At 65.9% G+C, this 57,671-nt stretch carries 46 protein-coding genes and 1 pseudogene (2 of these 47 running past the window's edge); 17 read left to right on the top strand and 30 right to left on the bottom strand.

Annotation, left to right across the window (positions count from 1 at the left end):
- The 5 genes from AC3FOF_RS17765 to AC3FOF_RS17745 all read left to right on the top strand — a co-directional run.
- Positions 1-1,961, top strand: partial view of a type VI secretion system Vgr family protein gene (locus tag AC3FOF_RS17765; protein ID WP_488727301.1) — the 3' portion only. 253 nt of this gene lie to the left of the window's left edge; 1,961 of the gene's 2,214 nt are visible here — the last part of the coding sequence; its start codon lies off the left edge, out of view; its stop codon occupies positions 1,959-1,961.
- 55 nt (positions 1,962-2,016) lie between these two features.
- Complete coding sequence (locus tag AC3FOF_RS17760) at positions 2,017-4,761, top strand: lytic transglycosylase domain-containing protein (protein WP_488727300.1); 2,745 nt, start codon at positions 2,017-2,019, stop codon at positions 4,759-4,761.
- Positions 4,755-5,777: a hypothetical protein gene (locus AC3FOF_RS17755; RefSeq protein ID WP_488727299.1), complete on the top strand. Its 1,023-nt coding sequence runs from the start codon at positions 4,755-4,757 to the stop codon at positions 5,775-5,777. Before AC3FOF_RS17760 ends, AC3FOF_RS17755 begins: the two co-directional genes overlap by 7 nt.
- 555 nt (positions 5,778-6,332) lie before the next feature.
- On the top strand, positions 6,333-6,965 hold the full coding sequence (locus AC3FOF_RS17750; protein WP_488727308.1) for a hypothetical protein: 633 nt from the start codon (positions 6,333-6,335) through the stop codon (positions 6,963-6,965).
- Positions 6,932-7,309, top strand: a complete 378-nt coding sequence (locus AC3FOF_RS17745) for a PAAR domain-containing protein (protein WP_488727298.1) — start codon at positions 6,932-6,934, stop codon at positions 7,307-7,309. The genes AC3FOF_RS17750 and AC3FOF_RS17745 overlap by 34 nt, the downstream gene beginning before the upstream one ends.
- A 62-nt stretch (positions 7,310-7,371) precedes the next feature.
- Here the strand turns inward: AC3FOF_RS17745 and AC3FOF_RS17740 are convergent, their stop codons facing one another.
- The 7 genes from AC3FOF_RS17740 to AC3FOF_RS17710 all read right to left on the bottom strand — a co-directional run bounded on the left by AC3FOF_RS17740 (position 7,372) and on the right by AC3FOF_RS17710 (position 14,639).
- Positions 7,372-8,139: an SDR family oxidoreductase gene (locus tag AC3FOF_RS17740; RefSeq protein ID WP_488727297.1), complete on the bottom strand. Its 768-nt coding sequence runs from the start codon at positions 8,137-8,139 to the stop codon at positions 7,372-7,374.
- A gap of 243 nt (positions 8,140-8,382) precedes the next feature.
- The gene (locus tag AC3FOF_RS17735; RefSeq protein WP_017230696.1) at positions 8,383-8,895 is read right to left on the bottom strand and encodes a hypothetical protein; all 513 of its coding nucleotides are present in this window, start codon (positions 8,893-8,895) and stop codon (positions 8,383-8,385) included.
- A gap of 232 nt (positions 8,896-9,127) precedes the next feature.
- Complete coding sequence (locus AC3FOF_RS17730) at positions 9,128-10,543, bottom strand: acetate kinase (protein WP_488727296.1); 1,416 nt, start codon at positions 10,541-10,543, stop codon at positions 9,128-9,130.
- A 103-nt stretch (positions 10,544-10,646) separates the two neighbouring features.
- Positions 10,647-11,834 carry a hypothetical protein gene (locus tag AC3FOF_RS17725; protein WP_488727295.1) on the bottom strand — a complete coding sequence of 396 codons (1,188 nt, stop codon included), beginning with the start codon at positions 11,832-11,834 and terminating at the stop codon, positions 10,647-10,649.
- Between the two features lie 10 nt (positions 11,835-11,844).
- The gene (locus AC3FOF_RS17720) at positions 11,845-12,540 is read right to left on the bottom strand and encodes a C39 family peptidase (RefSeq protein ID WP_035810055.1); all 696 of its coding nucleotides are present in this window, start codon (positions 12,538-12,540) and stop codon (positions 11,845-11,847) included.
- Positions 12,537-12,983 (bottom strand): hypothetical protein, encoded by a 447-nt coding sequence (locus tag AC3FOF_RS17715; protein ID WP_035810053.1) that lies wholly within the window; start codon positions 12,981-12,983, stop codon positions 12,537-12,539. Before AC3FOF_RS17715 ends, AC3FOF_RS17720 begins: the two co-directional genes overlap by 4 nt.
- Positions 12,984-13,181: 198 nt before the next feature.
- On the bottom strand, positions 13,182-14,639 hold the full coding sequence (locus AC3FOF_RS17710; protein ID WP_276265551.1) for a hypothetical protein: 1,458 nt from the start codon (positions 14,637-14,639) through the stop codon (positions 13,182-13,184).
- Between the two features lie 660 nt (positions 14,640-15,299).
- On the opposite strand from AC3FOF_RS17710, the gene AC3FOF_RS17705 reads away from it, so the two are divergent.
- The 4 genes from AC3FOF_RS17705 to AC3FOF_RS17690 all read left to right on the top strand — a co-directional run bounded on the left by AC3FOF_RS17705 (position 15,300) and on the right by AC3FOF_RS17690 (position 18,982).
- A complete protein-coding gene (locus AC3FOF_RS17705; protein ID WP_017224892.1) occupies positions 15,300-16,079 on the top strand; it encodes a GntR family transcriptional regulator in 780 nt (259 codons plus the stop codon).
- A 61-nt stretch (positions 16,080-16,140) separates the two neighbouring features.
- The gene (locus AC3FOF_RS17700; protein ID WP_276265552.1) at positions 16,141-17,169 is read left to right on the top strand and encodes a tripartite tricarboxylate transporter substrate binding protein; all 1,029 of its coding nucleotides are present in this window, start codon (positions 16,141-16,143) and stop codon (positions 17,167-17,169) included.
- Entirely contained in the window at positions 17,166-18,473 is a 1,308-nt protein-coding gene (locus AC3FOF_RS17695) for a 3-isopropylmalate dehydratase large subunit (RefSeq protein ID WP_488727294.1), read from the top strand. The genes AC3FOF_RS17700 and AC3FOF_RS17695 overlap by 4 nt, the downstream gene beginning before the upstream one ends.
- Positions 18,470-18,982 carry a LeuD/DmdB family oxidoreductase small subunit gene (locus AC3FOF_RS17690; protein ID WP_488727293.1) on the top strand — a complete coding sequence of 171 codons (513 nt, stop codon included), beginning with the start codon at positions 18,470-18,472 and terminating at the stop codon, positions 18,980-18,982. Before AC3FOF_RS17695 ends, AC3FOF_RS17690 begins: the two co-directional genes overlap by 4 nt.
- 25 nt (positions 18,983-19,007) lie before the next feature.
- Here AC3FOF_RS17690 and AC3FOF_RS17685 read toward each other — a convergent pair whose 3' ends face one another.
- Positions 19,008-19,715: a phosphoribosyltransferase gene (locus AC3FOF_RS17685; protein ID WP_488727292.1), complete on the bottom strand. Its 708-nt coding sequence runs from the start codon at positions 19,713-19,715 to the stop codon at positions 19,008-19,010.
- Positions 19,716-20,194: 479 nt separating this feature from the next.
- On the opposite strand from AC3FOF_RS17685, the gene AC3FOF_RS17680 reads away from it, so the two are divergent.
- On the top strand, positions 20,195-20,377 hold the full coding sequence (locus AC3FOF_RS17680) for a hypothetical protein (protein ID WP_017229920.1): 183 nt from the start codon (positions 20,195-20,197) through the stop codon (positions 20,375-20,377).
- Between the two features lie 379 nt (positions 20,378-20,756).
- On the opposite strand, the gene AC3FOF_RS17675 is transcribed toward AC3FOF_RS17680, so the two are convergent.
- On the bottom strand, positions 20,757-22,319 hold the full coding sequence (locus AC3FOF_RS17675) for an EAL domain-containing protein (protein ID WP_488727291.1): 1,563 nt from the start codon (positions 22,317-22,319) through the stop codon (positions 20,757-20,759).
- Entirely contained in the window at positions 22,316-24,355 is a 2,040-nt protein-coding gene (locus AC3FOF_RS17670) for an ATP-binding protein (RefSeq protein WP_488727290.1), read from the bottom strand. The genes AC3FOF_RS17675 and AC3FOF_RS17670 overlap by 4 nt, the downstream gene beginning before the upstream one ends.
- Before the next feature lie 380 nt (positions 24,356-24,735).
- On the opposite strand from AC3FOF_RS17670, the gene AC3FOF_RS17665 reads away from it, so the two are divergent.
- A complete protein-coding gene (locus AC3FOF_RS17665) occupies positions 24,736-25,353 on the top strand; it encodes a response regulator (protein ID WP_276267057.1) in 618 nt (205 codons plus the stop codon).
- Positions 25,354-25,912: 559 nt separating this feature from the next.
- Here AC3FOF_RS17665 and cynS read toward each other — a convergent pair.
- Both cynS and AC3FOF_RS17655 read right to left on the bottom strand, forming a co-directional pair.
- Positions 25,913-26,356, bottom strand: a complete 444-nt coding sequence (cynS, locus tag AC3FOF_RS17660) for a cyanase (protein WP_017229924.1) — start codon at positions 26,354-26,356, stop codon at positions 25,913-25,915.
- A 112-nt stretch (positions 26,357-26,468) separates the two neighbouring features.
- A complete protein-coding gene (locus AC3FOF_RS17655) occupies positions 26,469-26,594 on the bottom strand; it encodes a hypothetical protein (protein ID WP_276267056.1) in 126 nt (41 codons plus the stop codon).
- A 392-nt stretch (positions 26,595-26,986) separates the two neighbouring features.
- Between AC3FOF_RS17655 and AC3FOF_RS17650 the strand changes: the two genes are divergently transcribed.
- The 5 genes from AC3FOF_RS17650 (at position 26,987) to AC3FOF_RS17630 (ending at position 31,671) form a co-directional block, all read left to right on the top strand.
- Complete coding sequence (locus AC3FOF_RS17650; protein ID WP_017229926.1) at positions 26,987-27,175, top strand: hypothetical protein; 189 nt, start codon at positions 26,987-26,989, stop codon at positions 27,173-27,175.
- Positions 27,176-27,221: 46 nt separating this feature from the next.
- Complete coding sequence (locus AC3FOF_RS17645) at positions 27,222-27,929, top strand: GntR family transcriptional regulator (protein ID WP_488727289.1); 708 nt, start codon at positions 27,222-27,224, stop codon at positions 27,927-27,929.
- 627 nt (positions 27,930-28,556) lie between these two features.
- Complete coding sequence (locus AC3FOF_RS17640) at positions 28,557-28,892, top strand: hypothetical protein (RefSeq protein ID WP_488727288.1); 336 nt, start codon at positions 28,557-28,559, stop codon at positions 28,890-28,892.
- A gap of 861 nt (positions 28,893-29,753) precedes the next feature.
- On the top strand, positions 29,754-30,650 hold the full coding sequence (locus AC3FOF_RS17635; RefSeq protein WP_488727287.1) for a response regulator transcription factor: 897 nt from the start codon (positions 29,754-29,756) through the stop codon (positions 30,648-30,650).
- 115 nt (positions 30,651-30,765) lie between these two features.
- A complete protein-coding gene (locus AC3FOF_RS17630; protein WP_488727286.1) occupies positions 30,766-31,671 on the top strand; it encodes a glycosyltransferase family 2 protein in 906 nt (301 codons plus the stop codon).
- Here the strand turns inward: AC3FOF_RS17630 and AC3FOF_RS17625 are convergent.
- The 13 genes and pseudogenes from AC3FOF_RS17625 to AC3FOF_RS17565 all read right to left on the bottom strand — a co-directional run bounded on the left by AC3FOF_RS17625 (position 31,638) and on the right by AC3FOF_RS17565 (position 50,298).
- The gene (locus AC3FOF_RS17625) at positions 31,638-32,459 is read right to left on the bottom strand and encodes a class I SAM-dependent methyltransferase (protein WP_017225455.1); all 822 of its coding nucleotides are present in this window, start codon (positions 32,457-32,459) and stop codon (positions 31,638-31,640) included. The two genes, AC3FOF_RS17630 and AC3FOF_RS17625, sit on opposite strands and share 34 nt — an antisense overlap.
- Before the next feature lie 76 nt (positions 32,460-32,535).
- The gene (locus AC3FOF_RS17620) at positions 32,536-33,807 is read right to left on the bottom strand and encodes a glycosyltransferase family 4 protein (RefSeq protein WP_488727285.1); all 1,272 of its coding nucleotides are present in this window, start codon (positions 33,805-33,807) and stop codon (positions 32,536-32,538) included.
- Between the two features lie 9 nt (positions 33,808-33,816).
- Positions 33,817-34,941, bottom strand: a complete 1,125-nt coding sequence (locus AC3FOF_RS17615; protein ID WP_488727284.1) for a glycosyltransferase — start codon at positions 34,939-34,941, stop codon at positions 33,817-33,819.
- A gap of 41 nt (positions 34,942-34,982) precedes the next feature.
- Positions 34,983-36,449 (bottom strand): oligosaccharide flippase family protein, encoded by a 1,467-nt coding sequence (locus AC3FOF_RS17610; protein ID WP_488727283.1) that lies wholly within the window; start codon positions 36,447-36,449, stop codon positions 34,983-34,985.
- Positions 36,446-38,752 (bottom strand): NHL repeat-containing protein, encoded by a 2,307-nt coding sequence (locus AC3FOF_RS17605; protein ID WP_488727282.1) that lies wholly within the window; start codon positions 38,750-38,752, stop codon positions 36,446-36,448. Before AC3FOF_RS17605 ends, AC3FOF_RS17610 begins: the two co-directional genes overlap by 4 nt.
- 61 nt (positions 38,753-38,813) lie before the next feature.
- Positions 38,814-39,977, bottom strand: a pseudogene (locus AC3FOF_RS17600) (glycosyltransferase family 4 protein); the annotation flags it as partial.
- 91 nt (positions 39,978-40,068) lie between these two features.
- Positions 40,069-41,226, bottom strand: coding sequence for a glycosyltransferase family 4 protein (locus tag AC3FOF_RS17595; protein ID WP_035807657.1), 1,158 nt, complete (start codon positions 41,224-41,226; stop codon positions 40,069-40,071).
- Between the two features lie 28 nt (positions 41,227-41,254).
- Positions 41,255-42,451: a glycosyltransferase family 4 protein gene (locus AC3FOF_RS17590; RefSeq protein WP_488727307.1), complete on the bottom strand. Its 1,197-nt coding sequence runs from the start codon at positions 42,449-42,451 to the stop codon at positions 41,255-41,257.
- 38 nt (positions 42,452-42,489) lie between these two features.
- Positions 42,490-43,929, bottom strand: a complete 1,440-nt coding sequence (locus AC3FOF_RS17585; RefSeq protein WP_017230373.1) for an O-antigen ligase family protein — start codon at positions 43,927-43,929, stop codon at positions 42,490-42,492.
- Between the two features lie 70 nt (positions 43,930-43,999).
- Positions 44,000-46,315 (bottom strand): polysaccharide biosynthesis tyrosine autokinase, encoded by a 2,316-nt coding sequence (locus tag AC3FOF_RS17580; RefSeq protein ID WP_488727281.1) that lies wholly within the window; start codon positions 46,313-46,315, stop codon positions 44,000-44,002.
- A gap of 61 nt (positions 46,316-46,376) precedes the next feature.
- Complete coding sequence (locus AC3FOF_RS17575) at positions 46,377-47,513, bottom strand: polysaccharide biosynthesis/export family protein (protein ID WP_276269178.1); 1,137 nt, start codon at positions 47,511-47,513, stop codon at positions 46,377-46,379.
- 17 nt (positions 47,514-47,530) lie between these two features.
- Positions 47,531-48,604: a glycosyltransferase family 2 protein gene (locus AC3FOF_RS17570; protein ID WP_488727280.1), complete on the bottom strand. Its 1,074-nt coding sequence runs from the start codon at positions 48,602-48,604 to the stop codon at positions 47,531-47,533.
- Positions 48,605-48,804: 200 nt separating this feature from the next.
- Positions 48,805-50,298, bottom strand: a complete 1,494-nt coding sequence (locus AC3FOF_RS17565) for a mannose-1-phosphate guanylyltransferase/mannose-6-phosphate isomerase (RefSeq protein ID WP_488727306.1) — start codon at positions 50,296-50,298, stop codon at positions 48,805-48,807.
- Between the two features lie 558 nt (positions 50,299-50,856).
- Between AC3FOF_RS17565 and AC3FOF_RS17560 the strand changes: the two genes are divergently transcribed.
- On the top strand, positions 50,857-52,776 hold the full coding sequence (locus tag AC3FOF_RS17560) for a serine aminopeptidase domain-containing protein (protein ID WP_488727279.1): 1,920 nt from the start codon (positions 50,857-50,859) through the stop codon (positions 52,774-52,776).
- A 42-nt stretch (positions 52,777-52,818) separates the two neighbouring features.
- Here the strand turns inward: AC3FOF_RS17560 and AC3FOF_RS17555 are convergent, their stop codons facing one another.
- The 5 genes from AC3FOF_RS17555 to AC3FOF_RS17535 all read right to left on the bottom strand — a co-directional run.
- Positions 52,819-54,150 (bottom strand): MATE family efflux transporter, encoded by a 1,332-nt coding sequence (locus tag AC3FOF_RS17555; RefSeq protein ID WP_488727278.1) that lies wholly within the window; start codon positions 54,148-54,150, stop codon positions 52,819-52,821.
- 135 nt (positions 54,151-54,285) lie between these two features.
- Entirely contained in the window at positions 54,286-54,732 is a 447-nt protein-coding gene (locus AC3FOF_RS17550; protein WP_488727277.1) for a DUF1330 domain-containing protein, read from the bottom strand.
- A gap of 26 nt (positions 54,733-54,758) precedes the next feature.
- Entirely contained in the window at positions 54,759-55,418 is a 660-nt protein-coding gene (locus AC3FOF_RS17545; protein WP_430869718.1) for a DUF2239 family protein, read from the bottom strand.
- 359 nt (positions 55,419-55,777) lie between these two features.
- A complete protein-coding gene (locus tag AC3FOF_RS17540; protein WP_488727276.1) occupies positions 55,778-57,481 on the bottom strand; it encodes a glucosamine inositolphosphorylceramide transferase family protein in 1,704 nt (567 codons plus the stop codon).
- Positions 57,478-57,671: the final stretch of a polysaccharide biosynthesis tyrosine autokinase gene (locus AC3FOF_RS17535; RefSeq protein ID WP_488727275.1), read on the bottom strand. The gene runs 2,272 nt beyond the window's last position; only the last 194 of its 2,466 coding nucleotides appear in the window; its start codon lies off the right edge, out of view — the gene reads right to left on this strand; the stop codon is at positions 57,478-57,480. Before AC3FOF_RS17535 ends, AC3FOF_RS17540 begins: the two co-directional genes overlap by 4 nt.

Below are 57,671 nucleotides of genomic sequence, written 5' to 3'. Positions count from 1 at the left end.
CCAGCCGCATCTACCAGCACAAGACCGCCCCGCAGATCATCGAGGCCATCCTGCGCCGGCACGGCCTGGCGGGCCATCAGTTCCGCTTCAAGACCCGCCGGAAATACCCGGAGCATCGTTTCCATTTCCAATACCAGATGTCCGACTGGGACTACATCCGGCTGCTGATGGAGCAGGAAGGCCTCTACAGCTACTTCGAGCCCGGCAAGTTCGGCGAGATGGTGGTGTTCGGCGACGACATCGACCACTATCTCTACCTGCCCGAACTGCGCGTGCCCTACCGGGAAACCGCCGGCCTCGAATCCGGCACCGAAACCGTCTTCGCGATCCAGACCCACGCGCGCACGGTGCCGGCCTCCTATCTCGTCGCCGACTACAACCCGGACCAGTCCTGGGAGCGCTTCAAGGCCGAGGCCAACGTCGCCCGCAAGGACAAGACGACCTACGGCCAGCCCTATGTCTACGGCACTCACCACCTGGACCAGGAGAGCGCCAAATGGGAAGCGCAACTGCGCCACGAGGCGGCGATCGCCTGGCAGGTCATCTACGAGGGCGAGAGCAACGTGCTGGAGCTGCGGCTCGCGCGCATCCTGCGCATGGACCGGACGCTGCCCGATGCGCCCAACGGTCAGGTGATCATCGAAGTCACCCACAGCGGCGGGCGCGATGCGGCCTATCGCAATACCTACAAAGCCATTCCGTCGGACCGGCGCTTCCGCCTGCGGCTGAATGAAGCCAGCTGGCCCAGGATCAACGGCACGCTCAGCGCCCGGATCACCTCGCCGGGCAAGTACAAATATGCCTATCTGACCCAGCACGGCCACTACGTGGTGCGTTTCGACGTGGACTTCGACGAGTGGAGCGCAGGCGGCGAGAGCGTGCCGCTGCGCCTGGCCAAGCCGTTCGCGGGCGCGCTGCAGACGGGCTTCCATTTCCCCCTGATCGATGGCACGGAAGTGGCAATCGCATTCCGCGACGGCAATCCGAACAAGCCATACATCGCCCATGTGCACCACCACAGCCATCACGCCGACCTGATCACCAACCAGGACCGCTGGCTGTCGCGCAATGCCATCGTCACGCAGAGCAACAACATGGTGATGATGGAGGACTGGGAGGGGCAGGAATTCATCCATATCTCCACCGAGTACGGGGGCAAGACGCAGCTGAACATGGGCTACCTCGTCGATGGCAAGCGGCAGAAGCGGGGTGAGGGGTTTGAGTTGCGCAGTGACAGCTGGGGCGTCCTGCGCGCGGGCAAGGGGCTCTTCCTCTCTGCGGATGCGCAGGCGAAAGCGGACGGGCAGCAGTTGGACATGCAGGCCGCGCTTGGGCAACTGCAGGCCGCGCTGGGCCAGGCACAGGGCCTCGCCGAGACGGCCAGCGTCGCCAAGGCCGAAATCGCCGACTTGCAGGCGGAGAACGCATGGCTCAGGAGTAGCGTGACCGAGTTGAAAGAAGCTGTGATGCTGCTCTCCTCACCAAAAGGCATCGCTGTCTCGACACCGGATCGCATATCGGTTGCGGCAGGCAAGGACGTGAATGTGACGACTGGCGCCGGCTTCAACGCCAGCGCCCTGAAGAACATCGTGCTGGCGGCAGGTGGTGCGCTATCCCTGTTTGCGCACAGTCTTGGCATCAAGCTCTTTGCGGCACGCGGCAAGGTGCAGATTCAGGCGCAAAGCGACGAACTTGCCATGTCGGCGCTGAAGGACGTCACCGTGACCAGCACCAACGGCAAACTCATCCTGTCCGCGGAACAGGAAGTCTGGATTGGCGCAGGCGGTTCATTTATCCGCATCACCCCCACCAACATCGAGAGGGCAACGCCCGGCGACATCCTCGACAAGGCGGTGTCGTTTCAAAGGCGCGGCCCGGATTCCGCGATGATCAAAGAGGCTCTGCCATACACAATCGACCTGCCGGATACGGGTAGTCACGGATCGAGATTCTCCGGCTGACTGCGGCAATCGCTCCGCGCATTTTTACTAATGCTACTTCACGAGACGCAACAGCATGTCCGCACAACCCCAGCCAAATTCAGCCACTGCACCATCATCCACACCCGCGCCTGTGCCGTCATCGAGACCCCCACTGCAATGGCTTTATCCGTTTCCCGATACCAGGCGCAAGGAAATCACCAATCCGGATGTCCTCCATCAGGCATTGTCCGCGATGGACGACGGTTTTTTCCCGCTTGGCGTCAATGGCTTTCCGCATGGCGGCGTGCACTTCGGGACCAGCCCCCAACTCTTGACGGCGGACGGCGTACGCTGCATCGCGGACGGGCAAATCGTCGCCTACAAGCTTGACCGTGGCTATCCACATATCCAATTCCGCGACGGCAAATGGGCCTCGTATTCGACCGGCTTTGTACTCGTGCGCCACCACCTGGCCTTGCCGCCCGCGCCCAACAGCATGGGCGCGCAGCCAGCGGGGGAAACACAAGATGTCTATAGCCTCTACATGCACATGGCGGACTGGTACTCGTACCTGGCAGACGGCAAGCTGGATCGCCCGTACTGGTGGGAAGGCGTCCAGGCATACCGGATCGGCAACAAGGGCCGTCAGAAGGCCCCGGCCAGTGGCGGCGGCGCGGCAGGCGCATTCGTCTGGACGGAACCGAAAGCAGGCGGGAAGAAAGGCAGCTACGCGGCAGGCCAGCAGGTAGGCTTCCTGCCGGAAGGCAGTGAGGTCATCATCGGTGAAAAGCGTGGTGGCAAGTGGGGGCATATCAAGAGCATCACTGCGGGCGGCATGGTCAGCCCGACCAGCGGCGACGTCTTTGGCTCGGAGGATGTGAACGCGCCTTGGGAAAGACCGGGGGACGGCAGACCAGACGCGCCTGTCACCCCCGAGGGCGATTGGGGTTGGCTGCTCCTGGCCGACCTGCAGGCGGTCAAAGAACCGGACCCGGTCGGCAAGGTCGTGATTCCCACCACGCGGATCGTCGTGAAAGCCGGCACACTGCTGGGGCAAATCGGCGAGTATCAGGACTACGAGCGCGCGACGCCGCTACCGCCCACTTCGCGGCGCCAGCTGCTGCATCTCGAAGTCTTTGCGGGCGACGGCTTTAGCGCGTTCCTGGAAAAAAGCCGTGCGCGTGCTGCGCAACTGCCCGCCGATCAGCGGACACTGCTGGTCTTGAATGCGGGTGCGAGGCTGGTGAAAAGCGTCGCCCCGGCGGATCGCAAACTCAGCCAATACCGCCCCTTGCACAAGGCAGAGATTACCCCGGACAGCCCGAAAAGTGGCCCTTGGATCAAGGTGCAACCACACTATGTTTCATCGGCGCTGCTCTTCCCGGACGGGCCGCCCGTCTGGATCGAGCGTGAGAGGTTTTCCACGGCCGCCGCCACGACGCCCGCATGGAGCCGGTTTCCGCTCAATCTGCAGAACGTGACCGATCCGGCGAACGGATTCCTGTTGGTTTATTCGCGCGGCCAGCTAGATGGGCTCGACGCACTGCACAAGGCGGTTGACGACAAGGGGGCGTGCTGGTGGCTCGTGTCTTTTGGCATGGCGGATGGCAAGAACGCGTTCGGCTGGGTCTGCGAGAAAGACCATCCCGGTACGCAGTGGCAAAGCCCGTGGGCCTGGCCCGGATTCGAGACGGTGGACGCAACCGGTATCAATCTGACGGATGCCTTTAAGCGCAACCTTGTCATCACGGGAGTGGCGGACTGGAAGGAACAGAAGGCATTCCAACCGTCGGTGGCGGCAGTGAACGGCAACCCGCTGCTGCGCAAGCTTGAACAGTTGCTTGCAACACAGGAGGCCGGCAAGACCAGCGGCAAGGTTACCGCAAGGGCCATGCGGTCGGCCATGCGCGAGCCCTGGCTCGCCCAGGCACTCTCCCGCGTGATCCCGCGCTATGAAAGCGAATGGGGCGGCGACATGGCCCGATGGAACGCGATCACTCCGCTGATGCGCAACGCGAAGGATAACTGGTTGGTTGAATTACAGCGAATCCAAAATCTGCAATGGTGGAACGACGTCAAGGGCAAGGTTGAGGGATTTCCGGCCAGTGCTACCGTGTTCCATATTCACCCGATTGGGATGGTTGCGAATTTCAAGTGTGGCTGTAACTGCATTGACATAGACGAATTTTTGCGGCTCTATGAAACCAAACACGTATCGTTTGAAACCGGCACAAAACAGTTAGATTCAATCTCAAAAGAAAATCTTCGGATTCTCATAAATGGAATTATTGATTTTTACAAAAAACATAAAAATGGCGAATGCAATATTCCATATATAGCCTATATTCTTGCGACGGCTCGCCTCGAAACAAAGAAATTTCGCGTAGATACAAAAGAATTTATCTATTTTGAGCCGACCACAGAGAGTGGCCCAGTCTCATATTTCAATAAATACGATCCGATTCTAGCCTCTACAGAGGTTCACCGAGAACGCGCCGTGAGTAATGGAAACACGACTCAAGGAGACGGCTACAAATATCGTGGAAGAGGATACGTACAGGTAACCTGGAAAAATACATACCGGGCAATTGGACAGAAAATTGGCATTGATCTGGTTAGTAATCCCGATCGGATGCTGGAGCCTGAGATTGCTGCATGGGCAACTGTACACGGCATGGAAACCGGACTATTCACCGGGAAAAAACTCTCAAACTATATCAGTGAAGCCACGCAGGATTATGTTAACGCAAGGCGGATAATTAACAGCCTGGATGAGGCCGATAAGATTGCAAGTTTTGCAATCAAATTCAAATCAATACTTGAGGCGACAAAATGCTGAAATCGAAATTATTCGCACTTATTTTTATCAGCATCCCATCATTTTCTCCAGCCAAAACGATTGCTCTAAATTTCGGGAGCGACGGGCATACAGGAAAAGCAGTGATTAACGAGGGAAGCAATAATGGCGTAGTGGAAATTTACGAAGGAGATAAGCTGCTTGGGGAGTATGGCAACCTAATTATAAAGGAAACATCCCTTTTTTCTATCCTGGTGCCTCTTGTGGGTGGGGGACTCGCCGTGGAAATAGATTCAGATGGCTCAAGAAAAAAATTCCATATTGTCGCGCCGATAAAAAAAATCGGCGAGCATCTTTACATTGATTGTGTTTACAAGAACGTTTATGACTCTGTCGATAAAGTGCGCTCCGTCGGAGCCTCATGCAGGAAAGTAGAGCTAAGCAAATTTGATATAGCTTCCGCAGTTAACAATGACAATACTATCTACTATAACAAGAAATTTAGATGGCTAAATGATATCTCACTTTCAGACTGTATTAATTCCATTGGATTGGAATATGACTCTTACCGCATTGCCAGATGCGGCGCCGACAGCACTGCAGAAGAAATAAGTAAAAAAATCATAGCCTTTGATAAGCAAGGGAAAATAATTTTTAAAATTTCTGGTTATGAATTTATCCCACACCGGGAAAGCTCCCGGTTTGCATTGGTTGCAGACACCCAAAATCAGACTATTTTCTTTCCCGGTGATTTATCCTGTACTTTAAAAAACAAAACCACGGGAAATGGACTGTCTGGCTCCGCAGAAATAGTAGGAAATTTTTCTATCAACTATAAATTTGAAATGGTTGGATCGTGTATTTTTGGTCACTACTCATATAATGGAAAAAACGCGGAGATCACTCTAAATGGTCGCAAGGAAAACGGGATATTCCACTTATTAAATATCGATTCGAATAATGTAACTAGTGGCTTGCTTATTCTCAATGACTTTGATGTCCGTGCTCATGGCGCATGGGTCGGATCTCCGCCGGAGCAGGTGTTTACGGTGGATTAATTTATTTCCCAATCGACCCACAGCCTTAACAATGAAATATCGTACCCCGTGCCGAACAGACAATATAACAGGGTCGATGGATTTACAGGCCGCAACGAATTTCACGGCGAGCCACCACCACTCCAAAGAATGTTGGAAATAGAATAAGAATTCCCCAAGCTTGCAGACTGCCAATTTCCACCACATTGATTTTTTAATAACATCCGTTTTCTTTTCCATAGAACCATTGCCAAATATCCAATCGGAAAATGGAAGGCCCAGGAGGTTCACATCAATAAAACCGCCGCGCTGGCATCGATACGGAAGGCAACTACTGCAAAGTGCATGCCTATGAGGTCAAAAGCATGGAAAAAGCCCAATCAGATTTGAGGAAAACAAGAAGCTCTCTGTTCTTCTTGGCTCAGGGTTCCATGGAGATAAAGAAGAGAAGATTCCCATTTTCCCCTTAAGGATGTGGTGTCATTCCGCAAGAATCAGAGCCAAGTTATGGATATGCAGTGAAATGGATCCAATACCACGTTGATAGTGATGAATAAGAAATAACGGAGATTGATCTTGCTGAGTCTAGGAACCCCGCATGACCGCGATAAGCCTTCGTTCTTCAGGGTGTTGCCCGCCTTTGTTCTCGTTTTCAAAGGCCGGCATGGAGACCTTTGCCTTGCCACTAGCGGCACTGAACTGGGCCGCGCAATCACATGTTTCCTGTCACCTTTCGATGCCCTGATCGAGGCGGCTTGTTTTACGGGGCCTAGCAAAACCTGTCATGTCCTGCCCGCATCCCAAATCGACGGGCATCTGTTTCAAGACGTTGACGGTCGTGGACTCATTGCCACCATATACCTTGGATGGCCTTCGCTTCACGGCCGGATCCTCCAGACACCGGGGGGCACGCTCGGCAGAGTTTGCAGAGTGATGCACCATTGGGCGCGCGACCCGCTGACGTTCGAGGTGGACCCGATCATCCTCGCGGAATACTCACGGCTTCGCGAGCTTGCGGGCCTTTTTGCGTGGCGGGAGACCCACAGCGACGTTTTGAACTGGGACTCCGCGCGCTTGGATAGAGTCGTCCAGCGTGCCATTCAGTCGATAGGGCGGTTGCGAGAGGACGTTTCGAACTGCCACCAGATTACCCTGTTCGATCCCGAATTCGAACAATGGCATTTCGTACCCTGCAACGCAACAACATAACGGCAGCAAGGAGCCGGTCCCCGGCTTTTCACCGATCCACTTTTGAGGGAATAAAGATGGCTTTACGTTTCGATATTTGCGATGGCGATGTCACCACGGCGAGAGGCAGGGTGTGCGCAACTTCGGGGGCCGATCTGCTTGATGGGCGCGCGGTTGCCTATGAAGGCGATCCGGTCTGGTGTCCGGCATGCAAGACGACCGGGCACATCGTCTGCAATGGTGAGCGCGTGCCAAACAGGGGAGTGAATGGGCGCGAAGCGGCTTTGAGCGGTGACTGGTGCTGGTGCCAGTGCAACCCAAAGCCACGCTTGATTCCATCACAGAATCGCTCAATGAGCGCCTGACCCCATTACATTCAGTATGCGGCGAGGGGGGCGAGAGACCGTGATGTCAAGCAGCCGCCCCCTCAAAAATGCGCCAGATACCCCCCATCCACCGCCAGCACATGCCCCGTCACATAGGAAGCCGCCGGCGAGGCAAGAAACACCACCGCCCCCGCCACTTCCTGTGGCTGCCCCCAACGCCCGAGCGCCGTGCGTTGCCGCAGCCATTCGGCAACGCTCGCGTCCTCCACCATCGGCTGGTTGGGTTCGGTGGCGAAATAGCCCGGCGCGATCGCGTTGACGGTCACGCCTTCGCGCCCGAGGTCCGCTGCCATGGCGCGCGTCAGCGCATCGAGCCCGCCCTTGGTGGCGGGATAAAGCACATCGTTGGCGCGCGCCACCTGCCCGGCAATGGAGCTGACGTTGACAATGCGCCCGTAGCCGCCGCGCCGCATCAGTTGCGCGGCGAGCCGGCACAGGGCGTAGGGCGCGACCAGATTGGTCTCCAGCATCTCGCGCAGGTCCGCGGCGTCGAGATGCGCCATATCGCTGCGCTTGCGCGCGCCGGCGTTGTTGACCAGGATGTCGAGGCGGCCATGCGCGGCGCCGACGCGGGCAAAGGCGGCGCCAACCGCGGCTTCGTCGGTGATGTCGAGCACCAGCGGCTCGGCGCTGCCGCCGTCATGGGCGAGCTGGGCGGCGGCGGCGTGCACGCGTTCGGCGTTGCGCGCGGCAACGATCACGTGCGCGCCGGCTTGCGCCAGGCCGGCGGCAATCGCCAGGCCCAGGCCTTGCGCGCCACCCGTGACCAGCGCCACGCGGCCTTGCAGGGAGAAAGGTGAGATAGCCATGCGGCGACTATACCGCAGGCCAGCCACGCTGGCGTCACGCGGGCGCCAGACCCGCGGCGCAGCGGATCAGCTTGCCGTCGGCCATGCGCAGGGCGACGCCGCTGCGCAGAACGGCAGGCTGAGGGAAACAGGGAGGTGGCAGGAGAAGAGACTCGCTGGGCGCGCATGCGCGCTGGCAGCCGTCAGGCTGCCAGCAGCAAGGGAACGCCCGAACGCCACGCCCCGGCTTTGCCTGCCCCGTGTTCAGGGAAAGGCGGGGACGGCCGGATCCAGACCGGCGAAGCGGGCTTCCGGATGGGCGGCCTGCAGCAGCGCTTCGATTTCCTCGACGCGGCCGCGCGGCACATCCACCATCAGCAGGAGCTTGCCTTCCTCGATGTCCTTCTCGAAGGCCTTGTGCCGGCTGTTGGGCGCGGAGCAGCCGATCATGCTGGAAGCCCAGGCGCCGAACGCCGCCCCGAGCACGGCCAGCACGCCGACCAGGCCCCATTGCGGGGTGTCGCTGACGATGGGGAACATGGCCACCAGCGCCCCGGCAATGATGCCGATGCCGCCGCCCACCATCAGCCCCATCTCGGCGGCATGCACGATGTCGGAAGTCTGGAACAGGTTGGCTTCATGCAGGCCGGTCATATCGGCGCCATCGCGCGCGATGAAGTGGATACGACTGTTCTCGACGCGAGCCAGCAGCAGATCGTCCATGGTGCGGCGGGCGCTCGCCAGATCGGGTAACAACCAGAAGATGCGTTTGCGCATGACTCTCTCCTCGCTTCAGGCCACTTCAGGCTATTTCGGGCCATCCCGGCAGCGGTGTGCATGCGGAGTCGCCTTCACGCAGTCATGGCGGGCACGCCAGCGGAGGTGCATCCGTATCCGCCCAGGGGACGGGATTCTTCATTTGTACGCCAGTCGCGTGGCGAGCGCAAGGCGGCATCCGCGGCATGCCGGCCGTGCGTCACCTCGCGCCCATTCGCGTACGCCACCGGCCTCAGAAAGTGATCGGCAGGCGCACGGTCACCGTCAGATTGGGCGTATCGGCCGTGAGCCCGGCACCGACCGATACGTTCAGCGTGTAACGGCTGTTGAAGCGGTACGAATAGCCCACCAGCAAGGTGCCCTGGGTGACGCGCACCGAGCCGGGTACGGTCTGCCCGTTCTGCTTGGTCGGCCAGATGATGCTCTGGTCGTAGCCGATGCTGAACGAGGCATGCTCGTTGAGCGACAGGCCGATACCGATATTGAAACCGAAGATATCGCCCGGCGCGATCTTGCCCAGGAACTCCTGCTGTCCATTCAGCACGGTACGGCTGACGTTGTCCCGCGCGAAGTTGTGCAAGTAGCTGAAGGTGCCGAAGAACACCGCCGGATCGGTCGGCAGCAGCCATGTGATGCCGGGCTGGACTGCCTGGAAGCCGGTGCCGGTGGGCAGCCCGAGCGGCAGGCCGGTGCCGGTGGTATTGCCCACGCAGCGCGTCACGCAATCGGTCACCACGTCGAAGGGGCTCTTTCCGGTGGCGGACTTGTAGCGCAGCCAGCCGATGAAGTACGGCATCTTTTCATTGCCGTAGTTGATCTGGTAGCGCAGCGTCGCTTCCACGTCGCCCAGGCCCCTGCCACTGGCATTGAATACGTTGTCGACCGCGGTGCCGGTGAAGACTTCCCGGCTGATGGTCGAGCCGGAGCTCTCCACGTAAGGCACCTTGGCCTCGATCTCCAGGCGCTTGGTGAGGCCGTAGCGCAGCGCGACGGCTTCGATATAGGTGGAAGTCTTGACCTCGCGCACGTCGATCAGGCCGATCAGCAGTGCCGGAATGATCGTGTAGCCAACCAGCGCGACCCGGTTGTTGGACGAATAGCCGTACTGGAAACTCGGCTCCACCACCAGCTTGCCCTTGGGCGTGAGCACGCCGGGCTGATCGAAGATGGGCGCGACCGCCGGTGGGGTGGTCTCGGCCTCGGGTGGCTTGCCCACTGGCTGCTCGTCGCCGGCAAGCGCCATTTGCGCGTTGTCGCCAGCCTGCTGTGCGTTGGCGTTGGCGTTGGCGTTGGCGGCATCGGGCAAGCCTTGCGCGCCTGACGCGCCCGCGGTGGCGGCCGCGGCATTGGTGGCGGTGTCGCCGGGCGTCACCCCGGTGCCCGGAGCGCGTTGTCCGCCGCGCTTCTTGTCCAGCACGTCGTTGCCCAGCACGCTGCGCAACTCGCGGATGGTGGCCTCCTGCTGCGCCATCGAACGCTTCATCTCCTCCAGCGCGGCGGCCTGTTCGGACACCTCTCGCCTGAGCGCATCCAGCTTTGCCGAGGTTGGTCCTTCGTCAGGCGGGGTCTGGGCATGCGCCAGTCCGCCAAGCAACAGCAATGTCGAACACCCGGCCTGCCGGATGCCGCGCAGCGACCCGTTTTTCATTTCGCCTTCCTCCCCCGGACGGGCGGACTACTACGTGCAGGAGTCCGCAACCTGCCAAACGCATACAGCCCCTCTCTTTGCGCGTGCTGCCTGCCGCTTGCTCTCAGTGCTGACTGGCGGCATGCAGCAATGCGTTGTTCAATGTCGAGTTGGCCACCTGGGCGCGGAATGCCTGCAGGGTATTGACCCCCGCGTTGATGGTCACCAGGCTCTGGATCGACTGATTGTTCAGCGTGTTCTGGATAATCGTGGCCGGTGTGGCGGCCAGCATGCCGGCCGCAGCGGTATTGCCCGGCCCGTTCTGTATCAGGTTAAGTACGCCATTGGTCGTCACCGCGGCAGCACCCGCCGCGATTGCCGCGGCAGGCAGGCTGATCATCGGCGCACCCGGGCCGCCGGCCACACTGGCGCTGGCCCCCGAACTACTGCTACTGCTACCGCTGCTTCCGCCGCCGTTGCTCCCGGTCACCGGATTGGCGGCCAGCGCATTGCTCACGGCCGTGCCCGCCGCCGCCCCGGCGGTGGCGGCAACACCCAGCGCCGCAGCCAGCCGGGTGGCCTGATCGGCGGTGATGCGGCTCACGTCAGGAATACTAAGGCTGGTTGACACCACCAGCGCACCGTTGATGAACACGGCGCGTTCGATACCGAACGAAACTTGCAGGCCGGCGACGTCGAAACCGCCGCGCAGGTCTTCCAGGCGCGCCTCGGCGACCGGCTTCCAGCTCGCCATGCGGCTGCGCGCGGCAGGCATGCGCGACTCGCCGGAGGCCGCCCGGGCTGCGGACGGACCTGCCTGCGCGGACGCATCGATGACGTCAGGCTCCTGGCGGCCAGCCGCGGCAAACCCGCCGCGCAACGCGGCCAGCCGCTCCGGTTCCACTGGCGTCCATGGCGCCGCCGTGCCCTGCGCCGCGAGCTGGCTGCGTTTGTCAGGTACCGCGACGTCAGCGACATCAGCGTCATCGGCGTCGGCGAGCGCTGCCGCGCTGGCGGCACCTGTCTTTGCCCGGGGCGCCTCTTCCCCTTGTTGCGATGCCGGTGTCCAGCCGGCCATGCTGCCGAGCGCCGCAGCCAGGTAGGGATTGTCGAGTGCCGCCTGCCTTGCGGGCGGCATTGCGAAGCTGGAGGCATCGGCCGCAGCGTGCGTGCCGAGCGCCTCGAACCCCGTGCCTTCGTCTGCCCGCGCGTGTCCGGCGCAGGCAAGGCCCGCGCCCAGCAACACCACGGCCGTGGCCGATCCGGCGCGACCGTGGTGGCGTTGCGCGGATTTTGAGGATGTCTGGAACATGGTGCGTTCCTTAGAAGTCGCTACCGCCGTGCGATGGCACGACAGTGAAGAACAGACTATCCCGGTTGATACCCATCGAATAAGGGCCGGAAGGCGCGACGCGCCAGTCGGCGGCGAGATTGAAGCGAGCGGATTCCTCGCGGTTGTGGATGACAAAGAGCAGGTGGCTGTCCCAGATGGCTTCGAAGTGTTCGCGCGAAATCGCACGCGTGCCCAGGGCCGGATCGCCGATCAGCACCCGGTTCGCATGCACCCCCTTGACCACGACAAAATGGTGATAGCCGTTCTCGACCACCAGCACGATGGCGGGAATCTGGGTTTCCTCCAGCTTGGACAAGGGCAATTCGTAGCCGTCGGCGAGGAAGCCGCGCGACTCCAGGAAGCGCTTCATGTCGAGCAAGGAAAAACCTTCCTGCCGGATCTTGGCCTGGTCGCCATTGACATACATGTTCTTGAATACGATCTGCTCATCGACCGGATAGCCGTACTGATAGGTCAGCAGCGTGGCCACCGCGGCCGAGCCGCAACTGAAGTCATACTGCTGGCGGATGGTGGTTTTGTACCGTGCCTCCTTGAGGCTGGTCACCCGCACGTTGTAATAGTTGCCGCCATCGCCGGGCACGACGACGTAGTCGGCCCACGCCACGGGCATGCCGGCCGAAGCCAGCAGCAGCGTGGCCTGCAGAAGCAGCTTGCGCAGCATCATGGTTTGAACTGGACGTTGATGATGGTGGCGTTCTGGATCAGCACGTTGGAGCCCGTGTTCTGGATGACGGTGGGCAAACCAGCCGCGCTGGCAAAAGAGCCGTCGGAAACGATGTTGGAGCCCGTGCGCATATTGATCGCGGAGTTGTCCGCCACCGTGCCGGCAAGGCGCATGTCGTTGACCACCAGTTCGGAGCCGCCGCGTATCACGTCCAGTTTGTCGCTGGCAACGGGCGTGCCGAGACCGGCAAGGACACCGCGCCGGGCAGCACCAGCGGGAGCCTGGTCCGGCGCCGCCGCGCTGGTGTTCATGGCGGTTCCGGTGTTGGCCGCAGACACTGCGGCAGATGGCCCGGAGGGCGGGGGCTCGGCAAGGGCCTGCAGGCCCGGCCAGGCTAGAACTATTGTCGACAATGCCGCTACAGCGGTGCGGACCGATCGCATGGTGTTGTCTCCTTCAGCCTCTTGCGTGCCGTCCCCATCCTGACGATCACACCGAAGACGAGTGGACGCATTCGCCGAATGGCATCCCGGAAGCGCAAGCCGCACCGGGATGCCCGAAGTTGCCGGCGTCAAGCCGTGCCGGCGGCAGGTGCATGCGGGCCATCCACCCGCGACGCACACCGCCGCCGCGCACGCGCCTTACTTGCCGACCGCCAGGTTGGCCTGGACGTTGACGCTTTGTTGCACCAGCGAAGAGAAGCCGCTGTTCTGGTTGGCGATCATGATGCCCGCCGCCGACTGGCCGACGCTGGCCATGGCGTTGTGCATATCGAAGGTGCCTGCACTGACACTGTTGACGCCGCCGGCGCCGCCGGCTCCACCCACTGCGCCATTGCCGGTACCACCGGTGCCGCCCATGCCTACGCCGCCAGCGCCACCGGCGCCGGAAGTCGCGCCAACCGCGCCGTTGCCGGCCGTTGCGCTGCCATTGCTGGCCATGCTGGAGGCGCCGCCATTGCTGGCGCTGCCACCTGCGCCGCCTGCGCCGCCCACGCTAGCCTGGGCACCGCCGGCACCGCCCACAGCACCTGCAGCGCCGGCCGTGGACGTGGCCGCGCCGCCGGTACCTGCACCGCCTGCGCCACCCGTGCCGCTGGAGCCGCCGCCGCTCGCCGTGGCCGCGCCAGAGCCACTGCTGCCGCCGGCACCACCCGCAGCACCTGCAGCGCCGCCGGTCCCGGTGACCGAACCGCCACCGCCGTTGCCGCCGTTGCCGGCATTGTGCTTGGCAAGGCTGCTGCCGCCGACGCCGAGGCTGGCTGCAAGCGCGTCGCCGCCATCAGCCGAGCCCTTGCCGCCACTGCCGCCCTTGCCGGTGAGCGCCGCACCGAGCGCATCGCCGCCGCTGCTCTTGGCAGAGCCGCCCTTGCCGCCCACGCCAACGCTGGCGCTGAGCGAGTCGCCGCCCGAGGCCTTGGCGTTGCCGCCGTCGCCGCCCCAGCCAATGGCCTTGCCGCCATTGCCGCCATCGCCGGCCGTGGCGCTGCCGTTCTTGGCGAAGCCCGCCTTAGCGCTGCCGTTGGTAGCCGAGCCGCCAGCACCGCCGCTGCCGCCGTTGCCGCTGCTGGCGCCATTGCCGCCGTAGCCGCCTTCGCCAGTGCCGCCGTTACCGGTGCCGCCCTTGCCGCCGGAGCCGCCATTGGCATTGCCCCAGTTGGTGGCGACATTGCCAATATTGCCGATCGTATTGCCGCTCACCGTCCCGGAGAGCTTGCTGACCGCGATGGCCTTGCTGCTATTGAAGGAGTTGGTGAAGTTGGCGGTGGCCGTGCTGCCGTTGTTCGCGCCGGCGTTGCCATAGCCTGCGTCGAAAGTGACCTTGCCCTTGTTGTCGGTATTGGTCTTGGTGGTGGTGGTGACCTTGGTGCTCGTGCTGGTCTTGCTGTGGGTGCTAGAGTTGGTGTTGGTCTGCTGCCATGCCGTGGAATTCTCGTTCGCCGCTGCACCACTGCCCGATTGGGTCGAGGTTGCGGTGGCCGTCTGGGTATTGGTGTTATCCGACTTGGTCGGATCGTTGGTGTTGGTCGGATTGGCCCAGACCTGACTGCCCGCCCCAAGGGCTAAAGCAATCGCCGACGCAAGTAAGGTCTTTTTCATACAAAGCTCCCAGGAGGATTTCACAGCGGCTCAGCCTCTTGCCGGCGCTCGGGGAGAACGACGGCAGGAGACCCAGGTCAGGCACACAGCCAGACCAGCCTCTCTTTCCGCATAATCGGTGCCAGGCAAGTGCTCCAATCCCGGAATCCCTTGAAATGCAAGGGCTGCAAGGCCACGACTTCAGCCTTTATCCAGCTTGTGGACGACACGCGCGGACGTCAGCGCAGTGAACCGCAGACGACATGTCACACCGCTGTGACAGGGCGGGGCACGGTATATGGCGGGCAGTTCTCCGGAGCCGACAAAACTCCCCCTGCTATCAGGCTCTTAGCGCGGTTCCCGAGGAAAACGCGGCCGGCAAGCGCTGTATCGCGCGTGAAACACGGCTGCCGGCTGGTGCTCTGGCCGCCGCTCGCCGCGGCCTCGCCTGTCGGGACGGGATGCCGCGTGCCATACGGGGAACGCGTCGCGCATGCATGGAGGAGGCGAACATTTGGCAGGACGATTGCGCTGCCCGCTGCATATGCGACGCGGGAATGCAACGGCCAAGGCTGGCGCGGCGGCCGAGTGAGCCACAAAGAACGACATGACTAGGCTCTATGTCTGATTTAAAGTACATTAAAGCTATTCAAGACTTGTTACCCAAACGCAAGGGAAACCATGAGTGAAGCCGTCGTTCCCCTGTATCACCAGATTTACGTGGTACTACGCCAACAGATCGTGGAGGGCCGGTTCGGCCAGGGCCCGCTGCCAGGCGAAATCGACCTCGCAAAGCAATTCCACGCGTCGCGCGTCACCATGCGGCGCGTCTTCGATCGCCTGGTCCAGGAAGGGCTGGTGCGCCGTCACCGCGGCCTGGGCACCTTTGTCAATCCACACCCGGTAAAACCGGTTTCGGTAGGCGACCGGCCTGGCAGCCTGCTCGACAACATCATCGACATGGGGCAGAAAACCTCGGTCAAGGTGATCTCGATCGACGACGTCCACGCCACGCCGGAAGTGGCCGAAGCGCTTGGGCTGCAACCGGGCGACCCGGTGGTCAAGGTGGTGCGGGTACGCCATTACGGCAGCCGCCCGCTGTCGCATATCACCGCCTACCTGCCGGCCGACCTCGGCCGCGGACTGAGCCGCAAGGATCTCGAGACCACGCCAATGCTGCGCCTGCTCCAGAACGCGGGCGTGCAGCTGGGGCGCGCCAGCCAGACGCTGTCGGCACGGCTGGCCGACGTGGTGGTGGCGCCTTTGCTCGACGTACCGGTGGGCGGGGCGCTGCTGGCGGTGCGCCGCGTGGTGCTGGACAAGGCCGGGCGTCCCGTGCAGTTCCTGCTGGGGCAGTACCGGCCCGACCGCTACGAGTACCGGATGGAGCTATCCCCGGCGGGTGGCGACAGCGCCAATGTCTGGGTGGAAAGCGAAGCACGGACCGGGCTGCGAGACTAGCAAAAGCGGGCGAAAGCGCGCCATACTGCACGCTCTCGATTTTTCCCGAAAGGAAACCGCGATGCCTGTACAAAGCACGGTCCGGCCCAGCGCCGGACCTTTCGCCCGGCCCGCGCGCCGCCGTGCCCTGCGGGGCCTGCTCGGCGCCGCCGCCGGCCTTGCGCTGCTAGGCCAGTCGCCCATGGCGCTGGCCCAGATCGCTGGCGGCAAACCCATCCGCATCGTGGTGGGCGCGCCGGCCGGCGGCACCACGGATACGCTGGCACGCACCATCGGCCAGGAAATGGCACGCCTGCTCGACCAGACCGTGGTAGTGGAGAACCGCCCGGGCGCCGGCGGCAATATTGCGGCCGACCTCGTCGCCAAGAGCGCGCCGGACGGCACCACGCTGCTGATGAGTTTCACCAGCCACACCATCAACGCCACGCTGTACAAGAAGCTGCCTTTCGACCCGATCCAGGATTTCACCCCGATCACGCTGGTGGCCACCGTCCCGAGCGTGCTGGTGGCCAACCCTGGCCTGCCGGCCAACAACATCCCGGAACTGATCCAGTTGGCCAGGAGCAAGCCCGGCAAGCTGAATTTCGCGGTCGGCTCGGTGGGTTCGTCAGTGCATCTCGCCGGCGACATGTTCAAGATGATGACCGGCACCTACATCGTCAACATTCCCTACAAGGGCACCGCGCCGGCCATCACCGACCTGCTCTCGGGCCACGTCGAGCTGATGTTCGCCAGCACCATCAACGTCCTGCCGCACGTCAAGGCCGGCAAGCTCAAGGTGCTGGGCGTCGCCAGCGCGGCACCGCTGCCACAGTTCCCCGGCGTCGCGCCGATCGGCGCTACCGTCAAGGGCTTCGAGTCCAGCGCATGGTTCGGGCTGTTCGGTCCGGCCGGGTTACCGCCGGAGACCGCGCAGGCGCTCTACCAGGCTGCGCGCGCCGGTCTTGACACGCCGGCGGTGCGCAAGCGCCTGGAGACGGACGGGGCCCAGCCGGTCGGCAATTCGCCGGAAGCCTTCGCCGCCTTTGTGCGCAACGACGTAAAGCGCTGGGCCAGGGTCGTCAAGTACTCGGGAGCCAGTCCCGAATGAAGCCGCTTGCCGGGCCTGCCCACACTCCCGCCACCCTCGCGCAAAAGCTGGTCGCCCGCGCCGCGGGGCTCGATGCGGTCAAGCCCGGCACGGTGGTGACATGCCGGGTCGACCTGGCCATGTCGCACGATTCCAGCGGACCGCGCCGCGTGGCGCCGCTGCTGCGCGAACTGGGCGCCAAGGTGTGGGATCCCGAACGCTATGTGGTGGTCACCGATCACTACCTGCCCGCGGCCGATCCCGAGGCCCAGGCCATCGTGCAGTTCACCCGCGACTGGGTGCGCGAGGCGCGCCTGCCCCATTTCATCGATGGCGAAGGCATCTGCCACGTGGTACTGCCCGAGCACGGCCATGTGCTGCCGGGGCGCTTTATCGTCGGCGGCGACAGCCACAGCCCCACCGGCGGCGCCTTCGGCGCTTATATGTTCGGCATCGGCGCCACCGAGATGGCAGGCGTGCTGGCCACCGGCGAGATCTGGCTGCGGGTGCCGCACACCATCCGCCTGCAGTGGGACGGCCGGCTTGCGGCCGGCGTCTGCGCCAAGGACATCATGCTGTTTCTTTGCGGGCGGCTGGGTCTCGACGGCGGCCGCTACGAAGCGGTCGAATACACCGGAACGGCCGTGGCGGCCCTGCCCATGCAGGAGCGCATGACGCTGGCCAATATGAGCGCGGAGCTGGGCGCGCAGACCGGCCTGATCGCCCCCGATGCCACCACGCTGGCCTGGCTTGCCGAAGCCGGCGTACCCGCCGCCACGCTCGAGGCCATCCCGCTCGCACACTGGCGTACCGAGTCCGGCGCGGCCGTGCTGGCCAGCCATCGCTTCGACGCGGCGGCGCTGGCACCGCAGGTGGCCGCGCCGCATTCGCCGGCCAACACCGGCCCGGTGGACCATGCCGCCGGCCAGCGCGTGGAGATCGCCTACCTGGGCGCCTGCACGGGCGCCAAGCTGGAAGACCTGCGCATGGCCGCCAGCGTGCTGCGCGGCAGGCGGGTGGCGCCAGGCGTGAGCCTGCAGGTGGCACCTGCCTCGCTGCGCGACCAGCGCCAGGCCGAACGCGAAGGGACGCTGGCCGTCCTGCTGGAGGCCGGCGCGCAGTTGCTGCCCAATGCCTGCAATGCCTGCGCGGGCTACGGCCCCTCGCGCTTCCCGGCGGGCAGCCACGCCATCGCCTCCACCGCCCGCAATTTTGCCGGCCGCATGGGCGAGGATGGCAGCGCCGTCTGGCTGGCTTCGCCGCTGACCGTGGCCGCATCCGCTGTCACCGGCAGCATCACCGATCCGCGTGGCCTGCTGCCATGAGTCCGATTGCTGCCCAGCCCCTTCCCGGTGGCCGCATCTGGCGCTTTGGCGACAACGTCGATACCGACCAGATGGCACCCGGCACCCATATGAAAGGCGGCGTCGCCGAAATTGCCCGGCACTGCCTGGCCGGACTGCGTCCCGAGTTTCCTGCCATGGTGCGCGCCGGCGACCTGCTGGTGGCGGGGCGCAACTTCGGCACCGGCTCGTCGCGCGAACAAGCGCCGCAGGCGCTGCGCCAGCTAGGCGTGGCGGCGGTAATCGCGTCCTCCTTCGCAGGCCTGTTCTATCGCAATGCCATCAACCTCGGCCTGCCGGTGCTGATCTGCCGGGATACCTCGCGCCTGCTGGACGGCGGCTGCGCGCGGCTGGCGCTCGAGCGCGCCGCGTTGCTGCTGCCCGACGGCAGTCACGTGGCATGCGAGCCCATCCCGGAATTCCTGTGCGCCCTGCTGCGGGCCGGCGGGCTGGTGCCGCACCTGAAGGCCCGGCTGTCCGCGCGGCGCTGAGCCGCCGGTGCGCCGCACGCCCGGATCACGCCGGGCGCCCGCAACCGCACTGGCGCAGCAAGGCCATGACCTCTTCCTCGGTAGTCTGGCGAAAATCCAGGTAGAACGTGCCCACCGCGCCAAAGCTGGCCGGCACGTTCAGGCAGACCACCTGGTCCGCGGCCGCCCGCAGACTGGACAGGCCCTCTTGCGAAGCAACCGGCACAGCCGCCACGACCTGCTTCGCGCCCGCGCGGCGTACGCCCTCGAGTGCGGCGCGCATGGTGGCGCCGGTCGCCACGCCATCGTCCACCACGATCACGGTACGCCCCGCCATGGCCGGTGCCGGCGTGCCGGCGCGGTAGCGCTGCTGCCGGCGCGAGATCTCGTCGAGCTGGCGCCCGCGTTCCGCATCGAAGGCGCCGCTGTCGAGCGCGCGGCGCGTCCAGGCATCGTCGTTGGCCACCGTATGCGGGGGGACGCCCGCGGCAGTTCCCTCCACCACGGCACCGAGCGCCAGCTCCGGATAGCCGGGCGCGCCGATCTTGCGTACCAGCAGGATATCGAGCCGCCCCTCGAGAATGCGGGCCACCTCGAACGCCACCGGTACGCCGCCGCGCGGCAGCGCCAGCACCAGCGGGGGCTCGCCGGCGGCAGCTGCGCCAAAACCGAGTCCGGCCAGGTGCCGGCCAAGATAGAGACCGGCTTCGCGGCGATCGGCAAAGCACGGCGGCAATGACGTGGCGCGAGACATGGCTGTCTCCTGCAGGGAGGGGGTCGATGGGCCCCGGTCGCGACGTGCCGTGAACGGGATGAGCGGTTGAAGGCATCCAGGCGGCGCGGCATCGGCGCACCCAAGCCAAATATAGACGCATCCGGCTGGCGAATCGAGGGGGCCCGGCAGGCGCGCGAGCGCCTCCGCGGTCGCTCGCCAAGGGATACGGAACGCCCAGGGACATGAGCCCCGGCGCCGGCACCGCCGCGCCGTGCAACGTGCGTGACGCTGGCGCCGCCACGGTGCCGTGGCGGCACCATTGAATGCGATTCCGCAACACTGTGTTTTGCCGGGGCAGGCTTTTCTCCGGCGGGCTTTTGGCTAAGATGGCGCTCACCGATGGCAGCCACCGATCGCCATTTCACCAGCGTCCCCCACCGGGCCCCAACCATGCCCCACCGACAAAGCCCCAACAAGGCTTGCCCGGGACGCGACCGACCGCATCAGCGAGAAAGCCAATGAGCACGCATCACGGAACCACGCAGGACACCCACCACGCAGGCCAGGCCGGAGCGGACGTCAACAGCCCGGGACTCGATATCCCCTTTGGCTCCCTCGATGCCGCTGCCCTGTCCGAACTTCCCTATACCTTCCGCCCTACCGGCACCTGCGCGCGCTACTACAACGAGTGCTTCAGCTGACAGCCAAAGCGCGCCGGGACCGGATCGCAAGGCCAGCCGCCGCAGGCAGCCCGCGCCTTGCCCCTGGCTTCCTCGATACGCCCTTCGGCGGCTTGCGCTGTCGGCTGTCCGGCGTTGGCTGCAAGTCCTGCAGGACGAACGAAACCGTGGAGTAGCGAACAAGCGAACGCGGGGAAAAAGCCGGAGGAAAAGAGCGCCTCGCGTAGAACCGCGAGGCGCTGGCCGGCAAGGGGATTCCGGCAGGGAGTCGTATAGCCCGACGGGGAAGCAAGGCTATTCGCGGATTCTATATCATTTTTATCATTTGTGAATATGGCATAGGTTTCATATTTTCGTGCCAATACGGTCCGCAATAACCGGCACGTTCACACCCGCTCCGCTACCATGAACGCATCGCCAGGCGCGCGGGCAACCAGCCGCGCAGCGCGGCGAGCGTCATCGGAGGCGCGAAGTGATAGCCCTGTCCGAGGCGCACGCCCTTGGCCGCCAGCAGCGCGCGCTGCCCCTCGCACTCGATCCCCTCGGCCACGACAGCGAGATCCAGCGCATGGGCGAAGTTGATGGTGGCATCGACGATCCGGCTGCTGACATTGTCTGCCGGATCCGCCTGCACGAAGATCCGGTCCAGCTTGAGGAAGTCGACCTCGAACTGCTTGAAGTAGGCCAGCCCGCAGTAGCCGGTGCCAAAGTCGTCCACCGCCAGCTTGATGCCGCGCGCCTTGGCACGCTGGATGGCGCTGCGCTGTGGCTCCACCAGCGATACCGCATCGCGCTCGGTGATTTCCAGCACCGGCGTCACGTTGGCCTGCAACAGCGCGAACAGAGGCGAGTCGCCGGCCCAGAAGCCGGCGTCGTCGAAATGCGCATTGGTGATATTGAAGGCGAGATGGAAAGCGGGCGGCAAGGCCAGCGGGCCGAGGTCGCGCAGGACGCGGGGAATCAGGTGCTGCGTCAGCGCTACCGCCAGGTGCTGCTGCTCCATGGCCGGAATGAATTGCTCCGGCCCGAGCAAGCCGCGCTGCGGATGCTCCCAGCGCGCCAGCACCTCCACCCCCGCGCACAGTCCGCTCTCGAGATCGACCAGCGGCTGGTAGTAGGGCACGAACTCCCCGTTGCGCAGACCGCGCTGCAACTCGGCGGCAAACGAGCGGCGCGCGGCGCGCCGCGAATGCAGGGCGAACATCGCCAGCGCGGCCAGCCCGGCCACGAGCGGCGGCAAGGCCAGGTATTTCAGGCTCTCCTGCAGCGCCAGCGTGCGCGGCGCGCTGGCGATCACCGTGATCGGGTGTCCGGCCAGCTGGCGGATATCGACGATGCCGCGCTGCCCGCCCGCGATCACACCTGCACCGGCCCCATCGCCGGCGGCGTCCAGTGCGTTCGGCATGAAGCGAGTGCCGCCCACGTCGATCTCGATATCCGGAAGCCCCAGCTTTCCGGCCGACTGCACCATGTCGACCAGGTAGCGCCCCTCCACCCACACCATCACACCGTTGCCGGGACTGGTGCCTAAGAACACCGCCAGCGCCGTGGCGCCGCCGTGATGGGGCTTGGCAAGCCGGTATTGCAGGCCCGGCTGCCAGTGCATCAGCTCGCCCAGCGGCAAGACGATATCGCCCTGCACCGCGGAGCAATAGCGCATGCCGCGCGCCACCAGCACCACATCGCGGACGTAGGCGGTGTAGGCCCCCTGCTCCTGCAGCTGGCGCGCCACGCTGCGGCAGGGCGCGCCCACCAGCGCGCGATCCTGGTACGCAATGCCCAGCGTGTCGGCAAGCGCCAGTTCGAGATTGTCCCGCACGGCCAGCGACATCCGCTCCACGCGAGCGCGGGCATCGTGCGCGGCCAGCAACGCAATCAGCCACAGCATCAGGCCGCCGGCAAAGAGCGCCGCCAGCACGGCGGCACGGCGCGCTCCCGGCTGGCCCCACAGACTGTCCTTCACGCTACCGCCGGCAGGCTAAGTGTCACGACCGTGCCCTTGCCGAGCTCGCTGGCCAGCGTGATCTGTCCCTGGTGCCCCGCCACGATTTCCCTCACGATCGACAGGCCCAGGCCGTTCCCCTTGGAATTGCCATGGCGGTTGGCCCGGTAGAAATTGTCGAACGCCATCCCCGCCTCTTCCTTCGTCATGCCGATCCCCCGATCCTCGACCCGGACCGACACCTTGTCCTGCCCTTGGGCCGGCGGCTCGACGGTAACGGTCACGGCCTCCTGGCCATCGGAGTACTTCAGTGCATTCTCGACCAGGTTGCGCAGGGCTTGCGCCAATTGGGAGCGGTCCGCCAGTACGTACAGCGGCTGGCCCGCGTCGACCACACGGACCCGGCCCTGGCCGGCAAACTCGGTGGCCACGGTCTCGCGCACCAGCGCGGCCACGTTCACGCGTTCGCGCTCCTGCATGCCGTTGCTGCGCGCTTCGATGCGTGCCAGGTCGAGCAGGTCCGACAGCAGCGCATTGAGCTGGCTGGCGCGGCTATGGATCGCATGGTAGATGCCGCTGCGGCGCTCCTGTGGCACCACATCCGCGCTCAGCAGCTCCGCATAGCCGGCGATGCCCGCCACCGGTGCCTTCAGCTCGTGCGCCGCCGCCGAGACGAAATGCGATTTCATGCGGTCGTGGCGCAATTGCGACGTGATTTCCCGCAGCACCAGCACCAGGCCGCCACCGCTCGCGGCGTGCACGATGCGCACCTCGTAGGCAGGCGATATCGCCATGTCGAACTCGACGATGCCGGCAAATTCGCCGCCCGGCTGGGCTCGGTCCAGCTCGGCCAGGAGCTGTTCCGCATGGCACGCCTGCCGCGCCGGCCGGCGGCCACGGTAGAGCCAGTGGACGAACTCGCGCTGGGTGGCGCCGCGCAATTGCGACAGCGTAATGCCGAGCAATTCGCATAACGCCGTGTTGGTCTCGTCGATCACGCGATCGCGGCCGAACACCGCCACCCCGTCGGGCATGGCAAGGAACAGGCCCCGCAGGTGCTGCTTCTTCTCGGACAGGATGTCGCGCACCACACTCTCGCGGTCGGCCAGCGCGGCAAGCTCGCGCAGCGCGATGAACTGCCGAAGCTGGAAGAACGCCACCAGCACCGTGGCCACGCCGGCGATCGCGATCACCACCCGCAGCCTGTCGCGATAGCCCGCCAGCGCCGCTTCGCCGCTCACGCCGGCCACCACCGCGAGATCGCGCCCTGCCAGGCGCCGGATGGCGTAGAAGCGGCCGTCGCCGTCCGGGACGATGCCATCGCGCGGCTCGGCGAGCGCGCGGCGCAACGGGGAGCCGGGCATCAGGATCTGGCCGGGCTGGCGGCTGCCATTGCTCCAGCGCGCGCGCACCACGAAGTCGTCGGTGCCCGCGAGCATCACGGTGCCGGATTCTCCCAATCCCGCACGCGCGTACACATCGGACAGGTAACCGGGATCGAGCGACACCACCACCGCACCAAGAAACCGGCCGGTGGCCGCTGCCACGATGCCCTTGGAAAGCGGCACCACCCAGCGCCCCGAGACGCGCCCGACCAGCGGCATGCCAACGTACAGGGACGGTCGCCCGCGGCCCTGGTGCACGCGGAAGTACTGGCGGTCGCTCAGATCCGTCGGCTCATCGCTCGCACAGGTGGAGGCCCGCAGCATGCCGGCGCGGTCGAGCACCGACACTCGCAGGAAGGGCTTGACCGCCAGGTAGCCGCTGCGCGCCCATTGCGCCAGCGGCAGCGCCGGGCCGCGCTCGACCACCGCACGCCCCACCAGCGACGCCGCCTGGTCGGCTTCGGCCAGCAAGCGTTCGGCATGTTCACCGAGCATCCCGGCGACGTGTGCGAGATTGGCATGCGCGCGCCGCAGCTCGGCCGCGCGATCCCACAGCGCCCAGCACGCCAGCGCGCTCCAGATACCGGCGACGATGACAATACCTGACCAGAACGGATGCCTCGCGGCGCGATGCGCGCCTGCCCAAGCCTGTCGGTAGATTTCCAGCCTCATGGGAAAGCTACCGGAAAACGAATATATTGTTCATCACAGCCGTGCATCGCAGCCTTCGATACCAGTCCGCGCGTGCGTGCGGCCCGCGCCCCCCCGGGTGCCGCTGCCGTGCGGCAGCCTCCTTGCAGCAAAGCTTCACAGTATGATCTATCCGGCTATGCCAGGGCCCTTGCGATGGTTCACCGCCCGGGACATCCGGTACTGCCGGCCAGGTGCATCGCGCAGCATGACTTTCGACATTTCAGCGATGCCTCATCATAATTGCGTGCTTCTCTGGCATAAAGTTGCGCTTCTGCAGCTTTCCGACGAATAATGAAAACAATACGATACGCAATGCCACAGCCCTGCCCGGCGCGCGTTGCGTCAGTTGAAGAGGCCATATGACCGATCTGCGCTTTTATTCCACCAGGACCGCAGCGCAGAGGCTTGGCGTTTCCTTGCGCACGGTCCAGCTCTGGGTCGAGAACGGCCGGCTGCCCGCGTGGAAGACCGACGGCGGCCATCGCAGGATCCCGGCCGATGCGGTGGACCGCATGGTGGCCGAGCAACGCAACCAGTCGGCCACCGCGGCGCCGGGTGCGGCAGCGGAAAAGGCGTCGGCGGGAAGGGCATTTCGCGTGCTGTTGGTGGAAGACGATGAGCACCTGCTGCAGATCTACCGCATGGCGCTGGAAGCCCTGGCCCCGCAAGTCGAAATACTTGAAGCCACGAACGGATACGATGGCCTGCTGCTCATCGGCAGCAGCAAACCCGACCTGGTAATCCTGGATCTGATCATGCCCGGCATCGACGGCTTCCGGCTATGCCGGACCATCGACGCGCAACTGGAGTTTGCCTCGACCAGGATCGTCGTGGTGACCTCGCTGGACAAGCATGCGATCAATGACCGTGGCGGCATACCCGCGCATATCCGCGTCTTCTCCAAGCCGATCCCGATGTCGGTATTGCAATCGCTCGTCGTTACACTGCAGGCCGCCCCCCCCGGTTCACCGGGCTAGGACGCACGCGCAGGCGCGATGGCGGAATCGGTTGCCGCCATTGTATATCATTTTTTTCATATAAACGCGGGCGGCAGGTTTCATATTTGCGCACAACCGATGCCTGCCAAGCGGCTGGCGAACGGTCCGAACGCCCCCTGTCCCAGCGTTCTCCGATGTCCATCCATGGACAATACCTGCGGGAAGCCGTACGCCTTGCCCAGGCCAACCGCGCGCGGCGGTCTGTCCTTGCAACCGCCGCCAGTGCCGCTCATGCGCCTGCCCGGAGGCATGACGGCAGCCGAACTGTATGGCGCTCGAGCGGGCCACGGATGCGCCCTGGGCAAGAGCGTACCCATTTCTGCGTGAGCCGTCCAAAGGGGCGGCGTACCCGTTTCTGCGCAGGTTTTCACGTCCGGGAATGGCCTGCGTACCCGTTTCTGCGTGCCTCCGGGGCGGCCGAAAAAGAGGGGCGTACCCGTTTCTGCGAAGAAACGATGCGCCCGTCGGCATGAGCGTACCCGTTTCTGCGTGACGTCGATCCGGGCGCCCTGACACGGAGGCAGGCCGTTTCGGTGTTTCAGTAGTTCTTGTAGGGCAGGAACTTGCCGGACATCTCGATGCGCACGCGGTCGCCGTTCGGATCTGTCTCCCGCCGCAGGTCCATGCGGAAATCGATCGCGCTCATGATCCCATCGCCGAACTCCTCATGGATCAGCGCCTTGAAGGTGCTGCCGTACACGCTGACCAGTTCGTAGAAGCGGTAGATCAGCGGATCGGTCGGCACCGCGGTCGGCAGGGAGCCTTTGTATGGCACCGTTCTCAGCCACGGCTCCGCTTCCGCCGGCAAGCCGAAGATGTCCACCACGGCGCGCGCGCCGGCCTCGTCGAAGGCCATCTGGCCAAGGCAGGCGGCGGTAGTCCACTCCTTGCTCCTGCCGACCTTGTCGGCCACGTCGGCCCAGCGTATACCTTTGGTAACCTTGGCTTCGATGATCAGGTCGGTGACGTCGCTGCGGTTCATGTCTTGTCCTCTCGGTTGGATGGCAGGGGATGGACAGGTCGGCGCAGGCAGCGCGGTGCGATCCCGCGGCCGCAGGAAGTGCCTGCGTCGGCCAGCGCCCGGGGAATCGATGTCATGGCTGCAACACGGCCTCGATGCCATCGGGAACGTCCGCGCCGGCGTATCGCACCATGGCGGCAAACGAGGTGGTGCCCGGCATCAGGGCCTGCAATGCCAGCACGACAAGCAGGATCGGCATTCAGACCTCCCGTTCTCCCTTGACACGGCGCATGGCGCAAGGTTCGTGCCACTTTGGCGGCCGCGGCGCCGCAGCCGCCCACGCGCCAGCAAATACCGGTGCGCACTGGCACGGACGCAGCACGCACTGCGAAGGGGAACACGCCCACCGGCTCTCCCCGGTAAGCCAGCCACCACGCCCTCAAGCGGTGCACCTTGGTACGGTTTGCTGCCCCTCGCACCGACGGCGCCGCCGCGCGGCGTACGTGGCACAGCCATTGCGTGCATACAAGATCGCATACAAGCAGGGGAGAACGTGCCGCACGCATGGATGCCTTTGTCCGGCTGGCAACGCGCCGGGCCAGCGCCTGCATCGCGACAGCGGCCCGAGCTTGACGAAACGAGGAAAAACCCATGACCGAGCCTTGCCACGATACGCTGGCGCGTTACGCTCGCAGCGCGCTCAAGCTACACGGGCTGAACCTGCCGGACGCCGAAGCGCGCGTGATCGAGCCATTCCTGCGCGTGGCTGCGTTGGCGGCGCCCATGCTGGCGCACCGGCCCGATGCGCATGACGGACCTGCCTCGGTGTTCCGGCCATGACCAGGCGCGGTACCCCGTTCGAATCCGTGCTGGCGGGAGCGGCGGCATGAGTGGTGCCGATGCCCGCGTGGTCTCGCGCGCCGAAGCCGTCTATGCACAATTGCGCGACGACATCTTCGAGTTCCGGCTGCTGCCCGGCGACCGCTTTACCGAAGGCGAGATCGCCTTGCGTCTCGGCGTATCGCGTACGCCGGTGCGCGAGGCGCTGCTGCGGCTGCAATCCGACGCGCTGGTGCAGGTGTACTTCCGCAGCGGCTGGGAAGTGGTGCCGCTGGACTTTACGCGTTTCGACGAACTCTACGCCTTGCGCATGCTCATCGAGACCCACGCCGTGCGCATGCTGTGCACGCCCACCGCGCCCTCCGTGGATCGCGGCGCGCCGGCACAACTCGCGCAGTTCTGGTGCGTGCCGGAAAGCGAGCGGCTGGAGGACGGCCGCGTGGTGGCGCAGCACGATGAAGCCTTTCACGCCGCGCTGGTGGCCGCGGCCGGTAACCGCGAGATCGCGGCCGTGCACCGTCAGGTGAGCGAGCGCATCCGCATCATCCGCCGGCTCGATTTCACCTACGCCGCGCGCGTGGCCGCCACCTATGACGAGCACGCCGCGATCCTGCGCGAGATCCAGCGCCAGCACGTGGACCAAGCCATGCTGCTGCTGTCCAGCCATATCGAGGCGAGCCGCGCCGAGGCGCGCAAGATCACGCTGCACCACCTGCAGACGATACGCACCGGCGCCGGGAATGCGCGCGGGTAGCCTGCACCGCGCGGGCGGGCGCAGGCGGCAGCGAAACCCCGCTTCATCGCCACCCGCCCCCATGCGCGGGCGGGATTGGCACGCCAGCAAGGATGCGCGCGCATCGCTACAACGGTAAAACTTTGCGGGAGTTATTTCCGATGTAACGCCACATTACGGGACCGGCGACGTCCCGTTTGCTTTTCGCGCCGCGGCCCGCCCCGCCGCAATATCGGCGCGCCCAATGCCGGCAAGGCCTGGCGGCCTCGGCCACGGAACCGCCAACGCCTGCCGCATGGAGCGCCGGGCCCTGCGCAAATGTGAAAGCGCCTTACAAGTCCAGGCACACCGGCGCGGGCCTCGTGGCTACAGTGAAGCCATGTTCAACACGAAGCCCGTCACGGAGTCCCCGACATGAAACGCGCCATTTCCCTGGTTGTCCTGCTGTCCACCGCAGCGGCCCTGCTTTCCGCCTGCATCGTGGTGCCCCCGCGCGGTGGCCCGCCGCCGTACCGCTACCACGACCGCTATTGATCGAACGGCCGTGCCCTGGCCGGACAGCTTGCGCCGGCCTGAAAGCCCCCGCGCAACGAACACAAGCACGCCACAAAGCACCACCCGCCTCTTTCGGATCCCTGGAGTTGAATCATGAAACGCCAATTGCTGCTCGCCCTCGCCACACTCGCCGCCGGCGCGGCGCTTGGCCTCATCTCACCCGCCCGGGCTCAATCGTATCCCCCGGGATACCACGGTGGCCCCCCGGTCATGCGCCCGGCTCCGCCGCCGCCGCGCTACGAACCGCGTCCGCAGGCGCGTCCCGGCCAGGTCTGGGTACCGGGACACTGGGTAGCCGGCGGCAGCCGCTATGACTGGCGCGGCGGCTACTGGCAGCGTGCACGGGCGGGCTATCGCTACGTGCCGGAGCGCTGGGTGCCGGGCCCGCGCGGCGGCTGGGTACTTCGCCCCGGCTACTGGGCACGCTAGAGTCCCGAGTCTGAAATTCGTTGCAGAAACAAGTCTGCCGGGCAGGCGTTGGAGCCTATCAGCGATAGCGCAGCAAGGGCTGAAGCCCTGCGAGCAGGCGTGACGGCGGATCGCGCGTCTTGCCGGCGGACTTATTCAACGACGTTGTGATTCAGGATTCCAGGTCCCGCCAGCGGATACTTTGCGGCACCGGCTTCGGCGCTCTGCGCCGCGGGTCGGTAGCAGGATGGCAGGGCCCACGCCGGCTCATCCAGAGGGCGGACCGGAACCTCATCCTTTCGCACTAGATCGTCCGCCGGCGGCCGGCCGGGACGAATGCGGGCCGGGAAAAACCCCTCCCGTGCGAGCCGTTTCAATTCTGGATCAGATACATCCCGCAAAATAATATCACTCCCCCGATCGGGTGAATTTGAGTTGAATGAATATCTCCGGGCCGGCATTTCCGTTACACCGATGAAACATTATTGAAGTGCGCTGTTTCAACCATGCAACGGCGCTTTATGCGCCCTGAATGCCGCGTCGATAACTTCGCCAAGCCAATCTCCATAAGGCTTTCTGGATTGCAAAAAATCCCTCATTCATCCTTTAATTTGCGCAAAAAGGAACGCTTGCATTCCCTTCTATCAGCCCATAAGATGATTTTAAGCCTATTTATGGGGCGAGATTTCTCGGGTTGGGTTCGGGTCACTCTTCCGGCCGCGCTGACAAGTTCCATGCAAAACGGAACGCTATGCTGCGGCATGGAAGCACGGGGGTACAGCACACACACTGCAAGTGCTTTTGGCACGCGCCGTGGAGTCCGGTATTCCGTCACGCAAAGCGTCCCTCTCCCTGACCCGAACAACGGGGAGTCACACGAACATGAACGCATTGCTGATCGAGGAGCATCCGCTGCTCAGTCTCGGGCTGCTTCAGATGCTCGAGAGCATCCATGGTACCGGGCAAGTCGTCACCCTATCGCCCTTCGATATTGCCCACCTGGATGGTAGCCATCGCAACGCGGACCTGATGGTATTCGGCATGCCTGCCGATACGGTCTCCGGGTGGCGGCAACTGGATCATGTCCGTGAACAACTCGCCCCCAGGCGCATCCTGGTTCTGGCGGACGCGCTGCCGCTGTGCGTGCCGTCTGCCGACAGCGCCCGCAATATCTGCGGCTGCCTGCCGAAGACGGCCGCGCTGCCGGTGCTCGAGGCCGCGATCCGGATGGCGATCTCCGGCGGCCAGGGCCTGATGCTTCCGACAGAAGCCGGCGCGATGCCGGCGGCATCGCGCTCGGCCCTGCCCGCCACGGCCTCGCTGGCTTCGGCGGCACCCTTGCCGCTGACCGTTACCGTGCAGGCCGATCCGCAGGCGCTGGCCGCCTGCGCCGCCGCGCCGCGCGCCACCGTGCGCAGCACGGTGGCAAGCACGCCATCGCAGGGGTCCCGCTCCGGCGATGCGGAACCCAGCTACGACGAAGCCGAGATGCTCAAGATCACGCCGCGCCAGTACGAAGTGCTGGTGCTGCTGGCGCGCGGACATCCCATCAAGACGGTCAGCCGCATGCTGAATATCTCGGTCGCCACCGTCAAGAGCCATGCCTGCACGCTCTACCAGCGGCTCAAGGTACGCAACAAGGGCGAGGCGGTCTATGCCGCGCTCCAGCGCGGCGCCACACTGGACTGGGTGAGCGGAGACGAGCCCGCCACCCGCGCCGCTTCCGTGGTGAAGCGGCGCAGCGAAGCCAGCTACGCCGGCAGCGGCATCGCAGCCTGACCCGTGGCAGGCGCCGGGCGCGCGATCCACCGGCCAGCTGCCGATGTGACCCGCCCGGCATCGTGCCTTCGTGGCCAGTACCGAACCTAACCGGCGCCGCTCGAGGGGGCTCCCCATGTCCACCGCATTCCTCCCGACCTTCTCCCTGTGCATCTGCACCCGCAACCGGCCTGCGGATTTGCGCCGTGCGCTGGCCTCTGCGCAGGCGTCGACCCTGGCCCTGCACCAGGTGATCGTGTCCGACGACAGCACCGACTACGCCACGCGGGAGATGATGCGCGCCGAATTCGCCTGGGTAACCTACCTGGAAGGCCCGCGCAGGGGCCTGTCGGCCAATCGCAACCGCGCACTGGCCGCCGCCACCGGCTCGCATATCCTGTTCATCGACGACGACGCCACGCTCGCGCCGACCTTCCTGCAACAGATGTCCGAACGGATTGCCGACGACTATGTCAACCACGTAGCAGCCGGCGGCACCCCCGGCGAGCTGATCGTGACCGGCACCGAACTGTGCCACGGCGAACGCGTGCGGCCGCACAAGGGCGCCTTCCTGGGCTATCAGGAACTCAACTACGGCTACGGCGAGCCCATGTATTCGATCGTGATCAACAGCACGGTGTTTCCCCGTGGGTTGTTCCGCCGGATCGCCTTCGACGAACAGCTTGTCTACGGCTACGACGAGATCGATCTCGCCAGCCGCGCGGTATTCGCCTGCGGCTGCCGCATCGCGTGGCTGCCGAGCGCGGCCAACCATCACTTCCCGTCGCTGGCCAACCGCGACTACTACCAGCCGTTCACCGAGGCCTCGCGCATCTACACCACCTTCAAGCGCTATTGCTGGAGCCAGCGCCGCCCCGGCAAGGCAGCCCTGTTCCTGCTGCTGGCGGTGCCGCACAACCTGCTGCACAACCTCAGGGCGAACGGGCTGCGCGGCGCCGGATCGTTCTGGCGAACGACCCGGCTGGCCTGGGGCTATATCCGCGGCTATCAGGCCTCGAGCGGTTTGCGCGCGATAAAGTGAAACCACTTGATCTCGCGCGTATCGTCGCCGCGCCGCACCGCCTGCCCGGTCTCGTTGCCTAGCACGCGCTCCGTGACCAGCCCGGCTTTGGCCAGTTCCCCCAGCTGATGCGCCAGCGTGGTGAACAGGATCACCAGGCCAAAGTTGTGTGCGCCGCAGACGTGCACCGCGTAGCCATCGAAGTCCTGGTTGAACCGCGCGTTGCGCAGGTAGTTCCAGCTGGCTCCGGGCAGCGCATACATCATCTTGAGAATGCGCCACCCGTAGCGTGCCGGATTCCAGCTCCATTTGGGCAGATGCTTCCAGACGCTTTCGCGATAGCCGGGGCCGAGCATGTTGTGGGTGGAAAAGAGCAAGCGTCCGCCCGGCCGCAAGATGCGCGCGCTCTCCCGCAGGATGGCCCGGCGCCCTTCCATGTCGACGGCATCGATGCCGTTGTAGCTGAACATCACCAGGTCGAAACTGCCGTCCGCGAAGGCTGACATATCGCGCGCATCCATCTGCCGGAATGACACGCCAGGGTGGCGGGCACGGCAGACCTCCAGCAGCTCCGGCGTGTAGTCGATGCCGATATAGTTGCTGCTGATCGCCCGCATGATGGAAACCGTGCGGCCACCCCCCACCCCGATGTCCAGGATTGGCGCGCCTCTTGCCTGATCGCTTACCCAGGCGACCGCCGCGGCTTCTCCCCTGTCCGTCCAGCCATCCAGTTGCCCGAACCAGCCCAGCCATTTCTGCGCGGACCAGATCGCCCGGTTGATCTGGTCCATCTTCATATCGATGTTCATCGTGAACCCTCTCTCTGCGTAACCACCCGACGGTAAGGCGCATGCCGTCACCGTTATCCTCGGCACGGGGGAGCGGTCAGGCAGCAGGCGAATCGCGGGCGAACCGATGCGACCGGATCACGCCGGCGATCACACGATCGATGGCGGCGAGAATGGCTTGCGGAGCAAAGCGCAGGATCGCCGCGTCCAGCGCGTTGCCGGACAGCAGGTCGCGCTGTTCGTCATCGCACAAGCGGGCCAGTGCGTCGGCCAGCGCGCCGGCGTCTCCCGGCTGCACCAGCCAGCCGGTGACGCCGTGCTCGATGATCTCGGGCACGCCCCCGGCCGCCGTGGCCACCACCGGCTTGCGGGCCAGCATGCCTTCCACCACCACACGCCCGAACGGCTCGGGCGAGACCGAGGCATGCACGACCACGTCCACGCAGTGCATCAGGTTCGCCACGTCCTCGCGGAAGCCAAGGAACTGCACGCGGCCGCACAGGTCTGGCTCGGCGGCGCGCTCGCGCAGCGCCTGCTCGTAAGCGCCTTCGCCGAACAGGGCCGCGCCCACCAGCACGGCGGTCATGCCGGCCACGCGCGATACCGCCTCGAGCAGCACATGCTGCCCCTTCCACGGGGCCAGCCGGCCGAAGAGGCCAACCAGCAGCGTATCCGCCGGCAGGCCGTTGGCCGCGCGCAGCGCCTGCCGGTCGAGCGAGCGCGCGGCTTCGAAGGGCGCGGCATCGATGCCGTTGTGGATCACCTCGACGGGTATGCGGCCGCCCGTCAGCGTATCGAACGCGGCGGCGCTCGCCTGCGAGTTGGCGATCACCTGGTCCAGGCCGCGCGACAGGCAGCGAATGGCGAAGCGCTGGGCGCGGCCGAAATGCCCGGCGTCGACGATATCGCGCAGGTGCCAGATCACCGGACGCCGGTGCAGCCATCGGCCCAGCACCGCCACGGCCATCGCTTTCTGGGTGTTGGCGTAGACCACGTCCGCCTGCCTGGCACGCCTGGCCACGCGCCGCACCAGTCCCGGCAATGCCATCAGCGCGCGCAGCACCCCCGCGCCCAGGCCACGGGTGCGGATGGCGCCGATCGCGCCGCCGTCCTCCACGGCCACCTTCACGCCTTCGGCTTCCAGGCGCCGGCGGAAGGGGCCGTCCGACAGCAGCAGCACTTCGCCGTCGCCCCGCCGATGCCGCGCGATATCGAGCAGGCTCAGCTCAGCGCCGCCGAGTTCGCCGCTCTGATCGACGAATAACAGGGGGCGGCGCATCGCGCCCAGGCCGGCGGCGTCGCGGCCGAGGTCGCCACCGTCCGGCAGGGACGCCTCGCCGCTCAAGCCGGATTCGCGCAGGGCTTTCATGTGAGCTTCCTACTTTGCGCCGACTTCCGCCCGGCGTGCCATGGCATCGTGCGTGGCGCCAGCCGACGGCTGCAGCAACTCGCGATAGACCTCCAGATAGTCCCGGTTCATGCGTGCCACTTCAAGCCAGCCGATGCCGGCACGGGCGCGCCTGCGCCAGTCGGCAAGCGCCGCCGGATTCTTCAACAGGCCTGTCATGGCCTGTGCCAGCAGTTCCGGCTGGCACACCGGCACCAACTGGCCGGCTGCGCCGAACTCGAGCACCTCGGGAATACCGCCGACGGCCGTACCGATCACCGCGCAGCCGGCTTCCCGCGCCTCGCTCAGCGCCAGGGGAAAGGCATCGCTGTGCGAGGCCAGCACAAACATATCGGCGGCGTGCAGATACGGGCGGGGATCCGCCACGAAGCCGGGAAAGTGCACCGCATCCGCTACCCCGAGCGTGGCGGCCAGCCCTGCGCATGCGAGCCGGTCCGGCCCGTCGCCCACGCAGTAGAGGTGTGCGCCGGGCACGGCGCGGCGAACGTCGGCAAATGCCACCACCAGGTCGAAGATGCCCTTGCGCCCATACATGCCCGACACCGTGACGATGCTGGGCGAGGCCAGCTCGATGGCGGGCGCCGGTGGCCGCTGCGCTTGCCGCGGCGAGCCAAGGGTGGCGTTGCGCACCACAGCAACCCGCTCGGCCGGCAAGCCACTGCGCCGCAGATTGCCCCCCACGGCGCCGCTCACCGCCACCACGCGGTCGCCCATGCGCATCAGTTGGTTGCTGCGCTGGAATTCGCCGTGCATCGTCGTCACCAGCGGGTAGCGCGCGGCACGCGCGCGCCCGAGCCGCGCCAGGCAGGCGACCAGCGTGCCGGCGGCCATATGCGTGTGCACGATGTCGGGAGCAAACTCGCGCACCAGCGCGCGCAGCCCACGTACCGCGCGCGGCAGCGCCCAGGGGCGCCGCTGCGGCAGCACCGCGAAGCGCACGCCGTACTTGCACAGCAAGGCCTCGAAACCGCACGCTTCCGCTGCGATCGTCACCTCGTGCCCGGACGCGGCCTGCGCGCAAGCGAGATCGACCATGAGATTGACCATGCCGTTGCCGGTATCGCGCGCGTGATTCGCCAGGTGCAGGATTCTCATGGCTTCCTCCTTGCCAATCTTGTGGTCGATCTATAGCCGCGCTAGCCGCGCCCGAGCCCGACGCGCTGCCACACTACCGCGGCCGCATCGCGAAAGCTCGCCGAACTGTGCAGCGACCAGGCCAGGTTCGCCGCAACCAGCCCCGCCCCGAGCGTCCACGCAATCAGCAACGGCGCCTGCGCGCTGGAAACCGCCAGTGCGACGATGATGAACATCAGGTGCGGCAGCATTTCCCGCAACGCGGCACGCACCGGCATGCGGGACAGGACGAGAGAAGCGGCATAATCGATCGTGCCGCGCGCCAGCACCGCCGTACCCGCCCCGAGAATGCCGAAGCGCGACACCAGCAGCCAGAGCAGCAGCGCGAACACGGGCAACTGCAGCATCGACACATGGGCAACCGCTGCCTGCCGGTTCTGCGCCAGCATCAGCACGCGCGCGACCGTGGTCTGGCCAGCCAGCCACACGGCGACGATCATGATCCGCCCGACTTCGGCCGCGGCGGGAGACAGCTCCTGCCGGATCCACACATGAAGAAAGGGACCGAGCGTGAACATCGCGCCGATCGCCACCGGCGTAAACAGGTTGTTCAGGAACATCAGCGAGTGGTACGCGGTTTCCCTGGCTTGCTCGGGGCGAGCCGCGGACAGCCGCGGAAACAGCGTGCGCGATAGCGCGCCCGCCAGCAGGTTGAGCCGGCTCACCAGGTTCTGCGGCACGGCGTAGTAGGTGACGAAGCGTGGCGTCTGCATCGCGCCCACCACCAGCCGGTCGAGCGAATCGCCGATCATATTGGCCACCACCGCGAGCTGGAGCCAGCGGCCGTAGGCAAACAGTTCGCGCATGCAGGCGCGCTCCGGCGGGGCCATGCGCGTCAGCCCCAATACGCGCCAGGTGGCCGCGCCGAGCATCAGCGACGCCACGATGCGCGCCGCCACCGACGCCATGATCGCCACCTGCAAAGTGGGGGCGAAAGTGAACGCCATCACCACCGGCAGCACCTGGAACAGCACGGTACCGATGGTCTGGTTGGTATTGAACACCGAGAAACGCTCGGCTGCGCTGATCGATCCGGCGAAGACCAGCGACAGGTTGCCAACCGGGATCGACAGCGCAACCCATGGCAGCGCGGCCGCCACTTCACCCAGCAGAGCCGGCGGAACCTGCGTGCCCCAGTTGAAATAGGCCCCGGCCGAAGCCCACAGCGCGGCGCCACCGGCACAGCCGGTGGCGAGATTGAACCAGCATGCGCTCCAGAACGTCCGGCTGACCTCGTCCGCGTCGCCCGCGGCGAGCGCGCGCGAGATGCGATTCTCGCTGGCCAGGCTGATGCCGAAGTCCATGACGGCGAAGTAGCCCACCAGCACCCACACCAGCGTGATCACGCCAAAACGGTCGAGGCCGAGCGCCTTGATGTACAGCGGCACGGTCACCAGCGACACGAAAGTCGGCAATATCAGTCCCGCGAAATTAATCAGCAGGTTGCGCCGCATTGAGGTATCGATCATCGCAAGCCCGCCACTTTCCGGCCCGCGCACGACGGATGTACCTGCGTCTGCGCCTGCTGCACCACACCCGACGGCGGCTGCAGCCGGTACATGAGATTCTTGCCGTGGGCATCTTCCTCGACGAAGACCAGGTACTCGCCGTCATCGCGCCTGAGCGCCGTGATCGGCATCGGCATATCCACCCAGCCGCTTTCGCAGCCCACCTCCGGCCCGGGCGTCATCACGCCAACCTGGCGCGAGGAACGGTTGTCGATCACCCGGACATGCGCGTTGCGCGCTTCCACCAGGAACAGATAATCGCCGGCGATGGCAAACCCTTCGGTCCCGTTCTCGCTGATGGCACCGGGCAGCCTGTCGACGTCGAGCACGTAGCGCGGCACCGGTGCGCCGGTGCTCCAGTGGTCGTAGCGCGCGATCACCCGCCCGGTCGAGTCCCAGTTGGCGGCCTCGTAAGGCTTTTGCGCGGTGGCGCCGGAAAGGTACATGGTGTCGGACTCGGGAAAATACTGCAGGCGCTGGATGCGGGTGAAGGGAGGCGGCATCCGGGTCCTTTCAACGTGCTCGAAGCTGTATTTCGGGTTGCCGTTGCGATCCAGCCCCTGCAGCCTGAAGCGGCGGATGCCCTGCGCAAAGGAGCCCAGCCACACATCCCCGCGGCTATCCACCCACCAGGCCTGCATGGGCGCGCCGTCGCCGCTGGGGCTGCGCTCGAACTCATCCGGCTGGAAGCGTCCGTCGCCGTTGCCATCGCGCCAGATCCATTCCCCTGCCGGCGGCTGGTGGGGCGGCCACGCCCCATCGATATGGCGAAGCGAGAAAAAGCCGGCCGGCACCGCGACTTCGCCATGGGACCGATCGAAGCGATAGACCTTGAGGTACTTGGCATGGCGGTCGGTGAAAAAGCCGAACAGCCGGCCCTGGATGCGCCGCATCAGCGGCACGCCACGCCCGTCGGCGGCATCGGAAAACGCCGCATCCTCCGGATAGCGAAACGGGTCCACGGTAATGGCGGCGTAGGACCACTCGCTGCCCGGCACCGTCTTGTCGAGATCGAGCCCGAAGCGCCGCGTACCCGCGTAGACTTCGTCCGGCCGCGCAGGGTCGGCGTGCACCGCGTCGAGGAAGAGCAGGCCCTGCAGGTTCCAGCGGCGTTGCCCGTCCGGGGCGTAGCTTTCGAGCACCACGCCAAAATTGGCGGCGCCCGCGTGCAAGGGACGAGGGCCTACGCCGTTCATGGCCACGTAGATATTGCCCTGGCCATCCACCGCGAGCGCGCTCAGGCCATGGAACCGATGCACCCCTGTGCTGCCCGGCGGGACCGCTCCCGCGCTGGCGCCGCCGGCAAAGGCGCCGCCACGCTCGCCCAGTTCGCCGGCCGGCCGCACGGTGTCGCCGCGCACCTCGAACAACATCAGGTTCTGCCGTGGCCCGTTATCGGCCACGATCAGCCGCTGGTCCGGCGTCAACGCCAGATCGACCGGCAGGCTGCCCTCCGGCAGGGGCGCCACCAGGCCGCGCTGCCCCTGCCGGTTGAAGCGCACCACGGTACGGCCCCTGGCCGCGCAGCAGTTCAGGATCGCCCACACGTTGCCGTCGCCGTCGACCGCGATCCGGCCGGGCTGCGGTGCGGGCCAGCGCGCGAGCCGCTGCATGCTCTGGCTGTCATAGAGTTCGATGGCATCGCGATAGGTGTTGGCGACATACAGCACGCCGTTGCGCACGGCCAGCCCGCGTGGACTGCCGTCGCGCCTTTGCTCCACGGCATTGAGCACCAGGAAGCTGTTCCGCGTTGGCCCGCCGACGTTGCCGACGCCGCCCGCGAACGGCGCACCCAGCTCCGGCCTGGCAAGATGCCGGCGGCTCACGCCGTACCAGGCGAGATCGCGGCCGGGGTAGCCCGGCTTGCCCGCCTGCGTATTGCCCACATTGGTGATACGCGCGGCGGCGAACAGGTATCCGTCGCCCACGGCAATGGCGTCGCCGCCATTGTTGCCCCAACCGTGCGTGCTCTCGGCCACGCCGGCGACGCCCCCGTTGCGGATCATCGTGATCTCGCCGCCGCCTTCGTCCCAGAGCGCGTTGGTAAACAGGATGCCGTCCGGCGTCACCGCCAGCGCCTCCACGGAGTTCGGCGTCCAGCGCCGATCGCCGAAGCCGTACGTATTGCCCAGCCACGAGGTGCGGTAGCTCAACCCGCCGCCCAACTCGCCGCCCAACTCGCCGCACAGGACGCCGCTCGCCAGCGCCATGGCCCCGAGCAGCAACGCGCCGGCCCGCAGCAGCCGCGTGACGCTGTCAGCCATCGCGCCCCCCCGCGAGGCGGTCGAGTTCGTCGTCGATGGCATCGCCAGGCATGGCAGCCGGGCGGCGCACGGGCGTCGCCGCAACGGTGCCGGACAGGCGCGCCGCATCGCGCTCGCGCGCACTGGCAACGAAGCCGCTCAGCGCTTCGCGGAAATGCTCGACCGAATACTGCTCGGCATTGAGGCGGCAGTATGCCGCCGTGAAATTCCCGGCATTGCGCTCGAAGCGCTCCACCGCCGCCACGATCGACGGGACCGACTGCTGGTAGAAGAACAAGCCGGTGGGCATCAGGCTCGTCTCGTCGCACACGGTCTCCAGCGCGCCACCGCGGCCAAAGGCAATGACCGGCGTGCCGCAGGCCTGCGCCTCCACCAGCGAAATGCCGAAGTCTTCTTCCGCGGCGAAGACAAAGGCCCGCGCGCGCTGCATATGCGCGACCACCGAGGCAAAGGGCTGATGGCCAAGGACCTGCACATTTGCCCCGGCAACGCCACGCACCCTCTCCATCTCGGGGCCATCCCCGATAATCACCAGCCTGCGCTGCGGCATGGCCGCGAAAGCCTCGGCAATCAACGGCACGCGCTTGTACGGCACCATGCGCGATACCGTCAGGTAGAAATCCTCCTTCTGCAACATCGGCCGGAACGACTCGATATCGACGGGCGGATGAATCACGCTCGCGCTGCGGCCATAGACCTTGCGGATGCGGCGCGCCACGAACCTGGAGTTGGCGATGTAGTAGTCCACGCCGTCCGCGGTGCGCGAATCCCAGGTGCGGATATAGTGCAACAGCACGCGCGCCAGCACCGAGCGTACCCCCGATTGCAGGTTGCTCTCGCGCAGGTACTGGTGCTGGAGATCCCACGCGTAGCGGATCGGCGTATGCACATAGCTGATGTGCAGCTGGTCGGGCCCGGTCAGGATCCCCTTGGCCACCGCATGGGAGCTGGAGATGACAATGTCATAGCTCGACACGTCGAGTTGCTCGATCGCCAGCGGCATCAGGGGCAGGTAGTTCCTGTAATGCGTGCGTGCCATCGGCAGCCGCTGGATAAAGCTCGTGGTGGCGGCATGGCCATGCAGGAAGTCGCGCTCCTCGGCGAAGTCGATCAGGCTGAACAGGTCGGCCTCCGGATAGCAGAGCAGAATCTGCTCCAGCACTCGCTCGGCGCCTGCGCATGTCACCAGCCAGTCATGCACGATTGCGACTTTCATGGTGGTCATCCTTTGCTGTATTTCCGCTGGAGATGGTGGATGTCTTTCGGGTAGGGAATGCAGCGACCGCTGCGCATGGTGGGCATGATCGGTGTCATCCTCAGAACATGCCGAGGGCTTCGCGGTAAACCGCGGCCACCATGCCGGCGATCACAGGGATATCGAAGCCGGTGCGCGCATAGACCCGGCACGCCAGCTCGGTGGGTACGGCTATCACGCCGGTCAGCGCGTCTGCAATCCCTTGCGCCAGGGCTTTGGGCCCGCAAGAGGACAAGACGAGTTCGGTCGACAGCCCGCCTACGGCCTCGGGTAGTCCACCCACCGGCGTGACCAGCACCGGCGTCCCCGCCGCGAGCGATTCGAGGGTCGTCAGCCCGAATCCTTCCAGTTCCAGCGAAGGCACCACGCTCAGGTCGGCCGCGCGGTAGGCCAGCGGAAGATGCGCGTCGGGCAGCGAGCCAAGCAGCCGTACGTGATCGCCAAGCCCGAGCTCGTCGACACGCCGGCGCAACTCCGCTTCCAGCGGGCCGCGGCCAACGATCAGCAGCATCACATCCGGAATGCGCTTGCGCAGCAGGACGCAGGCATCGATCAGGTCCTCCAGGCCCATGCGCCTGACCAGGCGCCGTATCGACGTCACCAGCGGACGGTCGGTCGGCAGGCCCAATGCCTGGCGCGCGGTGCGCCTGTCCATCTCGCTGCCGAAGCGGGCATAGTCGACGCAACCCGGGACAATGCGGATGCGCGAGGGATCCACGCGATAGCGCGTCTCCAGCACGCGCGCGAATGCGTTCGACAGCACGATATGCAAGTGGCACCGGCTATAGACGATTTGCTCCATCCGGTACTGGATATGGCTGGCGGCCCGCATCACGCCTTCGGCGTGGTTCTCGTCGGCCCATGGCCCATGGAAATGCATCACCGTGGGGTAGCCGCGGATCAGGTCGAGGCCCGGCAGGGTGTACAGCGCAAAATGGGAGGCGATCAGGTCGGGCTTCTCGCGTGCCAGCATCTCGCGCATGGTATTGCGCGCCCGTACCAGGCGCAGCGGCATGGTGGCGCCCGGCCGCGAGAACGAGGCGATGGCGCCGCCGGTATCGCTGGCAGCGGCACCGGAGCCCGCCACCATCCCGCGTACATTGACACCGGCCCCTGGCAGCGCTCCGGTGAGCGTATGGAACACGCGATCGAGCCCGCCGGCACGCTCGGGGAACCAGTGCATGCCGATCTCGAACACCCGCAACAATGAGGCTGTCATGAAGAGTATTTCCCTGTAGGGCGATTGACTACCTGGTGGCCTCCGCGGCCCCGCCGGACGCCATCCGATGGCGGGCGTCCGGTGGCCTGTTTTCCTGCTCGGTACTCGACAGGCGCCGGTATAGCGCCAGGTATTGCTCTCCCATCGCAGCCCAGCCCCGTGGCAGCATGGCGGCCCGAGCTGCGGCGCCCATGCACCGTGTACGCTGCGGCTCGGCGGTGCACGCGCGGATCGCCCCCGCCAGGGCCGCGGCGTCGTCGGGGTCCGCCAGCACCACGCCGGCGGCGTCCGGCACCAGGCCCGACGCGCCCGTGGTACGCGCGGTGATCACTGCCAGTCCGCTGGCCATGGCTTCCAGCACCACCAGCCCCATGGGCTCGTAGCGCGACGGAAAGACCAGCACGTCGCAGCAGCGCATCAGCGCCGGCATTGCCGACACGTGCCCGAGAAAATGCACGCGCCGCGCCAGGCCGAGTTCGGCGGCCATCCGTGGATAGGGGCTGCCTTGCGCCTGGCCTGCAACCGCCAGCGCCACGTTGTCCGGCCCCAGCGCCAGCGCCGCCAGTACGGTGTCCAGGTTCTTGCGCGGCGTGCGCAGGTCGCCGGCAAAGAGCAGCAGAGGCACACCGGGCGGCAGCCCGAAGCCGGCCCGGTCGCCGTTGCCCGGGCGGAACTCCGCCGTGTCCACGCCATTGGCGATCGTCTCGATACGCCCGGCGTCGACACCGATCTGCGCCAGCTCGCCGGCAATTCTCGGCGACACCGCGACCACCGCGCGCGCGCGGCGGAAGGCATGTCCCTCCAGCCAGGCGTTGATGCGGGTGTACAGCACCTGGTACCCGCTATACGGCCCCCCGCGCAGCGTGAAGGGATAGTGCGGCGAACGCAGCCATCCTCCGTGCACGAAGTGCGCGGTATTGACGTCGGCACGCGCCCACGTGATGAATCCGTTCACATGCAAGATGTCGAAGCAATGGCGCCGTCCCATCAGCCACCAGGCGCTCCTGGCCGCGAATACCTGGTAGCGCAGCAGGGCGGTCGGCCACCCGCCTGCACTCACGCGCACCCAGCGCACATGCGGATGCGCGCGCCACTGCGCGGCCACATGGCTGGCCAGCAGGGTCACCTCGCAGCCGGCGGCGAGCGCCGCCACCACGATCTCGTGATTGACGCGGCCCTGGCCATCGTTGCGGTCGACCACGTGCGTGACGATGGCGATGCGCAAGCCCGGCCCGATCGCGCCCGGTGGCATGGCGGACGTGCTCACGATGCCCCCCGCGTGGCGACCATGCGCCCATAGCGGTGCCCGATCACGGGCAGCATCACGCCGAGCTGGAACAGCAAGCCGCCGAAGCCGTTGAGCGAGTTGTCGAAGACCATCATGGCCAGCAGCGCGATCGCCACCCCGACCCCTGCCGAGATCACCCGGTTGGACTTCTGCGTCAGGCCTCGGCGCACGGCCCGCCCAAGCAGCCAGAGCAAGCCGGTGGCGTACATCAGCGTGCCCGGCCAGCCGAGCACGAAAGGCACTTCCATCAGTCCGCTGTCGAACACGCCGTAGCGGCCGAGCTGGCTGGTGGACGAGTCGAGCTTGGTGGCCAGGCCGACGGATCCAAACCCCTGTCCGGAGATATCGTTCAGGGCAACCGAGAGGAAGTTGCCGTAGAACTCGGCGCGCGTCTGGAAGCTGTGATCGTTCTGGAGATCGGCGACGCTCTGCATGGAAGTGAGCACGGTCCCGGAGAATTCCTGCAGCGCGAATACCGGGACCGCCAGCGCGGCCACCAGCAGCGCGCCCAGCAGGACCCGGATGCGCAGCTTGCGCTCGATACACGCCAGCGCATAGATAGCCCCGACCAACAGTCCGCCCCAGCAGGAACGCACCACCGTCAGCAGCAGCGCCACCAGGCCGATCAGCGCTGCCAGCCATACCAGCTTGCCGCGCCCGGCCAGCATGAACAGCAGCCCGCCCATCAGCATGACGGCAAACGGGCCCGCCGAGTTCATCGTACTGCTGACACGGATGGCATAGGGTATCGGCTCGCCGAGCGAGCCCATGCCGGCGTGCAGCATCCAGAAAACATCCCAGGGTGGCACCAGCGCGAACTGGATGAAGGCATAGACACCCGTGACGATGAGACCCCAGGTGAAGGTGACCACCAGCGAGCGGGCATAGCCCGGGTACGACCGCCAGGTGGCGAGGACATGGAAGCCGACCAGGATCGGCATCGTCCATCCGACGAAGCTGTAGAGCGCGGAGAGCGGCCCGTTGCGCATGATGCCGATCGCGAGTCCGTAGCACAGCGCCAGCAGGATCAGCACGGTAGGAAAGGCGCGGCGGGTGGCCAGCACGCGGACATGGGTGAGAAGGGTAAGTCCGCTCAGCATGGCGACGATCAGCGGTGCCGTTTGTATCGGGCTGAAGGGACTGTAGCTGCCGTTGATGAAGTCTGCGATGCGGCGCACCTCGGGTGTCAGGAAAAACAGCCACAGCAGGTAGGAGAGGTAATGCGCCGGATTGCGCCGATAGATGTGGATGCCGATCCCAACGGCGCCCAGCGGAAAGAGCACATCGATGGCGCGGCCCTGGCCCAGCAGCGCGAGCCCCAGCATCAGGGCCAGGAAGCACACCGGCAGCGCCGCCGGCTGCAACTGGCGGCCCGTGCCGGCATGCCCGGGTTCCGCGGTCACGGCGGCGTTCATGCTCCGGCCCTCCCGCGACGGGAACCGCCGGCCGGGCGGAGAGGCCGCGGCACCGCGGCGCGTGCAATGCTCACAGTGCGCCTCCCGCGGCGCGTGCCAATTGCTCGTCGATGCCACGGCGGTGCGGCCTGGCCTCGCGTTCATCCACCGTGTTGAGAATGCCGCCCGCCACATTGGCGCCCGCACGCTGGAGCTTCTTGACTGCTTCCAGGATCTGCTGCTCGGTATGGGCGCCGGCTCTCAGCACCACCACCGCGGCGCCGGCCAGCCCCGCCACCGGCAACGCGTCGTTGAAATCCAGCACGGGCGGCGTGTCGATGATGATCAGGTCGTAGGCACGCTCGTAGGACTCGATCGCCTGGCGCAGGCGCAGGTTCATCAGCAGCTCGGCGGGCGTGGCGTTGTAGTTGCCGGCGGGCACCAGCCACAGGTTCGGCACGCCGGTCGGCACCACCGCCTCCTTGACGTCGATACGGCCGGCCAGCAGCTCCGACAGCCCCATGCCGCTGGCGCGGTTGAAGTAGCCCGACAGGCGCTGGCGGCGCAGGTCGGCGTCGATCAGCAGTACGCGGCGATCGGACTTGGCCAGCAGCGTGCCGAGATTGGACGTGACGAAGCTCTTGCCCACGCCAGCAGTGGCCCCGACCATGGCGACCACCCGGTGCGGCATCTGCTCCACGGCGAACTGGAACTGCGTGCAGATCCCGCACAGCGCCTCGATGGCAGCGTCATGCGGCCGGTTCTCGGCGAGCACGGGCCGGGTGGCGGCGGGCAGCCATTCGTCGATCCGTACCGAAGGGCCGGGCGCCTCGCCTGCGGCCAGTTCCACCGGCGGCGGCAATTCGCCGATCTCATGCGGCATCACCCTGGAGTAATCCTCCAGCCGGCTTTGCGCCGGGCTGAACGGGATGCTCCCGAACATCGGCAGGGCGACGCGGCGCTCGATCTCCTCCAGCTCGCGCATGCGGCCGAAGATGGCGCGGCGGGCGAACACCGCCATGATGCTGATCAGGAAGCCGAGGATCGCGCCGGCCACGATGATCAGCCCGCGCTTGGGCTTGACCGGCGTCGACGGCAGCATGGCCTCGTCCAGCACATGCACGTTGCCCACCATCCCGGCGCGGTTGATCATCAGCTCCTGCGACTTGTTCTGCAGCGAGATGTAGATCTCCTGCGCGATCTTCACGTCGCGCTCCATGCGCAGGCCGGCCTTCTCCGACGCCGGCATATCGTGGAAGCGCCGCTCGAAGCTGTGCTTCTGTTCCTCCAGCAGGCCGAGCTGCTGGTCGATGTTCTGGATGCTGGCATTGCCCGGCAGGAAGTTCTGCAACAGCTGGGTCCGCCGCAACCGTAGCGCGGCAATCTGCCGCTCCAGGTCGAGGCCGCCCTGCAGGTAGGACTGCGCCTCGGTGGTGGGCCGCACCGCACCCTGGCGTTGCTGCAGGCTGGCCAGTTTATCCTCGGCCTTTTCCAGGTCGGCACGCACGCGCGGCACCTCGGTGTTGAGGAAGTCCAGCGTGCGCGCGGTTTCTTCCTGGCGGCGCTCGAGGTTCTGGCGCACATAGGACTGGACCACCGCGTTGGTGATGCTCATGGCCGTGACCGGATTGCTGCTCTCCATCGACAGTTGCACGATGCCGGTCTGCTTGCCCTGCTCGCCGACCATCAGCGCCTTGCCCAGGCCGCCGATGGCTGACAGCTGATTGCTGCGCACCACGGTGAACTCGGTACCGGGACGCGCCACCAGGCTGGCGATGCGGATCGACAGCCCGTTCTGCTCAAGCAGTTCTCCTGCCTTGCCCTCCACCAGCGGCGCGCCACCCGGACCGAACAGCGCATAGCGCCCGTCCTCCAGCGCACGCAGCAGCAGCGGCACGCCCTCCAGCCCGGCCGGCACGGTAAGCGACTCGACATCGACCTGCTCGCCACCCCAGGCGTAGCGCGGCAAGCCGAACCACGGCTCCGACGGCTCGCCCGGCGTAGCGAAGCGCCCCGTCAGCGCTCCCAGCAACGGCACCGCCACCGGCGTCACCGAGATATTGAGCCGGAACGCGTTGACCACGGGCTCGAGCACCGAGCGGCTGCGGATGATCTCGATCTCCGCCTCGGTCGGCACCATCGTGCCCGTGCCCGCGCCCATCATCTGGGTGGCGCGCGCCAGCGGCATGGTGTCGGGGTTCTTGGCCTGCACCTGCACCAGCGCGTCCGCGGAATAGATGGCGGGCAACGAGTAGGCGTACAGGGCCGCCACCGCGCCAACGGCAACCGTAATGCCTACCACCCAGCCCAGTTGCTCGCGCATCATGCGGACGAGATCGCGCAGGATGAACTCGTCATCGTCCAGTGGGAGCGGCGTGCCATAGGGCCGCTGGAATTGCGTATTCATGATGACTCCGTCTGCTCAGGAGGCGGCGCCCATGCCGCGGCGCCGCCCGTGGTCACCGGTATCAACGGCCCAGTTGCCTAGTGAAGAACGCGGTCTGGATGGTTGGCGTGATCTGCTCAAGCACGCGGTTGAACCGCACGGCATCGGAGGTGCCGATATACACTACGTCAAGCGGCTCCAGCCGGAACCGGGTCGATAGCAGCAAGGCATCCACCTGCGTCATGTCCAGGCGATAGACGGAAGGCTGCGTCGGGTTATCGCGCATGCCGCGGATCACGAAGACCTGGCGCGGATCGGCCGCGTGCACGTCGATGCTGTTGACACCGGCGAGCGCGTCGGCAAGCGAGAGGCGGCCCTTGTTCATCAGCAGGGAGGTCGGCTTGACCACTTCACCCAGCACGAAGATGCGGCTGGCGAGCCGGTCCGGCACGTTGACGACGTCGCCGCCCTGCAGGAGAAAATCGCTGGCGCCGTTGCTGCGGCTGATCAGCGTGTCGAGATCCAGTTCGTATACCTGGTTGCCGCGCGTCAGCCTGACCTTCTGCACATCGGCATCCGGCAAGGTGCCGCCCGTGCGGGCGATGGCATTGATCATGGAGAGCGGGACATCGGTGATCTGCAGCGATCCCGGATTCTTTACCAGCCCGGTCACATCGACCCTGCTGTTGCGGTATGAGACCACCCGCACATCGACCCGCGGATCCCGGATCTCTTTCGACAGCGCGGTGGCAATCATGCTGCGCACCTGCTCGGCCGTCTTGCCCGCCACCCGCAGCATGCCCACGGGCGGATAGTAGACCTCGCCATTGGGCGCCACGCGGAATCCGTTCTGCTCCAGCGGCAGTTGCTGCTGCGAGACGTCCGCGCCGGCCCCTACCGGCATCATCTGCATGTTCCCGTTGCTGGAGCTGAGTTGCGGGTTATACAGCACGGTGACCCCCAGCAGGTCCTGCGGGCCGATGCGGTACTCATACTTGGCAATGCTGGCGGCGAGGTCCGCTCCCATGGCGGGAGAATCCTGGCTGTTCGACACGGCGACCGCGTCGATCTGGTTCTTGACGACGTCGGCCGTGATCAGTTGCACCGGATAGACGTCCGTGCCGGTCTTGGCGCCGATGTCGTCGTGCAGCCGGCTGGCGTCCAGCGCAGGGCCCGGCGCCCAGGAGCAACCGCCCAGCGCGGCTACGATCCATAGCATAGGGAGCATTCTTCTGGTTACCATGGCAGCTTCTCCTTTTCGGCAACTTGTTGTGATGGTTGCTGCGTAGCGTCGTGATGCAATAAGAGCGGATTCGGTGCGCCGTGGCCGTCTGTTTCCGCACGTTCGGTATCCTCAAAGGCGTGGGCGCCGCACCGCACCATGCGAGCCGTGCGGGCGGCATGCCCCGCGCGCAGGCCAAGGCGGAGCTTCTGCCACGCGCGTGCCGAGCCGTCGGGCCCGAAGCCCAGCAGCAGCGCCCGCAGCGCGCCAGGGCAATTGCTCGATCCCGCCAGCAGCAGGTAGGCCTGCGCCAGTGCGCCGCGAACGCCGCGCAGGTGATCGCCGAGCGCCAGGTGCAGGTTGTAGCTGGCGTTATAGAAGGACTCGGGATTGAAGCTGGCGCGCTGGTCGGCGTCGGCGCGCAGGGCGGGATAGTGGTCCACGCAGAGGCCGGGGTCATACAGCAGGCGAGCGCCGCGCCGGCGCGCGGCAAGGCAGAAGGCAAGATCGTTATGCACCTGCGCGCCCGCGCCGCGCAGGCGGGAGTCGAAGCGCAACCCCGCGACCGCGCTCCGGCGCCATGCCATGTTGACGCCCTTGAGGATGTCCACCGTGCGCGGCTCGCCGCTGCCGATATGGTGATTCCCGACAATGCGGCCGTACCACCTCAGCAGCCCCACGTCGCGCTCGGCGCCTGCGATCACGCCGCCGTCGTCGTCGTGCACGATGTCGCGCCCGCCTACGCCGGCCAGCCCCGAATCGATGCGAAAATGCGCCACGATGCGCTCGATCCAGTCGGCGCGCGGCGCGGCGTCGTCGTCGGTGAGGCACAGGATGTCGCCGCGCGCGCTGTCGAGGCCACGGTTGTTGGCAGCCACCTGGCCGGGTACGGCAACGGTCGCCACCCGCAGGCCGTGCAAGGCCATCCGGTCCAGCCAGCCGGACAACAGGCGCAGCGTCGGGATGTCGTCGGCGCGTGCCACCACGATCACTTCGTCTGCGCGCCGCCGCTGGCGTGCCAGTGCCCGCAGGCAACGATCGAGATCCTCGCACCGGCGATAGCTCGGAACCACTACGGATACGTCCACCTGATGCCCCCCGTCGCAACGGCAAGCGCGGCCGGACTGCGCGGCCGCGTCATTGCCACTTACCCGATTCAAGCTGCCCGCGCCGCTCTGCTGGCGTTGCGCCGGCGCATTGCGCATGCCGGCATGCGCGGGAAAGACCTGCATATCGGCCCGGACAGGCCAGTCCCTCGCTAGCCCCGGACCGGACATCGCACTCGCATTCACTTTCTCCCGTAGTTGTCTTCAAAGCGCACGATGTCATCCTCGCCGAGATAGGCGCCGGACTGCACTTCGATGATCTCCAGCGGCGTCTTGCCGGGGTTTTCCAGCCGGTGCGGCGTACCGATGGGAATGTAGGTGGACTGGTTCTCGCTCAGGATGCTGACCGTGTCGCCACAGGTCACGCGCGCAGTGCCGCGCACCACCACCCAGTGCTCGGCGCGGTGGTAGTGCATCTGCAGCGAGAGACTGGCGCCCGGATCGACAACGATGCGCTTGACCTGGAAGCGGTCGCCGTGGTCGATGGCGTCGTAGCAGCCCCACGGGCGACGCACCTTGCGGTGGTTGATCACTTCGTTGCCATGCTCGGAGCGAATGCGCTGGACTACGTTCCTGACGTCCTGCACATGCGCCTTGTCGACCACCAGCACGGCATCCGCGGTCTCGACCACCACCACATCGCGTACGCCGACGCAGGCGATCAGGCGGCCTTCCGAATGCGCCAGGCACGAATTGGCGCCGTCGAACACCACGCGTCCGCGCGAAGCATTGCCCTGGGCGTCCTTGGATGCGATATCCCAGATCGCCGCCCACGACCCCACGTCGGACCAGCCGGCATCCAGCGGCACCACCCTGCCGGGTATGCCCGGCAGGGTCTCGAGCCTTTCCATCACCGCATAGTCGATGGAATCCGACTGGCAGGCGCTGAAGGATTCCTTGTGCATGCGCACGGTATCGCCAACGGTGTCGCTGCCCTCATAGGCGGCGCGGCATTGCACATACATGTCCGGCTGGAGCTCGCTCACCGCCCGCAGCCAGACCGCCGCCCGTACCACGAAGATGCCGCTGTTCCACCAGTATTCGCCCGAATCCACATAGTGCTGCGCGAGCTCGAGGTGCGGCTTCTCGACAAAGCGCTCCAGCAGGAAGGCGCCATCGTCTTCGTCGCGCGAGACCCGGATATAGCCGTAGCCGGTCTCCGCCGCCAGCGGCTGTACGCCCAGGGTCACGATGGCGCCGCGATCCGCGTGGCGCACCGCGGTGGCCAGCGCCAGGCGGAACGCGGGGACATCGGCCACGCTATGGTCCGCCGGCGTTACCACCAGCAAGGCGTCGCCGCTCTCGCCGGCGTTGGCCACGGCGTGCAGGGCGGCCACGGTGAGCGCCGGCGCGGTATTGCGGCCGCACGGCTCGGCAAGGATGCGGACATTGTTGCCGCTGCGCTTCATCATGTCGCCGATCATGAAGCGATGCTCCTCGCCGCAGACCACCAGTTGCGGCGCCTCCATGCCGGCCGGCCGCCCGGCCAGCAGGCCCAGGCCATCGAAGCGGCGGGCCGTGGCTTCGAGCAGGGTATCGTCGGACACCAGGTTGATCAGTTGCTTGGGAAACTGCTCGCGGGACAGCGGCCACAGACGGGTGCCAGAGCCGCCGGCCAGGATCACCGGCTGGATCGCCGGCAGCGGCACAGCGCGCGGCGCCAGCGCTGCGGCCATGTCGATACGGGCCGGCAGGCCCGCCACGTCGATCGGGTTGCTCATGATGCCTCCTTGCAAGCGGTGCACCCCGGGCCGGGGATCTGCCGGGTCAGCCTGAACGCCATCGAAGCCGGGCGGCGCGCCGTCCGGCGTCCGCTCCAGGTGGCACCGACCCCTTTCGACCCGTACGCAGAAACGGGTACGCTTCGCGGCTGCCCGGTTTGCCGGCGTCCTTTTCCATGAAGTTCATGCCGGCATCGTGCAGGCATCCGCGCGCCATGCGCGCCACCGGCGCGGGCAGCCACCGTATGGATTGCGATCGAGTCTAGGAGCGTGGCAGCGCCCCATCTGTGCGCTTGCGCACGCTCTCGCGAGCGCCGGCGCCGCGCAGCCGCGAGCCGGTGCGGCCGTGCCTTGTGTTGGACAGCGTACGAATCTTTGGTACGGATACGGTTGTAATGGAGGCCGCTGTGCCGCTGAACGGCGTGGCCCGCTCGGAACCGCCACCGGAGGAACGGAACATGAAGCCCCCGCCGAGACATGTCCCTGCCTTGCTGCGTTGCCATAGGCATGCCGATGTCTGACCGGGCCGGGACACAGGGCCTCGCGACCGCCGGGCAAGCCCCCCCCAACCACATGCTGCCGCTGCTGTTCGGCGGCTGCTACGGATGGCTGCACCTGCCGGGCCCCGCCGTGCAGCTGGCCCGCGAGTCCGGCGGCCGCTATGGCGTGGTGCTGTGCAACCCGTTCGGGCAGGAGGCCGTGATGACGCATCGCGGCTGGCGCTACCTGGCCGAACTGCTGGCGGCCAACGGCATGCCGGCGCTGCGCTTCGACTACCATGGCACCGGCGACTCCGACGGCGCCGAGAGCGATCCGCAGCGCGTGCCAGCCTGGATCGACAGCATCGCCGCCGCCGTGGCCACGCTGCGCGCGCGCACCGGCGTGCAGCGCGTAGCGCTATGCGGCCTGCGCCTCGGCGCGCTGCTCGCGACGCTGGCGGCGCAGGAAATCGGCAACGTCGATGCCCTGGCGCTGCTGGCGCCGGTGGTGCGGGGCCGCGACCACCTGCGCGAACTTCGCGCACTGCAGAGCACGTCCCGCGTGACCCCCGCCGACCAGCTCGATCCTGCCGAGACGGAGCGCTTCATGACGGTAGTCGGCAACCGGCTATATCGCGACGCGGTCGAGCGCATCCAGGCTTGCGATCTCGGCAAGCCGGACCAGTTGCAGCGCTGCCCGGCCGCACGGATGCTGATCCTGTCGGCGTCACCGCTCGACGGCGCCCGCCGCCTGGCCGATGCCGCCGGCGCGCTGGGCTGCGCGGTAGAGCGCGCCCCGTTCCCCGAATACGAGGCCTATGCCAGCTATCCCGAACTCAATGACCTGCCCTGGTCCGCCTTCCGGCATGTGACCGGCTGGCTCGCCGGCGCCAGCCCGGACGCGCTCGCCTTGCCCGGCATCGCCGTCGCCGCGCGCGTGGTGCCGGCGGCATCCCCGCTGCTGCATGGCGATGGCTTTATCGAGCGGCGCATGCATTTCGGCGCGGCCGGCCTGTTCGGCATCCTGTGCGAGGCGCCGGCGCCCGCCGCGGGCGCCCCGGCCGTGCTGCTGGTCAACACCGGGGCCGGCCACCATATCGGCGACGCGCGCATGGGCGTGCTGTGCGCCCGCCACCTGGCCCGGCAGGGCATCCCCTCGCTACGCATGGATCTCGGCGGTATCGGCGACAGCGCCAGCCTGACACTGGCGCGCTACGGCTTCCAGCCCTATGACAGCGCCTTGCGCCACGACGTGATCGCGGCCGCTGGCTGGCTGCGCAGCCAGGGCTACCAGCGCGTGGCGCTGTTCGGCATCTGCTCCGGGGCGTATGCGGGCCTGCATGCGGCCTGCGAGAGCGAGCACATCGCCGGCGCGGTCCTGGTCAACCTGCAGAGCTTCATCTGGCCCGAGGGGCTGGAGATCCAGGAAGTCGTGCAGCAGCGTCCGCGGCAGCGCGATGCCGCCACGCGGACCTACCTGGCCTCCTGCCTGCGCCCGCAGAAATGGGTACGCGTGCTGCGCGGCGATACCGAGATCGGCAGCATCGTCCGCGAACTGGCCAGGCGCGGCATGCTTCGCCTGCGCACTCGCGCCAGCCACACGGCTGGCTGGATCACCGGCGCCGACACGCCGGTCCGGCGGGTGCGCAACCTGCTGCGCCGGCTCGACGGGCGCGGCGTGCCGGTCTGGCTGGTATACGGCGGCTATGATCCCGGGCTCGGCGAGCTGGCCACTTACTTCGGCAGCGGCGGCCGCGTCATGCGGCGCTATCGCAATGTACGGCTATGTATCTCGGATCGGATCGACCATGCACTGCGGGCGTATACCGCGCGCGATGCAGTGCTGGCGCTGCTGGACAGCTACCTGCGTACCCATTTCTGCGTGACCCGGGATGCGGAGGCGGCGCGTGAAAAAGCGCTGCCCGCGGCTGGGATGGAGACGTCGAAGCCCTGAGCCGCCGCCGGCGCCTGGCGGACGAGACAGGGACGCCAGCCCTCAGATCAATCGCTGAACGATCCGGTGACGCCACACGAGTTGGTAGTAGGTCGTTTGCAGCACGAGCATCGCAATGAAGGTAAGTGCATAAGACCACCAGATGCCGGAAATCCCGACCCTGGCATTCAGCCAATAGGCTGCAGGTACTTCAATGCAAAGGATCGCGAACACGCCCAGGCCCGTGGGGCCGAACACGGTCCCGCTGGCGCGCATGACACCGGCCAGGACGTTGGCCAAGCCCATCACGATGACACTCCAGGCAACGATGTGCAGCAGTTCCAGGGCGAGCTCGACGACCGAACCATCCTTCAGGAAAAGCCCTATCACCACAGGTGCCAAACCATAGGCGACAGCAACAAAGCCGCCGGTGACCGCGACGTTCAGCCACAGGCCGGTCCGGACGATGGCGCCGAGCCTGCCGCCACGACCAGCCCCGATGGCATGCGATGCGAGGATGGTCGTGGTGATGCCCAGGGACATGGCAGGTAGCTGCATCCAGCTCATCACCTGGGTGACTGCGCCGTAGGCCGCGGTGGCATTCGAGCCGTGGCGGTTCACCAGCCCGAGCAGCACGATCTCGGCCACGGCCATGGTGAGCATCTGCAGCGACGATGGAATGCCGATCCGCAGGATCTTTCGTGTGATGACTGGATCAAAGCGCACATGGCGAAGCAGTTCGATACTTGGGGCCAACGGATGTGCCTTGCGTCGCCAGTACACCAGCATCCACGTCAGCGCCAGCGCGAAGGCCAGCATGGTCGAGACCGCCGCGCTGGCCACACCCAGTCGGGGCAGCCCGCCCCACCCGCCAAGAAGCGCTGGTGTGCAGACGAGCGAGATCAGGGTGGCCAGCGCCAGTGCCCACAACGGCGTCACTGCGTCGCCAACGCCCCGACTCATGGAGGTGGTCAGCCACAACATGAAAATGAGAGGCGCGCCCATCATCATCAGCCGCGCATAGCTCGTTGCGTCGGCCAGGATATTGGCTGGCGTCCCCAGCCACCGCAGGATCTGAGGCGCGAGGAAACCACCGCAGACACTGACCAGAAGGCCGGCGCAAGCAGTCAGGGCCAAGGCCGACCCTGCTACCGCTCTCGCCTTTGCGTGGTTTCCGCCGCCCCAGGCCTGCCCGACCAGCACCGTGGCGCCGGAGCTCAGGCCAATGACGATGGCCAGGAGAAAAAAGAAGATCGGAAAGAATGCCGAAACCGCCCCGATGGCTTCGACGCCGATCATCTGCCCGAGGTAGATGCCGTCGATAGTCCCTGCGGCGGCTTGCAAGGTATTCGTCAGCATCATGGGGACGAGAATGACCAGGTAGGTCTTCCACAAGGGTGGAGGTTGAGTGGGTAGGGATGGAGATGTCGGACTCATAGGGGATTCCCTGGCCAAAGCGATGGCCACCCGGCGCGGCGAACCGCCCGGAGAAAATACTGACTCGCAGGTTTTGAAAGGAAGCCGGTGTGCCTACGCTGTAGCTGCCCCGACTTCCGAAAGCGGCAGCAGGCGAGAATCTTCAACGGCCGCCATGCGGTGCCCCATTCCAGCCAGGTAGGCTTGATGGGAGGCGAATGCCAGGAACGAATCGGCGCTGTGTTGCCGGACCAGCATTGCCATGTCCCACCGTTCAGCTTGTGGCCCGATCAGGAAAAGGCCACCGGCTCCGAGAAACAGCAGGTCGCCTCCTGCGTCGCGCAGGTAGGGCAGGGTGTGTTCGATGTACCGCTGAAAGGCGGCTGCACCGCTGATGGCTATCTCCGGAGCCAGCTCAGGCGTGGCCGAGTAGTCCGCGGTTTCACGAAAACGCAGCAGGTTCAGCATCACAACGCTGCCTTGCATTTTCCGCATTGCGAACGCACGTCCCGCTTCCTGTGTGGGTTCGAGGTAGCAAGTGGTCTGGTCCGGATTTGCCATTGGGTGGTCCATCTTTCTTTAGTCCTTTAGTTGCCAGGAGCGGATGCCGGTACGCCATCGCCGAAAGCGAGCCGGGTTGCGTGATCGCGCACATCGCCCGGCCACTTGGCGATGAGCGCGCTGAACTTGGGCCGGTCATGCGCGAACAGTGCCCGGGTCGCTTCTTCAAAACCGGGCAGATCCCCCGCTATTGCCGCCATGAAGTGGTAGGCACGCTCGTGCGCCTTGCGCGTCTTGTCTTTATCGCCGTTGGCCCTGCGCGCTTCCTCAACCAGTTTTCGCAGGGCTACCGACGCGCCGCCGGGCTGTGTCGCCAGCCATTCCCAATGCCGCGGCAGCAGCGTCACTTCGCGGGCGACTACACCCAGCTTCGGGCGCCCGCGGCCTCGGGATTCTTCTGCGGCGCCATCCGGGCCGGCGGGTTGAGAGGATGGCTCCAACCTTGCCGATCCGGCGCGCGTGTCCGGCGCGGCAGGCGCAGCCAGCCGGGCCGCCACTTCCTCGTCCGAGCCCCTCGTATCGACATCGATGGAGCGGCCGGTGCCGTCGTCAAAGATCAGCACGGGGCCAACCGCGCCGCTTTCAAGTACTTTTTTGACCACCAGGGCATTCGTTTGCAGGGCCCCGGAGGCGATGCGTCGATAGCCATCGAAGCTTGTGTAGGAATTGAAAAGTGGCTCAGTCATCGCGATGTGCATTCAAGGTGGTGTATTGCCTGAATAATACCCGGATAAAAATCGATGTCAATAATATCCGGGTAAAATTGCATGAGAACATGAGGGCCGGGCTTTCAGGCTTTGTTTGCCCCCCGTTGCCATCCGGGCGCCCAGGCGCTCACGCGGCGCGTTCGCCTTGCTGTGGTCGAAGCGCGGGGCGGGCCCGGAATCCACGCCGCCGATGGTGTGCAGCGAGTGGCAATGGGCAAGGAAATGGCAGGACGCCACGCCGCATTCGGCCGATCGACCTCGAATGTCCGAACGCGTGCGCTGATGCGCCGCCCGGTTCGCCAGCGGCAGCCGCTCCCCCCAAGCAGTCAGAGCCCGGCTCAAATCACAAACTGCCTGCTGACGTGATCGATCACGGTAATGTTCCCCGTCGTAGTCAAATGATGCGACCCCAGCAGCCGTTTGCGGAACGTCGGATCGATCCGTGACACCTGCCGCTCCTCGTATGCCAGCTCCGATATCGTCAGGATCTCGTTAACGATCAACCCTTCGCCATAGCGGTCGAAACCCTGCCGCTGCGCCAGCCGGAACAGCCGGTCGCCTTCGGCGATCAGGCCGGCGTTGCGGCCTCCGGCGGAATCGATCAGCACCGGGTTGCCGCCGCCGAACGGCTTCCAGCCCTGCCGCAGCGGCGAATCGTTGGAGAACAGGTAGAGTTCGCTGCAGTGATCCTTGACGCCGGACTTGTCGATGCTGGTCAGCATCCACCAGCGCCCGCCGCGCTCGAACACGATGGTATCGGCGGCCGAGACCCCGTCCATCGCCACCGCGGCAAGCTCCCATTGCCGCGGGAATCCGGTGCACCGGTAAATGCGGATCTGTTCCGAATCCGAGCATTCCGGGCACATGTAGAGGTCGCCCTGATAGGCAAAGAGATAGGGAAAGGAGAGATGGAACGGCTCCGCTATCACAGCACCGAGATCCATCACCTTGGTCCCGATCACCTCGAGCACCGAGATATGGGCGCGCCGGCGCGCGTATACATAGTCTTCGACAAAACAGAACAGCCGCCCGTCCGGCGCCTTCCAGAGGAAGGGATCAGCCCAGAAGCGGCCCTTCGGCGAGGCGACCTCCACAGCCTGGCGCAGGTCGGCATGGCGCCAATCGCTCTGCACGATCGAAATCCCGAACTTGCGGCGCAAGCTGAGCGCGCGCTGCGCGCCTTTCACCGCCGCGCGGCCCAGGGTGCGCATCGCATAGCGCAGGATATGCACGGTGCCGGGCGGCCCGCCCAAGGGCAGATGCTGCCGTCCGGGCGGCGGGCCCGCCAGCCGGCGCGGCTGGGATGCGGGCATGCGGCGCTGCGCCGCGATGCTCTGCAGCAGGCCTTGCAAATGCACGTTGGCCTTGCGGTAGAGATGCGCCTGGTTTTGCAGGAAGCTGATGCGGGTGGCGAAGCGACCCCGCACCAGCACTTCGTCGCTGCGTGCACCGCTCAGGCGCTGGATGGCGAAAGCGGTCGACGGCAGGCGGTGGAAGCATTCCCAGAAACCGGCCGGCCCCGCCTGTTCCGACGCGCTATCGCCAAAATGCATGCGCAGCACGCCCAGGCGAGCCGCGTCCAGCATGCCGCCGGTGGGCAGGCCGGGGCCGCAGCACAGCAGCACATCGAGTTGCTGCTCCCGCACCCGGGCCACAGCGGCCGCATCGAAGGCATGGCCGCCATCGGCCTGCACGCGGGGCGCCTCCAGGTCGATGCGGCCGGGCACGGCGGCGCTGAGATCGTGATGGGACAAATGCGCGCGGTAGGTGCCGCTCTGGCGCAGCAGGATGTTCTCGACCCTCATCAGCGTACGCATGCAGCGGGTGGACAACGCGTGCGCCAGGCGCGCGAACGCTGGCGCGTGCCCGCCTGGCGCAGCACGCGGCGTGCCGTAGACGAGCAGGTGGGATATGTCGATATCGGGCTGCGCTTGCGCCCATAGCACCAGTTCGCGCACATGCTGTAGCGCGCAAGCATCGTCAACCAGCAAACCCACGGCCAGCGGCTTTCCCTGACGGGCCTGCTGTTCAGCTTCCGTCATATCGCGTGCTCCGCGCTGCGATGCAGATAAGCGCTGGTGTCGGCATGGCTGCCGCGGCGGGGCCGGATGCCGTTGAGTACGCCGCCGATCAGCCTGGCCTGTGCGCGCTCGAGACGCTTCAGGGCCTCGGCCACTTTTTCCTCGGGCGTGTCGTCCGCGCGCACGACCAGTATGGTGGCGCCCGCCAGCC

This window comes from Cupriavidus sp. 96C5-1 (assembly GCF_057798855.1).
Note: the sequence above shows the minus strand (reverse complement) of the source record. Positions and strands in the feature narration are given on the sequence as shown.

Excerpts from the sequence above, each read along its gene's own strand:
- AC3FOF_RS17760 (WP_488727300.1), top strand. The coding sequence starts at position 2,017 with ATGTCCGCACAACCCCAGCCAAATTCAGCCACTGCACCATCATCCACA.
- AC3FOF_RS17755 (WP_488727299.1), top strand. The coding sequence starts at position 4,755 with ATGCTGAAATCGAAATTATTCGCACTTATTTTTATCAGCATCCCATCA.
- AC3FOF_RS17745 (WP_488727298.1), top strand. The coding sequence starts at position 6,932 with ATGGCATTTCGTACCCTGCAACGCAACAACATAACGGCAGCAAGGAGC.
- AC3FOF_RS17740 (WP_488727297.1), bottom strand. The coding sequence starts at position 8,139 with ATGGCTATCTCACCTTTCTCCCTGCAAGGCCGCGTGGCGCTGGTCACG.
- AC3FOF_RS17735 (WP_017230696.1), bottom strand. The coding sequence starts at position 8,895 with ATGCGCAAACGCATCTTCTGGTTGTTACCCGATCTGGCGAGCGCCCGC.
- AC3FOF_RS17730 (WP_488727296.1), bottom strand. The coding sequence starts at position 10,543 with ATGAAAAACGGGTCGCTGCGCGGCATCCGGCAGGCCGGGTGTTCGACA.
- AC3FOF_RS17725 (WP_488727295.1), bottom strand. The coding sequence starts at position 11,834 with ATGTTCCAGACATCCTCAAAATCCGCGCAACGCCACCACGGTCGCGCC.
- AC3FOF_RS17720 (WP_035810055.1), bottom strand. The coding sequence starts at position 12,540 with ATGATGCTGCGCAAGCTGCTTCTGCAGGCCACGCTGCTGCTGGCTTCG.
- AC3FOF_RS17715 (WP_035810053.1), bottom strand. The coding sequence starts at position 12,983 with ATGCGATCGGTCCGCACCGCTGTAGCGGCATTGTCGACAATAGTTCTA.
- AC3FOF_RS17710 (WP_276265551.1), bottom strand. The coding sequence starts at position 14,639 with ATGAAAAAGACCTTACTTGCGTCGGCGATTGCTTTAGCCCTTGGGGCG.
- AC3FOF_RS17705 (WP_017224892.1), top strand. The coding sequence starts at position 15,300 with ATGAGTGAAGCCGTCGTTCCCCTGTATCACCAGATTTACGTGGTACTA.
- AC3FOF_RS17700 (WP_276265552.1), top strand. The coding sequence starts at position 16,141 with ATGCCTGTACAAAGCACGGTCCGGCCCAGCGCCGGACCTTTCGCCCGG.
- AC3FOF_RS17695 (WP_488727294.1), top strand. The coding sequence starts at position 17,166 with ATGAAGCCGCTTGCCGGGCCTGCCCACACTCCCGCCACCCTCGCGCAA.
- AC3FOF_RS17690 (WP_488727293.1), top strand. The coding sequence starts at position 18,470 with ATGAGTCCGATTGCTGCCCAGCCCCTTCCCGGTGGCCGCATCTGGCGC.
- AC3FOF_RS17685 (WP_488727292.1), bottom strand. The coding sequence starts at position 19,715 with ATGTCTCGCGCCACGTCATTGCCGCCGTGCTTTGCCGATCGCCGCGAA.
- AC3FOF_RS17680 (WP_017229920.1), top strand. The coding sequence starts at position 20,195 with ATGAGCACGCATCACGGAACCACGCAGGACACCCACCACGCAGGCCAG.
- AC3FOF_RS17670 (WP_488727290.1), bottom strand. The coding sequence starts at position 24,355 with ATGAGGCTGGAAATCTACCGACAGGCTTGGGCAGGCGCGCATCGCGCC.
- AC3FOF_RS17665 (WP_276267057.1), top strand. The coding sequence starts at position 24,736 with ATGACCGATCTGCGCTTTTATTCCACCAGGACCGCAGCGCAGAGGCTT.
- cynS (WP_017229924.1), bottom strand. The coding sequence starts at position 26,356 with ATGAACCGCAGCGACGTCACCGACCTGATCATCGAAGCCAAGGTTACC.
- AC3FOF_RS17655 (WP_276267056.1), bottom strand. The coding sequence starts at position 26,594 with ATGCCGATCCTGCTTGTCGTGCTGGCATTGCAGGCCCTGATGCCGGGC.
- AC3FOF_RS17650 (WP_017229926.1), top strand. The coding sequence starts at position 26,987 with ATGACCGAGCCTTGCCACGATACGCTGGCGCGTTACGCTCGCAGCGCG.
- AC3FOF_RS17645 (WP_488727289.1), top strand. The coding sequence starts at position 27,222 with ATGAGTGGTGCCGATGCCCGCGTGGTCTCGCGCGCCGAAGCCGTCTAT.
- AC3FOF_RS17640 (WP_488727288.1), top strand. The coding sequence starts at position 28,557 with ATGAAACGCCAATTGCTGCTCGCCCTCGCCACACTCGCCGCCGGCGCG.
- AC3FOF_RS17635 (WP_488727287.1), top strand. The coding sequence starts at position 29,754 with ATGAACGCATTGCTGATCGAGGAGCATCCGCTGCTCAGTCTCGGGCTG.
- AC3FOF_RS17630 (WP_488727286.1), top strand. The coding sequence starts at position 30,766 with ATGTCCACCGCATTCCTCCCGACCTTCTCCCTGTGCATCTGCACCCGC.
- AC3FOF_RS17625 (WP_017225455.1), bottom strand. The coding sequence starts at position 32,459 with ATGAACATCGATATGAAGATGGACCAGATCAACCGGGCGATCTGGTCC.
- AC3FOF_RS17620 (WP_488727285.1), bottom strand. The coding sequence starts at position 33,807 with ATGAAAGCCCTGCGCGAATCCGGCTTGAGCGGCGAGGCGTCCCTGCCG.
- AC3FOF_RS17615 (WP_488727284.1), bottom strand. The coding sequence starts at position 34,941 with ATGAGAATCCTGCACCTGGCGAATCACGCGCGCGATACCGGCAACGGC.
- AC3FOF_RS17610 (WP_488727283.1), bottom strand. The coding sequence starts at position 36,449 with ATGATCGATACCTCAATGCGGCGCAACCTGCTGATTAATTTCGCGGGA.
- AC3FOF_RS17605 (WP_488727282.1), bottom strand. The coding sequence starts at position 38,752 with ATGGCTGACAGCGTCACGCGGCTGCTGCGGGCCGGCGCGTTGCTGCTC.
- AC3FOF_RS17595 (WP_035807657.1), bottom strand. The coding sequence starts at position 41,226 with ATGACAGCCTCATTGTTGCGGGTGTTCGAGATCGGCATGCACTGGTTC.
- AC3FOF_RS17585 (WP_017230373.1), bottom strand. The coding sequence starts at position 43,929 with ATGAACGCCGCCGTGACCGCGGAACCCGGGCATGCCGGCACGGGCCGC.
- AC3FOF_RS17580 (WP_488727281.1), bottom strand. The coding sequence starts at position 46,315 with ATGAATACGCAATTCCAGCGGCCCTATGGCACGCCGCTCCCACTGGAC.
- AC3FOF_RS17575 (WP_276269178.1), bottom strand. The coding sequence starts at position 47,513 with ATGCTATGGATCGTAGCCGCGCTGGGCGGTTGCTCCTGGGCGCCGGGC.
- AC3FOF_RS17565 (WP_488727306.1), bottom strand. The coding sequence starts at position 50,298 with ATGGCCGCAGCGCTGGCGCCGCGCGCTGTGCCGCTGCCGGCGATCCAG.
- AC3FOF_RS17560 (WP_488727279.1), top strand. The coding sequence starts at position 50,857 with ATGTCTGACCGGGCCGGGACACAGGGCCTCGCGACCGCCGGGCAAGCC.
- AC3FOF_RS17550 (WP_488727277.1), bottom strand. The coding sequence starts at position 54,732 with ATGGCAAATCCGGACCAGACCACTTGCTACCTCGAACCCACACAGGAA.
- AC3FOF_RS17545 (WP_430869718.1), bottom strand. The coding sequence starts at position 55,418 with ATGACTGAGCCACTTTTCAATTCCTACACAAGCTTCGATGGCTATCGA.
- AC3FOF_RS17540 (WP_488727276.1), bottom strand. The coding sequence starts at position 57,481 with ATGACGGAAGCTGAACAGCAGGCCCGTCAGGGAAAGCCGCTGGCCGTG.